Source organism: Actinomadura rugatobispora (assembly GCF_042656285.1).
GTDB classification, from domain to species: Bacteria; Actinomycetota; Actinomycetes; order Streptosporangiales; family Streptosporangiaceae; genus Spirillospora; species Spirillospora rugatobispora.
Genome location: NZ_JBHSON010000014.1, coordinates 1 through 57,091, shown reverse-complemented (window position 1 = coordinate 57,091; position 57,091 = coordinate 1). Strand labels below are relative to the sequence as shown.

Genomic DNA, 57,091 nt, shown 5'->3' with positions numbered 1-57,091 from the left:
GAGACCATGACACTGACCGAAGTGAGCCGGGAAGACAGCACCCGACCTCCCTCGCGGAAAGGGGTGTTCGTCCGCGTCGCGGGCTTCGCCCACCGCCGCCGATGGCTCGCCCTGATTTTGTGGACGGCGGTCCTGGGCGGCGTCTGGACCGTCGCGTCGGTCGCGGGCGACGACTACCGCAACGCCTTCTCCCTGCCGGGGACCGAGTCGCAGCGGGCGGCGGACCTGCTGGCCGAGCACGGCGCCGCCCGCGCCGCGGACACCGTCGAGATCGTCCTGCACGACGACGGCGGTCTGCGCGAGCCCGGTGTCCAGGGGAGGGTGCGGGCCATGCTGGACGACGTCGCCGCGCTGCCCAAGGTGGGCCAGGTCCGCGACCCGTACGGCGGCGGGGGCGCCATCTCGGCGGACGGCACGATCGGCTACGCGACCGTGGTGCTCGACGTTCCTTCCGAGGACATGCCCAAGGCCGACACCGAGCGCATCTTCGACACCGCCCAGAAGGTCGAGGGCGGCGGGCTGCGGGCCGAGCTGGGCGGGGGCGCGGCCCGGCTGCTGGCGCAGGGCGGGACCGGCGTCGCGGAGGGCGCGGGCCTGCTGGCCGCGCTGGTCGTGCTGGTCCTGATGTTCGGCACGGTCATCGCCGCGGGGCTGCCGATCGTCATCGCGCTGTTCGCCGTCGGGTCCACGGTCGGCGTCATCGTCCTGGCGTCGCACGTCTTCACGATCGCCGACTGGACGCCGCCGGTGATGATCCTGGTCGGTCTCGGCGTCGGCATCGACTACGCGCTGCTGATCTTCGCCCGCTACCGCGCCGAGCTGGTGCGCGGCGCGGACCCGGAGCAGGCCACCGTGAACGCGATGGACGCCGCGGGCCGCTCGGTGTTCTTCGCCGGGTGCACCGTCATCCTGGCGCTGCTCGGCCTCGTCGCCTTCGGCCTCGGCTCGCTGCAGGGCATGGCGCTGTCGGTCGCGCTGACCGTGCTGGTGACGATGCTCGCCGCGCTGACCCTGCTGCCCGCGCTGCTCGGCGTCTTCGGCCGCCGCTTCGCCCGGCAGTTCACCCGGCGCGCGGAGCGGCGGCAGGCCAAGGGCAGGGCCGCCGAGGGCACCGCGTGGCGACGGCTGGCGGCCGTGGTGCAGCGGCGCCCGCTGGCCGCCCTGCTGGCGGCGGGGGTGCTCCTCGGCGCCCTGGCCTTCCCGGCGTTCGGCATGCGGCTCGGCTTCGCCGACGCGGGCAACGACACGCCTGACAGCACCAGCCGGCAGGCCTACGACCTGCTCTCCGAGGGCTTCGGCCCCGGGTTCAACGGCCCGCTGCTGGTGGTGACCGAAGGCGGGCAGGGCGGCGCCGCGCAGGCCGCCGCCGCGGCGACCCGGACGCTGAGCGGCACCCCGGGCGTCCAGGCCGCCACGCCCCCCGTGCCCACGCCGGACGGCCGGGCCGCGACCGTCCTCGTCTTCCCCTCCTCCGCGCCGCAGGACGAGCGGACCTCCGAGCTCGTCGGCACCCTGCGCGAGAACGTCCTGCCGGGGCTGTCCGAGCAGAACGGCGCGCGGTACCTGGTCGGCGGGTCCCTGGCCGCGTCCGAGGACTACTCCGCCAAGGTCGCCGACCGGCTGCCGCTGTTCATGGCCATCGTCGTCGGCCTCTCGCTGCTCCTGCTGATGGCGGTGTTCCGCTCGGTGCTCATCCCGCTGAAGGCCGCGCTGCTGAACCTGCTCAGCATCGGCGCCGCGCTCGGCGCGATGACGCTGGTGTTCCAGCACGGCTGGTTCGGGGTGGAGCCGGGCCCGATCGTCGCGTACCTGCCGGTGATGGTCTTCGCGATCGTGTTCGGGCTCTCCATGGACTACGAGATCTTCCTGATCTCCCGGATCCACGAGGAGTGGACGCGCTCGGGGGACGACCCCTCCCGTGCCGTACGGGAAGGGCTGGCCCACACCGGCTCCGTGATCACGGCGGCGGGCGCGATCATGATCGTGATCTTCGGCGCGTTCATGCTGAGCCCGGACCGGATGCTCCAGCAGGCCGGCTTCGGCATGGCGGTCGCGATCTTCGTGGACGCGGTCGTCATCCGCTGCCTGATCGTCCCGGCCGCGATGGAGCTGATGGGCCGCCGCGCCTGGTGGCTTCCGGCGCCGCTGGCCCGGCTGCTGCCGAAGGTGGAGCTGGAGCGGCACTGAGCGCCAGGGCGAGGGCGGCCACCGCGTACCCGCAGAGGACGGCCAGCCCGGCCCACCAGGGTAGCGGGAAGTAGCCGCCCGAGGGCGCGTAGAGGGCCGTCACCTGCGGGTACTCGTGAACGGTCTGCTGGACGGCGAACGCCGCGGCCGGGGTGACGCGCAGCAGCCACCGGGCGACCTCGTCCGGGAAGAGCGGCAGGGTCGCGAGGAGGTAGGGAAGGACGACCGCCGAGACCGCAATGGGGATCGCCGCCCTCGCACGCCTCAGCAGCGCGCCGAGCGAGAGTGCGAGGACGGCGGCCCCGGCGAGCAACGCGGCGACGCCAAGGACCACTCTGAGTTCGGTGAGCGCGGGCACGGCGGCGACGCTGACGCCGCGGGATCTGATGATCGCCGGGGCGGCGAGCACAACGGGTCCCGCGGCGACCAGTCCGGCGACGAAGGCGGTCCCGCCGATCACAGTGGCCCTCGCCGCCAGGGCCCGGCCGCCGCTCGCCCCGAACTGGGCGGCGACCACGAGCGCGATGACCGCTCCGATGGGAACGCCGATGAGGGTGCTGCTCATGCTCGGTCCTCCGGGGCCGCCGCCCTCGGGTACCGGGCCGATGTCCCCGCTTCCGGTGAGCGTGAACGTCCCGTTCGACTCGACGAGTCCGGGGGCTCGGTGAAAGCGTTCCCAGTCGGTCTCCCCCTGTCGCCCAATCGAGCGGCTGCTCCAGCCGGCGACCGGGGCGCCGTCGAGGGCGATGCTGTCGAAGGCGGCGGTGGCCTGAGTGAAGCGCGACTCCGGCAGGCTCGCCCCCAGAGCCGTGCGCACGAGCGTCAGATCGCCTGGAGACGCGGCGAACAACCCGACCTGCACCGTGGCGGGAAGGCCGGGGAGGCGCGCGGTGCCGACCTTCGTCCAGCGGACGCCGTCGGCCGACTCGCTGCCGGTGATGGTGTCGCGGGAGCGGGTCAGGCGCAGCCAGCGCGGCTCCCCCGCGGAGACGCCTCGCGGGCTGCCCGCCACGTCGTGGACGTAGTCGTGCTGCATCCGCACGCCGTGGCTTCCGGTGACCATGAGCGCCGCGTACGAAGACCCCTGGGAGAGGCCGTCCTTGATGATGATGCCCGCCTTCGCCCACGGCACCAGGCCCTCGACGATCTCGTCATGGTCAGGCGGCGGGTAGGTGATGATGCCCTTCATCGAGGTCAGGCGCACGGTGATGGAGCCCTGCTCGCCGAGCGGCCGGTGGACGAAGGAGAACGTGTCGCTCACCCCCTGCCCGTCCGGCCCCACGGGATCGGTGGGGCAGGGCACCTCCACGGGCCCTTCGCTACAGGTGCCCGCGGAGAAGCCGAACGCGTACAGGAGGCCGACCAGGATGACGGTCAGCGGCACGGCGGCGATGGCGATCAGCCGGCCGCGGGTGCGAAACCCGGCCCACTCGCGGCGCAGGACGGCGGTGGTCTTGTCGGTCGCTTGCATGCGACCGGTTCTAGGCGTCCGGCCATAACGCGGCCCCAACGACCGCGGTTATGCCGCTGTTAGGTGCCGTCCGGCATCCTGGGGGACGGCACGCGAGGGGGAGGCATGGGTTTGAGGGCACGTCCGGTCAGGTTGCGTTTCACCGTCCTGTACGCCGCCCTCTTTCTCGCGTCCGGGCTGCTCCTGCTGGCCCTCACCAACCTGCTGGTGGGCGCGAGCTCCACCCAGGTCGCCGCGCCCGCGCAGACCGTCACCGTCCAGGAGGCCGGCGCCCGGCAGCGCATCGCCGACCTGGAGACGCGGCTCTCGGAGGCTGAGCAGTCGAGTTCGAGGCAGTTCCTGACCGGTTCCCTCGTCGCGCTGGCCGTGATGGCGGCGGTCTCGATCCCGCTCGGCAACGCCGCGTCCGGCCGGGTGCTCCGCCCGCTGCGGACGATCACCGCCGCGACGCGCCGGATCACCGCCGAGAACCTGCACGAACGGCTCGCCGTCGCGGGCCCCGCCGACGAGGTCAAGGACCTGGCCGACACCATCGACGGGCTGCTGGAACGCCTGGAGGCGTCCTTCGCCGCCCAGCGCCGGTTCGTCGCGAACGCCTCCCACGAGCTGCGCACTCCCCTGGCCACGATGCGGGCCTCGGTGGACGTCGCCTTGGCCAAACCCGAGCCTGCCCCGCCCTCGACGGTCGCGCTGGCCGACCGGCTGCGCACCGAACTCGACCGGATGGACGGCCTCCTGGAGGAACTGCTCGTCCTGGCCCAGGCGCAGCACGGCGCGCTCGCCGACAGCGAACCGGTCCCGCTCGGCGACCTGGTCTCCACGTCGCTGACCGCCCGCGCCCCCGCGATCGCCGCACGGAACCTGACCGTGCACGACGGCGGCCTGCAAGCCACGGCGTGGACCCGGGGCAGCCGGACGCTGCTGTCCCGGATGGCCGACAACCTGATCGACAACGCCGTCGTCCACAACCGCGACGGGGGCCGGATCCGGGTCGCAGCCGCCGCCGACGGCGCGACCGTCCGGTTGGTCGTGGAGACGGGCGGCCCCGTCCTCGATCCGCGGCACGTCGCCCGGCTCGGCCGCCCGTTCCAACGGCTCGCGGCCGACCGCACCGGCTCGGGAACCGGGTCGGGCCTCGGACTGTCGATCGTCGCGGCGATCGTCGACGCCCACGGCGGCCGCCTGGACCTGCACGCCCCGCCCGAGGGCGGGCTGCGCGCCACCGTCTCGCTGCCGGGCGGCACCGCGTGAGGATCCTGGTGGTCGAGGACGCGGTCGCGCTCGCCGACGTCGTGGCCGAGGGGCTGCGCGACCAGGGCATGGCCGTCGACATCGCCCACGACGGGCTGACCGCCGCCGCCAAGCTCGACCTGGCCCGCTACGACGTGGTCGTCCTCGACCGGGACCTGCCCGGCCTGCACGGCGACACCCTCTGCCAGATGATCAGCGAGCGCGGCGACCGCGCGATGGTCCTCATGCTCACGGCGGCCGGGTCGCCGGGCGACCGGGTGACGGGCCTGACGCTCGGCGCCGACGACTACCTCGCCAAGCCGTTCCACTTCCCTGAACTGGTGCTGCGCGTCCGCGCGCTGGCCCGCCGCCGCCCCTCCGCCCGCCCGCGGACGCTGCGCGCCGCCGGCGTCGAACTCGACCCCGTACGCCGCCTGGCCACCCGCGACGGACGGCAGCTCAGCCTCTCCGTCAAGGAGTTCGCCGTCCTGGAGGCGCTGCTGCGCGCCGCTCCGGCCTTTCTCAGCGCCGAGGACCTCCTCGACCAGGTCTGGGACGAGAACGCCGACCCGTTCACCAACACCGTCCCCGTCACCGTCGGACGCCTCCGCCGCAAACTCGGCCCCCCGCCCATCATCACCACCACCCCGGGCATCGGCTACCGCGTCACCGACCCGGCCGAGCGGCCCTGAGCGAGGTCAGGCGCCGCAGCGGACGTCGCGGCAGGTCAGCAGGGCCGCGCCCACATGATCCTCGAACTGGATGCCGTAGCGGAGCACCCGTGGTCGCCCGTCGCGGCCCACCTCCATGTCGAGGCGGTGGCGGGCGGCGATGTCGTGGAGGAGGACGACGGTGTCGCGGCGTGTGCAGGCGGCCTCCCGGCAGGCCAGGAGAATCAGTTTTCCGCGGTCGATGTCGTAGGTGGCGATCAGCGGCAGGCCGTCCCTCCCCAGCGCCAGAGCGTGGTTGGGCCAGATCTCGGCGGGGACGAACCGGCCCCGCCCCGGACCCGGTTCGGCGAGGGGCACGGCGTCGACCGCAGCGCAGTCCCGGGTGCGGCAGCGCAGCAGGCGGATCTGCCCGTCCTGGATCCGCCGGTGGGTGAGGACCGGGTGGTCGTCCAAAGGGACGGCGAGCCCGACGCCGTTGGTGCTCAGGTACTCGTAGTCCCCGTCTTCGGAGGGGCCGACCAGTCGCCGCGTCACCGGGCGGCGGCAGTCGGCGTCGTCGCAGCCGACGAGGGTGACGGCGCCGTTGCGGTAGTTCTCGAACGCCACGACGGGGCGCCCTCCGGCGCCGGTCGTGATCTCCAGTTGCGCGTCGTTGTCGTCGTACCAGTCCCTGGTCGTCTCCAGCCGGGTCGTCATCAGCGTGCGGGGTTCCGTGCAGGCCATGTCCGCGCAGCGCACGATCCGCAACGTGGTGCGCTCGTCGTCGCCGTCCTTCTCGGCGTCCAGCAGGACCGCGGCCAGCACGCCCTGACCGGAGGTGGTGACGGCGACCGCGGCCTCGCGCTTTTCCTCGGTGATGTCGGCGGCGTGGCCCCGCGCGATGACCGGGGTCTTCTCGAGGTCCCGCTGGCAGTCCCGATCCGTGCATCGCATGAGCCGGACCGCCATGGGGCGAGGGTCGTCGCCGTCCGGGACGCGGTTCGCGGACCCGTCCTCAGGACGGATCCACGCGACGGCCATGGAACCGTCCGGCAGCCCGGTCGCGCGAACCCGTTTCGCGGCGTCCAGACGCGGATACCGGTAGGCCGCGGCGCCGGGGCAGCCACGGTCATCGCACACCTGGATCTTGTCGTCGTACTGGTCGCGGCTCTTGCCCAGCACCGCTACCCGGTCGCCTTCGAGCAGCGTGAGCCGGTGCTCGAAGGCCGCAGGTGCCGTTCGCCGGTAGTCGACGTCGGGGAGCCCCACCGGGTTGGCCTCCACGTACAGGTGGTAGAGGACTCCAGGGCTCGCCAGCACCAACACCGCCAGTGCCGCCAGGACAGCGGCGCGGGCAGGTCTCCGCCTCCGCGCCTCGGCGGGGGCGGGGAGGCGGGCGGCCACCTCGTCCAGGTCCATCGTGTGGGACGGGCCGCGGCGACGCCATACAGGGCCCGATTCGTCCCAGTACGTGAGTGACTGGTTCAGCGTCACCACCGTCAGGGCCGTGCCCTGGACGACGACCGTCAGCACGCTGATGACGGTCAGGACCCCCACTTCCCACGGGCTGTGCTCCATGCCCGTGTTGTACGAGGCGATCCATCGCGCGCCCGCGCTGAGCAGCGCCGGGGGCACGACCGCGATGAGGAGCGGGCTCCACATCATGTGCATCCGGCGCCCCTTGGCGATCTGCCACAGCCGGATCGACGCCCGGAGCGGTCCGGCGTTCTCCAGGACGACGATCGGCACGGTCAGCAGCAGCAGGCACGCCGCCGCCGCGGCCACGACGGCGACCAGCGGCACGTACGCCCACGTTCCCGCCAGCGGCGTGAGGGCGGCGAGCAGGGTCACCACCAGCACGGCGGCGCACGCCAGGGTCAGCAGCACCAGCAGCGGGCCTGACCGCCGTACCGCGCGCCGCATCGCGCTCCCGGTGGCCACGGGCCGGTCCAGCAGGATGCCCGCCGACATGACCACGACCATCGCCAGCATGACCAGGTGCGCCGCCATCACCAGGGCGGTCAGCGCGAGGCCGGTGACCAGCAGCCCCTGGCGCGGCTCGTCCAGGAGCAGCTCGCCGTTGATGATCAGCGCCCGGCCGTCCAGGCGCAGCAGGACGGCCGCGCCCGCGGTCGCGGTCACCAGCACCGACAGCAGTGCCACCGGTGTGACCAGCGCGATCAGGTTCCCGACCAGCAATCGTCCGGTGAGCGCGAGCACCTTTCCGAAGCTCTCGGCATCGACGCTGGGAGCGGGGTCTGCCCGGCCGTCGTCTTCGGTGTCCCGGGGAGCCTCGACACCTTCCGCCATACGCGCACCTCTCCAAGGCCGGTCACGTCACGTGGGACAGTCCTTCGAGTCGCGGCATCGGCAAACCCGGCGGACGCCTTGACGGTGCGTCCACCCTTCGATCGGGGGCGAAACGATCGGCTCGTATGCTGCGCTCCGTGAACGTCTCCCCCCGACCCGTCCGGCCAGCGGCGGTACGCGCGTGACGCCGGGTGAGGCGGTCGCCGTGTTCGGGGCGGGGCTGGGCGCGGGGGCGATCAACACGGCCGTCGGGTCCGGGACGCTCATCACCTTTCCGGTGCTGCTGGCGACCGGGATGCCGCCCGTCACCGCCACCGTCTCCAACGCGCTCGGCCTGATCCCCGGCTCCATCAGCGGTGCCATCGGGTACCGGAGGGAGCTGGCCGGGCAGCGGCGGCGCGTCCTGCGGCTCGGTGCCGCGTCGCTGCTCGGCGGGGTCACCGGGGCGGCGCTGCTGCTGGTGCTGCCCGCCTCGGTCTTCGAGGCGGTCGTGCCGGTGCTGGTGGGCCTCGCGCTGGTCCTGGTCGTCCTCCAGCCCCGGATCGCCGGGAGGCTCCGCGAGCGCCGCGAACGGTCCGGTGCGGTCGCCCGCCCCGACGGGGGTCCGCTGCTGTTCACCGGGCTGGCGCTGGCCAGCGTCTACGGCGGCTACTTCGCCGCGGCCCAGGGGATCATCTACATGTCCCTGATGGGCATCCTGCTCGACGAGGACATGCAGCGCCTCAACGCGGTGAAGAACGTGTTCGTCGCCCTCGTCAACGCGGTCGCCGCCGCGTTCTTCCTGTTCGCCGCCGAGTTCGACTGGACGGCCGTGGCGCTCCTGGCGGTGAGCTCGGCCATCGGCGCCCAGGCCGGGGCCGTGGCCGGGCGCCGTTTCAGCCCTGCGGTGCTGCGGTCGCTGATCGTGGTGGTCGGCGGGACGGCCATCGTCCAGCTCCTCGTCCGCTGACCCGGTCATACTGGACGGGTGCGCCGGTCTTTCGCCCACGAGGCGGTCCTTCTGCTGGAACCCGGCGGGGACGTCCGGGCCCCGGGCGGGGCCGTCACGGTCGCGCTGTGCGGGCACTGGGAGCACGAGCCGCCCTGCCCGCTGGCGCCCCACCGCACCACCGCCGAGCGCGACGGCGACCGGGTGAGGCTGCGCGTGCTGTTCTTGGCCGACCCGGCGGACGAGGCCGAGGTGCGCGAGCGGATCGAGGCGGCGCTGTCCGAAGGGGTCCTGGAGGGCCCGGACGGCGTCACGACGCGCTGGCGCCTCGCTGAGGAGGGCCGGGGGCACGCTGGCGCGTGAGCGTCCTTATCGGTTCTTTCGGCGCGGCTTGTTTTGATCGGGCCGGACGGGGATCGAGAGGGGGCGCTCATGACGCTGGACGACCCGGACCGCGCGGCGGGCACGCGGGGGCCGTCGGTGCGGGGACGGATCATCACGGGACTCGCGGTCCTGCTGCTGGCGGCCGGGATCACCTGGGTGCTGGTCACCGGCGAGTCCGACGGGCCGGGCAGCGCCCAGCTGTCGGCCTCGGGACCGCAGGCCGGGGGCGGCCGGTGCGCGGCGACCGAGACGATGCCGGGAGGCGACAACAGCTACACCGCCGGGGCGCCGGTGGTCTCCGACCTGGGCCGCGGCTTCGTGGTCTCGGGGACGGTGCGGGAGGCGGGTTCGTGCGCGCCCGTGCGGAACGCGCGCGTCCAGATCTGGATGCACACCAGGCGCGGCCACGAGGCGCTGGCGAGCAACCGGGGAAGCGTGATGACCGACGCGCAGGGGCGGTACCGGCTGGAGAGCCTGCCGGTCGTCCCGATGTTCGGGCAGCCGCACGTGCACATCGCCTATGACGACGACGCGTACGCACCCCTGTTCCTGCGGCCGGTGCTGGACGACGAGGACCAGCCGTCCATCACCGTCGACTTCGTCCTCCAGCGCCGTGGCGCATAGGGCCGAGGGCACGCGCCCCCGCTCGCGCGGCGTCCACGCGGCACCGCCCCCGGCGGAGCGGGGCGGCGGCGCGGTCCGGTGGGCCGGGCTGGCGTTCGCCGCCGCCCTGGTCGCCGTTCCCGTGGCCGCGGTCGTGGCGAGCCCGCTCCAGGAGGGGCGCTCGTTCACCTGGACGCTCGCCTCGGTGACGGGGGTCGTGGCGCTCGCCCTGCTGATCATGCAGATCACGCTGCCCAACCGGACCCGCCTGCTCGCCCGCGTCTTCGGCGCCCGCCCGCTGCGCCTCCACCGCGCCGTCGGCCTCGCCGTGACGGGGCTGGTGGCCGCTCACATCGCGCTGCTGTACGCCAACGGCCCCGACGACATCACCGACGCGCTCGTCCTGGACGCGCCCACCTACAGCAGGCTGGGCGTCGTCTCCGCGTTCTGCCTGGCGCTGTCGGTGGTACTGGCGCTCGGCCGGCGGCGGCTCGGGCTGCACTACTCCAACTGGCGGATCCTGCACGCGGCGCTCGCCGTGGCCATCACCGGGACGGCGTTCGCGCACGTGGTGCTGCTGCGCGGCCCCCTGGACGGCGTAGCGGAGCTGTTTCTGCTGGTCACCGGACTGGCGGCGGGCGCGGCGACGGCCGTCCACCTGCTGGTGGTGAGGCCGCTGCGCCGCCACCGGCGGGACGCCCCCTGAGCACCCGGCGCCTTCCGGAAGCCCGGGCGGGGCGGGAAGGCGCCGGGCCCGGGCTCATTCGCGGTCGGGGGTGATGCCCAGGCGCTCGGCCTCCTGGGTCATCTCCGCGGCGGCGCCGCCGTCGGTGACGGCCTGGAGCTCGTGGGCGAGCTGCTCCAGTTCGGCGCCGCCCGCCATGAGGGCGGTCAGCTCCTCCTGCGTGATGTCCTCCTTGGCACGGTAGGCGACGCTGCGGCCCCGCTTGAGGACGAGGAACCGGTCCCCCACCGGGTAGGCGTGGTGGGGGTTGTGGGTGATGAAGATGACGCCGAGCCCGCGTTCACGGGCCTGCACGATGTAGCGCAGGACGACACCGGCCTGCTTGACCCCCAGCGCCGCCGTGGGCTCGTCCAGGACCAGGACCTTGGCGCCGAAGTGGACGGCGCGGGCGATCGCGACGCACTGCCGTTCGCCGCCGGACAGCGTGCCGATGGGCTGGTCGACGTCGCGCAGGTCGATGCCCATCTCCAGGAGCCGGGCCTTGGTCGTGCGGCGCATGTGCTCGGTGTCGAGGCGGCCGAGGCCCTTCCGCTTCTCCGAGCCGAGGAAGAAGTTGCGCCAGACGGGCATCAGCGGGACGACGGCCAGGTCCTGGTAGACGGTGGCGATCCCCCGGTCGAGGGCCTGGCGGGGCGAGTCGAACGCGACCGGCGTCCCCTCCACCCGGTAGGTGCCGGAGTCGTGCCGGTGCAGCCCGGCGACGATCTTGATGAGGGTGGACTTGCCCGCGCCGTTGTCGCCGAGCACGCAGGTCACCTCGCCCGCGGCGACGTCCAGGGAGACCTCGCGGAGGGCGATCACGTTGCCGTGGTTCTTGCCGACGGCGTCGAGGCTCACGAGGGCGTGCCCGGTCATCGGGAGTCCTCCACCCTGCGCCGCACGACCAGGTTGACCACGGTGGCGATCAGCAGCATCGCGCCGAGGAAGAACTTGAACCAGTCGGGGTTCCACTCGGCGTACACGATCCCCTTGTTGGTCATGCCGAAGATGAACGCGCCGATCGCGGCCCCGACGGCCGAGCCGTAGCCGCCGGTCAGCAGGCAGCCGCCGATCACCGCGCAGATGATGAAGAAGAACTCGTTCCCCACGCCCTCGCCCGACTGGACGGAGGCGAAGGCGAACAGCAGGTGCATCCCGGAGACCCAGGCGCAGAACGCCACCCCCATGAACAGGCCGATCTTGGTCCTGTCGACCGGGACGCCGACCGCCCGGGCGCTGGCCGCCGCGCCGCCCGACGCGAAGATCCAGTTCCCTGTGCGGGTGCGCAGCAGCAGCCAGGTCGCCGCGGCGACCAGCAGGATCCACCAGAACACCGTGATGTTGACGTTGACCCCGGCGAGGTCGACGTCGGAGGCGAACACCGCGCGGGCGGAGGAGAAGCCGTCCATGTCGCGGATCGAGTCGGTGGCGACGTTGCCGGTGATCGCCTTGGTGACGCCCAGGTTGGCCCCCGCGAGCATGAAGAACGTGGCGAGGGTGATGATGAAGCTCGGCAGCCCCGTCCTGACATAGAGGACGCCGTTGAGCAGCCCCAGCGCGAGGGTGAGCACCAGCGAGATCGCCACCCCGGCCCACACGTTCAGCGTGAGCTGGTAGCTGACCAGCGACGCGATCAGCGCCGAGGTCGTCACCATCACCCCGGCGGACAGGTCGAACTCCCCGCCGATCATCAGCAGGGACACGCCCACGGCCATGATCCCGAACGTGGAGCTCGCGTACAGCACCGTGGAGAACGACCCGGCCTGCAGGAACGCGTCCGCGACGACGGAGAAGAACGCGAACACCGCGACCGCGCCCAGCAGCGCCCCCAGCTCCGGGCGGCCCAGCATCCGGCGCAGCGGGGAACTCCGGGCCAGGCGCTCGTCCGCGGCGACCGGCGGCGGGGCGACGGCCTGGCTCATGCCGCCTCCCCGGCGGCGGTCCCCCGGACGGCTCCGCCGCTCATCGGGTCCCTCGGTTGGCGAACTGCTCGATCGCCGCCGCGGTGTCCTTGGTGACGATGGCGGGCCCGGTCAGCACCGGACGGCCGCCGCCGATCACGTTGCCGTTGTTCTTCAGCAGCCACAGCTCGTCGACGGCCCCGTACCCCTGCAGGTAGGGCTGCTGGTCGACGGCGAAGTGGATGGTCCCGGCCTTGAGCGAGGCCACCAGGTCCTTGTTCATGTCGAAGGTGGCGACCTTGGCCCTGCTGCTGGTCTCCTTCACCGAGTCGACGGCGGTCGCGGCGAACGGCGCCCCGAGCGTGAGGATGCCGTCGACGTCCTTGTCGGCCTGCAGCTTGGCGGTGATGGACGACTTCACCTGCGGCATGTTGGTGCCCTGGACGAACAGGTTCTCCAGTTCCCCGCCGAAGGTCTTCTTCGCCCCGGCGCAGCGGTCCTCCAGGCCCACGTTCCCCTGCTCGTGGATGACGCACAGCGCCCGCTTGGAGCCGATCTTGGCGAGCTCGCGCCCGGCGGCCTCGCCCGCGATCGACTCGTCCTGCCCGAAGTGCGCGACCGCCCCGAACCGCGCCGACACGTCGGCGCCGGAGTTGATGGACACGACCGGGATCTTCGCGGCGGCGGCGCGGGCGACCACGTCCTTCATCGCGTCGGGCTTGGCGAAGGTGACGACGATGCCGTCCACCTTCTTGTCGATGGCGGTCTGGACGAGCTGGGCCTGCTTGCCGCCGTCCGGGTCGGCCGAGTACAGGAACTCGACGTTGCTCTTGGCCGCGGCCGCCTGCGCTCCCTTCTGGACGATGTCCCAGAACGTGTCGCCGGGCCCGGAGTGGGTCACCATGGCGACGGTCATCCGTTCGGTCTTGGCGCCTCCGGTGCCTGCGGACTCCTCGGCCTTCTTACCGCCCGAACCGCTGCACGCGCTCAGGCCCAGGGCCAGCACCCCGGCGGCCGCCAGGGCCGGCAGGGCCCGCGGGCGTCTGGGCGCGGTGCGCTTCGTGCTCTCGGCTTGCCTCCGGGTGCGGCTCATCGCTGGGCTCCGTTCTCCCCGAATGGTCTGGGATGAACTGAGTATGTATCAGAAGTGACTTACGTTTCGGTGGTGACTTTCATGCCGCCACTTCCGACAGGTACTCCAGACTGGCGCGGACGTCCTCGTACGGCCCGGAGGCGGGTTCGGGCTCCTCGGTGATGACGGCGTCCTGCTCCATCACGTACCAGCCGTCGTAGCCGGAGCACTCCAGGGCGCGGATGATCCCGGAGATGTCGATGTCCCCCTGCCCCAGGGGCCGGTAGAGGCCCTCGCGCACGGCCCGGGTGTAGGAGGTCCGCCCCTCCCGCACCCGGTCGGCCAGGGACACGTCCACGTCCTTGAGGTGGACGTGGGAGACGCGCGGCGCGGCGAACCGCGCCAGCAGCAGGGGGTCGGTGCCGCCGGCGAGCAGATGGCCGGTGTCCAGGCACAGCGGCACGCTGCACCCGCCCAGCACGCGCTCGACCTCCGCGCGGCGCTCCACGACCGTGCCGATGTGCGGGTGCAGCGCGACCGAGCGGCCGCGGTCGCCGGCGCGCACGGTGATGGCGTCGAGGTTGCACAGCAGCGTCCGCCACGCCCCGGTGTCGAGGGCGGGCCGCCGGTCGTACCCGGCGAGGCCGGTGGCGGCGGCCAGGATCAGCGTCGCGCCGCTGCCCAGCGCGTCCATCGCCCGCTCGACCTCCGGCAGCGGGTCGTGCGCCGGATCGTGCAGGACGGCCGGGACGAACGCGCCGACCGGCTCGAGCTCGTACTCGGCCAGGAGCCGGTCTCGCTCGCCGGGGACGGCGGGCAGGAACCCGGCCGGGCCGAGTTCGGTGGCGGTCAGGCCGAGGTCGCGCATCTCGGCCAGGACCCGCCGCGGGGAGAGCTGGTGCCCCCAGCCGGGGACCTCGCAAACCCCCCAGGAGATGGGTGCGCCTGCCAGCTTCATCAAAAAACCTCCGAGGAAACCCCGGCCCCTTCAGGCCGGGAGGAATCGGATCCCTGCGGAGCAGGGCAGGGAAAGGAAACTCGCCCCTCCGGAGCGAATGTCGGTTGACCAGGCACTATCCAGCACGTCTTCGCCACTTTGTTCGAGCGTGCACGCTAGGATCGCCGCGTGCCGCGTTACCGCCTGGCCCCCACGCTCGAGCAGGAGCAAACTCTGCTCGGGCATTGCGCGCACGCCCGGTACGTGTGGAACCTGGCCGTGGAGCAGCACGGCTTCTGGTCCCGGCACCGGCGGGGCGGGGCACCCGGCTACAGCGAACAGTCCCGGCAGCTCACCGCGGCCCGCGCCGAGTTCGCGTGGTTGCGGGCCGGATCCCAGACCGTGCAGCAGCAGGCACTGCGTGACTTCGCCCAGGCGATGGGCAACTTCTTCGCCGGTACCCACCGCCGTCCCACGTGGCGCAAGCAGGGTGTGCATGAGGGGTTCCGGCAGGTCGGCGTCAAACCCCACCAGGTCGAGCGGCTGTCGCGCAAGTGGGGCGCGGTGCTGGTGCCCAAGTGCGGATGGGTCAGGTTCCGCCTGTCGCGGCCCGTACCCGCAGGCGTGAAGTCCTACCGGGTCACCCGTGATCGGGCCGGGCGCTGGCATGTGGCCTTCGCCCACGTCCCGCCCTCGCTCCCCGGCCCCGGCGACGGGACCGTGATCGGGGTGGACCGGGGCGTCACCGTCAGCGCCGCCCTGTCCACCGGGGACCTGCTCAAAATCCCCGGCCTCACGCCCGGGGAGACGCGACGCCTGCGACTGCTGGCCCGCAGGCTGGGGCGGGCCCGGCGCGGCTCTAGCCGCCGGGCCAGGCTCAAGGCCGCACTCGCCCGGCTGAGGGCCCGTGAGAGCGACCGCCGCAAGAACTGGGTGGAGCAGACCTCCACGATGCTGGCCCACGGGTTCGAGGTGATCGGTGTCGAGGACCTCAACATTCGCGGCATGACCCGCTCGGCGAAGGGCACCCTCGAGCGGCCGGGACGCAACATCGCCGCCAAGGCGGGGCTGAACCGGGGCATCCTCGCGGGGGGATGGGCCGTGCTGGTGGAGCGGCTGGAGGACAAGGCCCCCGGCCGCGTGTACAAGATCAACCCCGCGTACACCTCGCAGCGCTGCTCGGCATGCAGGATCATCGACCCGAAGGCGCGCGAGAGCCAAGCGCGCTTCCGGTGCCGGTCCTGCGGCTTCGCCTGCAACGCCGACGTGAACGCCGCACGCAACATCGCCCACGAGACCGCACTCCTCTGCACGCTCGTGGACACGGCGGCCGGACCGGCCGTCGCTGCGCGGGGACGCCCCGGGTCGCCGGGGCGGACGAACCGCGAACCTCAACCCCTCCTCATCTCCTGAGGCCACGGGTTGGAATCCCCCTCGTTTTTACGAGGGGGAGGAGGTCAAAGCCGTACCTCCTCAGGGTGGACGACCCGGCCCTCGCGCCGGGAGATCTCGCACGCCTCCGCGAGGTAGAACGCCTCGAGCGCCTCCTCGGGCGGGCAGGGGTTGGTGCGCCGTCCCGCGACCACGTCGACGAAGGCGCGCAGCTCGGCGTCGTAGGCGGCGGCGAAGCGGTCCAGGAAGCCGGCGTAGGCGGGCGGGCGCGCGGGCCCCGGCGCCGGTTCCGGGACGGGGGTGACGGGCGTGCGGTCGTCGAGCCCGGCGACGATGCTGTCCTCGGAGCCGAACAGCTCCAGGCGGACGTCGTACCCGGCGGCGTTGTAGCGGCCCGCCCCGATCGTGCAGAGGGTCCCGTCGTCGAGGCCGAGCAGCGCGGCGCCGGTGTCGACGTCGCCGCACGCGCGGAAGACCTCCCCGCCCCTGTCGGAGCCGGCGGCCATCACCCAGGCCACGTTCCGCCCGGTGACGTGCCGGATGGCGTCCAGGTCGTGGATCGCGCAGTCGCGGAAGAGGCCGCCGGAGGCGGGGACGTACCCGGGCGGCGGCGGGGTCGCGTCGAAGCTGCACGACCGCACGGTGTGCAGCCGGCCGAGCCGGCCCGCGGAGACCGCCTCGCGGGCGGCGATGTGGCCGGCGTCGAAGCGGCGCTGGAAGCCGACCTGCACCGGGACGCCGGCGGCGCGGGCCGAGCGAACGATGTGGAACGTTCCATCAAGGTCCGCGGCGAGCGGCTTCTCGCAGAACACCGGTATTCGCGCGCGCACGCCCCGCTCCACCAGCGCCGCGTGCGCGTCCGTCGCCGCCGTCACGACCAGGGCGTCCAGGCCGTCCAGCGCGTCCAGGCCGTCGAGGGCCGATCCGGGCGGGCCCTCCCCGAACAGGTCGGCCACCGAGCCCGCCGCGCGCACGTCCACGGCCGCGGCGTCGTCCGGGCGCCGGCCCGCCGCCCTTCCGCACGCCGGACCGGCCCGCAGCCGGGCCGCCAGATCCCTCGCCCGGGACGGGTCGGCGTCGGCCACGACCAGCGCCTCCACCTCGGGTAGCTCGCACAGTGCCGCGGCGTGGCGCGCCCCGATGCGCCCCGCGCCGGCCAGCCCGATCCTCATCGATCCTCCCGGTCGGCTCGCTGGGGGAGCCGCCGGGTCGCCCCGGCGCCCCGGCGGCAGAACCCGAGTGTGCTGGAGCGTTCCACCTCCGGTCAACGCCCTACGCTGGCCCGAAGCCGTTACGACCTGTCCGCAAATGGGCCCCTTGCGGCGGGCCGCTCCGGCGCGCCGGTTCCGCGAAGCGTGACCAAGCGCTAGTTTGTGACCATGCGGGTCTTCCTCACCGGGGCGTCCGGCTTCGTCGGCTCCCACACCGTGCGCTCCCTGCTCGACGCCGGGCACCGGCCGCGCGCCCTGGTCCGCGACCCCGGCAAGGCCGCCCGGGTGCTGGCCCGGCTCGGCGTGCCCGCCGGCGACGTCGAACTGGTCACCGGCGACATGCTCGACGCCGCGACGGTGAACAAAGCGCTCGACGGCTGCGACGCCGCCGTCCACGCCGCCGCCGCCATCGGCGTGACCGGAAGCGGCACACCGGGAGGCGGCGGCGACCCCGAGAACGGCCTGGTCCGCGTCAACGTCGCCGGCACCCGCAACGTCGTCGGCGGCGCCGTCGCCCGCGGCCTGGAACGCGTCGTCCACGTGTCGACCATCGCGGTGTTCGTCCCGCCGCCCGGCCCGCGCATCACCACCGACGGCCCGCTGGCCGCGCCGCGCACCGGCTACGGCCGCTCCAAGCTCGCCGCCGAACGCTACGTGCGCGACCTCCAGGCCGAGGGCGCGCCCGTCACCATCGTCTACCCCGGCGGCGTCTGCGGCCCCGACCAGCCCGTCCTGGACGCCCTCATGGAAGGGCTCTCGGCGGCGCTCGACCTGGCCTGGCCGCTGCCCCCGGGCGGCGTCTCCGTCATCGACGTCCGCGACCTCGGCGAGGCCCTCGCCCGCGCCGCCACCCGGCCCACCCCCGACCGGCTCCTCCTCGGCGGCCACTACCTGACCTGGCCGCAGTACGCCGACCTGTGCGACCGGCTCACCGGCGTCCGCTGCCGCCGCCTCCGCGTCCCGGCCGGGGTCATGCTCGGCGCCGGGTCGCTGCTGGACGCGGCCAAGCGCGTCCGCGACTTCGACTACCCGCTGACCCGCGACGCCGCCGAATTCATGGTCAGGCTCGTCCCGACCGACGACGCCCCCGCCCTCGACGCCCTCTCCCTCACCCTGCGCCCGCTCGAGGAGACCGTCGAGGACGGGCTGCGCTGGCTGGCCGAGTCCGGCCACCTCCGCCGGGCCGGAAAGCTGGCACCCCGGCCGCCCCGCACGTCCGCCGGCAAGCCCGCCGCCACGAAGGAGCGCCCCATGCCGACCCTCGCCAAGCGCTACCTGGGCCCGGTCTTCGAGCGCGTCTCGGGGGCGGCCTGGTTCTCCAAGGTCGGGCCGAAGATCGTCCCGCCGCTCGACCGGGCCCTCCACAAGGCCAGCGGCGGCCGCTTCCTGCTCGGCCAGTCGCTCGTGCCCAGCCTGGTGCTCACCACCACCGGCGCCGTCAGCGGGCAGCCGCGGCGGGCGCCGCTGGCCTGCATGCCCGAGCCCGACGGCTCCTGGATCGTGGTCGGCTCCAACTTCGGCCGCGAACGGCACCCCGCCTGGACCGGCAACCTCCTCAAGAACCCCGCCGCCGAGGTCAGCTTCCGCGGCCGCACCGTGAAGGTGACCGCCGCGCTGCTGGAGGGGCCCGAGCGGGACGAGGTGTGGCCCCGGCTCGTGCGCGTCTGGCCCGTCTACGACCGCTACGTGGAGCGCGTCGACCGGCGGCTGCGCGTCTTCCGCCTCACGCCGGCCCCATGATCTTGCGGGCGAGCGCCCGTCCCAGCAGCGCGTAGGCCAGCACCACGCCGAGCGCGTTGAGGATCACGTCGTCGACGTCGAACGCGCGGCCCAGCACCGCCAGGCCCTGCACGGTCTCGATCGCCAGCGACAGCAGCACGGCCAGCACCCCCAGCCGCACCGGACCGCGGAAGCGCGCCGACAGCAGCGGCAGCAGCACCCCGAGCGGCGCGAGCAGCAGCAGGTTGCCGCCGACCTGCGGCAGCGCGTCCCGCACCGGCTGGTCGAAGTAGAACCGCAGGGACCGCCCCGGATCGGTGTTGCCGCCCGCCTGCCCGTTGTCCGCCACCGGGCTCAGGGTGAGCCGGAAGCAGAAGTAGAAGAACGCCGCCAGCGCCGCGAGCGCGACCGCCACGGCGAGCACCCTGAGCAGCAGGACGTACCAGGGCGGTCTGCGATCGCCGGGCTGGACCTTCGTCTTCGCGGTACTCACGCTCTTGTTGCCGGTCTTTCCCGTCTTGGGCTTGGATGCCGGCTGCTGAGTCTCGGTCTTCTGAGTCTCGGTCTTCTTCAACGACGCGCTCGCCACGCCCCGCACCTCCACCGCGTCCCGAACCGCTTCGATGCCGGTGCATGTCCCCGATCCGGGCGCGACTATGCAAAGGGCTGGTCAAGCGCGCGGGCTCAGAGCGACGCGGCGAAATCGGCCAGCAGGCGCTGGTCCTCCTCGGGCGGACGGGCGGTCGCCGGATCGCCGGTGTAGGTGTCCAGGAGGAGGTGGGTGGCGCCCAGTTCGGCGAACGCGTCGGCCTCGCGGCGGGCACGGTCCGGGTCGGCGGCGTCCAGGCGGATGCGCGGCGCCAGCGCGGGCACGGGACGGCCCAGTTCCTCGGCGGCGGCGCGGAGCGCGGGCAGGCCGTCGTCGCGGACCCGCTCCGGGGTCTGGTTGATCGGATGCCAGGCGTCCCCGTAGCGGACCGCCCGGCGGAACGCGGCGGCGCTCTGCCCGCCGATCCAGACCGGCGGATGCGGCGAGGCGGCGGGATGGGGCCGCGGGTCGACGGTCTCGCCGCCGTAGGTCACGGAGTCCTCGGTCCAGGCGCGCACGATCACGTCCAGGTACTCGTCCGTGAGGGCGCCGCGGCGCTCGAACGGCACGCCCAGCGCCGCGTACTCCCGCCGGGCCCAGCCCACGCCCACCCCGAAGATGAGCCGGCCCCCGCTGAACCGGTCGAGGTTCGCGGTAACGCGGGCGGTCTGCAGCGGATGCCGGTACGGCAGCACGGTCACGGTCGTGCCGAGCCCGATGCGCCCGGTCTGCCCGGCGAGCCAGGCCAGGGTGGTGAACGGGTCGTAGAACGGCGCCGGATACTGCCCGGCCACGTCCGGCGTCACCGCGACATGATCGGAGATCATCGCGAAGCCGAAGCCCCCGTCCTCGGCGAAACGCGCCCAGTCCGCGAGCGCGTCCGGGGTCGCCGAGGGACCGAAGTTGAGGATGTTGATGCCGAGCTCCATGTGCGGGGGAACGGGCGGCGCGTCCTCCGTGTTCCTGGCGCGTGTTCCTCACGGGCCCGCGAGGAGGGGGTCGGAGCGGTAGAGCTCGGCCGCCTCGGTGTCGCCGATCTCCTCGCACAGCCGGGCCAGCGCCCGCATCGTGTGCGCCACCCGCACCCGCACCCCGAGCCGCCGCCACACCGCCAGCGCCCTGAGGTGGGCGTCGATGGCCGCGTGGGTGTCGCCCGCCGAACGGGCGAGCACCGCCAGGATGTCCAGCGCGGCCGCCTCGTCCCACGGGTGCGGCGACCGCTCCAGCGTCTCCCGGGCCAGCTCCTCGGCCTCCCCGTGCCTCCCCTGGCCGGCCAGCAGCGCGCCGATCTCGCCGATGACCGACCCGGTCTCGAAGTCGTCCCCGAGACTGACCAGGATCGTCAGGCCGCGCGCCAGGCACGCCGCCCCGTCCGCCATCCGGCCCTGCTTCAGGTACGCCAGCCAGCAGTTCTTCAGCATCCACAGCTCGGACATCGGCGCCCCGCACGCCTCGAACGCCTGCCGGGCCTCCTCGAACAGCGGCAGGTACCCGCCGTGCTCGCCCCGCTCGCGGCGGCGCAGGCACAGGGAGAAGAGGGCGCGGCCCGTCCCGAGGGGGTCGAACAGCGGCCGGGACGGGACCGGCACGCGCTCGGCGGGCGGATGCGGGAGCGACTGGTAGGTGGTCATGGCGCGGTCCGCGTGCTGGAGGCCGGCGCCGAGATCGAGCCTGCTGCCCTCGGCGTCGACGAGGAGCCCGAGCATGCACGCCGCCCCGCGCCGGTCGTCCTGCCGGTCGGCGACCCGCAGCCCCTCGTGCAGCACGTCCACCCACTCGTCGTACCGGCCGCGGATGTCGAAATAGGTCGTGAGGCTCTGCGCCAGCGGCCAGGCGTGGCAGTCCGCGTCCCCGGCGCGGCGGACCTGGGCGTGCAGGTGGGGACGCTCCTCGTCGAACCAGGTCAGGGGGTCCGCGCGGGCCGCGGCGCGCGCCTCCTCGGGGACCGTCCAGAGCGGATCGGGGACGGGGTCCAGGCCGTACCAGTGCGGCAGCCCCGCGTCGGCCGCCACCGTGATGTCCTGCCACGCCCCCAGCAGCCTGCGCACCGCCCCGCGGCGGGAGGGGGCGTCGTCCCGCCCGACCAGCTCGCGCGCCAGGAGATGGATCAGATCGTGGACCCGGTAGCGCGGACCCGTGACGCCGCGCCCGGCGGGCTCCACCAGATGGGCGTCGACCAGGTCGTTCAGCAGCCGTTCCGCGGTCTCCGCGCGCCCGCCCAGCAGCGCCCCGGGCACCCACGCCGGGAACTCGGCGTCCTCCAGCAGGCCCAGATGGCGGAACAGGCGCCGCTGGTCACCGGTGAGCGCGTCGTAGGCGTCCTGGAAGCTGGCCCGCACACCCAGATCCCCGTGCTGGAGCCAGTCGAGCCGGTCGCGGTGCGAGGCCAGCCGCCGCACCAGGTCCGCCACCGTCCAGCCGGGCCGCGACGCCAACCGCGCCGCGGCGATCCGGATCGCCAGCGGCAGCCCGCCGCACAGCCGCACGATCTCGGCGATCTCGCCCGGCGCCTCGTCGTCCTTCACGCCCGCGATCGAGCGGAACAGCACCGCGCCCGCCTCCCCCGGCAGCGCCTCCAGCGTCACCACCCGCGGCCCGCCCGCCGCCCCCGCCCCCGGCAGCCTGCGGCGGCTGGTCAGCAGCACGGCGCAGCGCGGCTCGGCGGGCAGCAGCGGCTCCACGTCCGCCAGGTCCGCCACGTCGTCGAGCACGATCAGCACCCGCCGGGACGCCAGCAGCTCCCGGAAGAGCGCGGCCCGCTCGTCCAGCCCGGACGGCACCCCCGCGGGCGGGACGCCCAGCGCGTGCAGGAAACCGGCCAGCACCTCCGCCGGACCGCCCGTGCGGCCGCGCAGCCGCGCGTACAGCTGCCCGTCGCCGTAGGCCGCGCGGTGCGCGTGCGCCAGCCGCAGCACGAACGCCGTCTTGCCGATGCCGCCGGGCCCCGTCACGGCCACGCACGCGGGCGCGGTCCGCGCCGGATCGGCGAGCACGGCCGACAGCTCCGACAGCAAGCCCTCCCGGCCGACATGGCCCGGAACGTCGGCCGGGAGCCGGCGCGGCACCACGGAGGGGCGGCCGCGCACCGCCTCCGGCTCGTCCGGCCCCTGCACGCCCGTCAGGATCGCGCGGTGCAGCTGCTGGAGGCCGGTGGACGGCTCGATGCCCAGCTCGTCCACCATCCGGTCCCGCACGTCGCGGAACACGCGCAGCGCGTCGGCGGGACGCCCGGCCCGCGCCAGCACGGTCATCAGCTGCCCCCGGCAGCGCTCCCGCAGCGGATGGTCGCGGACCATCGCGCGCAGCTCCACCACCAGGCCGTCGTGACGGCCCAGCGCGATGTCGGCGTCCACGCGGTCCTCCACCGCGGCCAGCCGCAGCTCCTCCCAGTCGGCCGCGCGCCGCACGTACGGGGAGGGCAGGTCGGCGCAGACCGGGCCGCGCCAGCGCGCCAGGGCGGTGCGCAGCAGCGCGGCCGCCGGGCCGGGCTCCCCCGCCGCCAGCCGCTCCCTCGCCCGCCGGACCTCGTCGCGGAAGTCCTCCAGGTCGAGCTGCCCCGCGGAGATCCGCAACCGGTAGCCGGGCGGGCGCGTCTCGATCGGCGCGGACGCGCGGTCGCCGCCCGCGCCCAGCACCCGGCGCAACCGGGACACCATGCCCTGCAACTGCACGCGCCAGGAGTTCGGCGGATCGCCCTCCCAGAGGGCATCGACGAGCCGCTCCACCGACACCACCCGGTCGCGCTCCAGAAGGAGCAGCGCCAGCACGGTACGGACCTGCGGGCCGCCGAGATCCAGCGGGCGGCCCGAACGCTCGGCCGAGACAGGGCCGAGCACACGAAAATAGAGCCCACCGCCCATACGCCCGCAACTCTAACGAGCGTCCCCGCGCGGCCGAAGGGATCCCACGGTCGCGCGGAGGCCACATGCGGTCGGCCCTCGCGCCGTTCCCACGCGTCCGGGTGAACGGGGAAGGGGACGTCCCCGTCCACCCAGGACGCTGTGGCGCGAGACTCCTCCCGTGCCTCGCGCCACAGGGCGGCCTGTCGCACCCGGAGCATCTGCGGACCAGCACCTTCCCCCGCAGGACCCACACCATGCCCGCCCCCGTAGGGGCCTCTACAGGCCACCCTGTACGAGCCGAGCATGACGCACGCCGCTAAGAATCCGCTAAGCGCGGACGCCCGCACCGGATAACCGGCACGGGCGCCCGTTCCTCGATTCTCGGTCAGGCCGCGACCGTCGCGTCGCTGGTCGCGGGCTCCAGGGCCAGGTCCAGCACCTCCCGGACGTCGCTGACCGCGAACACCGTCATGTTCTCCAGCACCTCGGCCGGCACGTCCTCCAGGTCCGGCTCGTTGCGCTTGGGCACGATCGCGGTCGTGATGCCCAGCCGGCTGGCCGCCAGCAGCTTCTGCTTCAGCCCGCCGATCGGCAGCACCCGCCCGGTCAGCGACACCTCACCGGTCATCGCCACATCGGACCGGACCGGCCGCCCCGACAGCAGCGAGGCCAGCGCCGTGGTCATCGTGATCCCCGCGCTCGGACCGTCCTTCGGGATCGCCCCGGCGGGCACGTGGACGTGCACGCCGCGCTCCTTCAGGTCGCCGACCGGAAGCTCCAGCTCCGCCCCGCGCGAGCGCAGGTAGCTGAGCGCGATCCGGGCCGACTCCTTCATGACGTCGCCGAGCTGGCCGGTCAGCGTCACACCGGTGTCACCGGTCTCCTTGTCGGCCAGCGACGCCTCGATGTAGAGGACGTCGCCGCCCGCGCCGGTGACCGCCAGCCCCGTCGCCACGCCCGGCACCCCGGTCCGCCGCTCGGACTTGCTCAGCTCCACCTCCGGCGTGAACCGGGGCCGGCCCAGGTAGTCCTTGAGGCCGTCGGCGCCGACCGTGACCGGCAACTCGGTCTTCTCGAGCGCCACGTTCGCGGCGATCTTGCGCAGCACCCGCGCGATCGAGCGATCCAGCGACCGCACGCCCGCCTCCCGCGTGTACTCCGCGGCCAGCAGCCGCAGCGCGCCGTCCTCGAACGACACCTCCGACGCCTCCAGCCCCGCCTTGTCGAGCTGGCGCGGCAGCAGGTGGTCGCGGGCGATGGTGACCTTCTCGTGCTCGGTGTAGCCGTCCAGCTGCACCAGCTCCATCCGGTCCAGCAGCGGGCCGGGGATCGCCTCCACCACGTTCGCGGTGGCCAGGAACAGCACGTCGCTCAGGTCGAGCTCGACCTCCAGGTAGTGGTCCCGGAAGGTGTGGTTCTGCTCGGGGTCCAGGACCTCCAGCAGCGCCGCGGTCGGGTCGCCCCGGTAGTCGGCGCCGACCTTGTCGACCTCGTCCAGCAGCACGACCGGGTTCATCGAACCGGCCTCACGGATGGCCCGGACGATGCGTCCCGGCAGCGCCCCGACGTAGGTGCGCCGGTGGCCGCGGATCTCCGCCTCGTCCCGGACGCCGCCCAGCGCCACCCGGACGAACGTGCGGCCCATCGCCCGCGCGACCGACTCGCCCAGCGAGGTCTTGCCGACCCCGGGAGGACCGGTCAGCGCCAGCACCGCGCCGCTGCGGCGACCGCCCACGACGCCCATGCCCCGGTCGGAACGCCGCTTGCGCACCGCGAGGTACTCGATGATGCGCTCCTTGACGTCGTCCAGACCGGCGTGGTCGGCGTCCAGGATCTCCCGGGCGCCGGCGATGTCGTAGGCGTCCTCGGTGCGCTCGTTCCACGGGATGTCCAGGACGGTGTCCAGCCAGGTGCGGATCCAGCCGCCCTCCGGGGAGGCGTCGGACGCCCGCTCCAGCTTGTCGACCTCCTTGAGCGCCGCCTCGCGGACCTTCTCGGGCAGGTTCGCCGCCTCGATCCGGGCGCGGTAGTCGTCCTCCTCGTCGGCCGGGTCGCCGTTCAGCTCGGCCAGCTCCTTGCGGATGGCCTCCTGCTGCTGCCGCAACAGGAACTCGCGCTGGGTCTTCTCCATGCCCTCCTGGACGTCCTTGCGGATCGTCTCCGCCACGTCCAGCTCGGCCAGGTGGTCGCGCGCCCACCCGATCACGAGGGTGAGCCGCTCGACGGTGTCGGCCGTCTCCAGCAGCTCGATCTTCTGCTCGTCGGACAGGTACGGGGCGTAGCCGGCGTTGTCGGCGAGCGCGGAGGGCTCGTCGATGGCCTGGACCACGTCCACGACCTGCCAGGCGCCGCGCTTCTGCAGGATCGCGCTGACCAGGCCCTTGTACTCCTTGGCCAGTTCCTGGGCGCGCCCGGTGGCCGCGGGGACCTCGATCCGGGTGCCCTCCACCCACAGCGCCGCGCCCGGCCCGGTGGTCCCGGTGCCGATCCGCACCCGCTCCACGCCGCGCACGACCGCGCCGGGCTCGCCGCCCGGCAGCCGGCCCTCCTGCTCGACCACGCCCAGCGTGCCGACGGCGGCGTACTGGCCGTTGAGCCTGGGCACCAGCAGCACCCGCGGCTTGACGGCCGACCTGATCCCCGGGCCCTTGGTCTGGGCCACCGCCCGGGCCGCCTCGATCGCCGCGCGCACCTCGTTCTCGGACAGGTCGAGGGGCACGACCATGCCGGGCAGAACGGCCCCGTCGTCCAGGGGCAGGACCGGCAGCGTCAGGGTCTCGCTCATGCTCTCAGCTCCAAGTCTGTAGCGATCATGACCCACTCGGGTTGAGTCATACTCACTCAAGAAAACGGAGCACGATTTTGTTTCCGCAGCAACGTTCGCTGTCAGCGATCACGCCGGGCGTCCCGCCCCCGCGGCCCCCGCACCTTCCGGATCTTGGTTGGGGCCGGCCTCGCCACGTGCGAATTGGTTGGCACCTCGGCGAGCCGGGGTGGCACAGTATGCGGTGCGTGACCGGGGTGTCGGCCGAGCCTGCACGACCAGTCGACGGCTTCGAGCGCCTCGCCGCCGAAGAAGGATCAAGATGAACGTGACCCACTGGCCGTTGTTCCGACTGCGGGTGCGCACGCCGCGGCTGGAGCTGCGCCTCCCCACGCTCCAAGAACTCGACGCGCTCGCCCAACTGTCGACCGAGGGCGTCCACCCTCCGGACCGGATGCCGTTCGCCGTCCCGTGGACAGACCTGCCGCCGGCTGAACGAGCCCGGGGTCTCATGCAGTTCCACTGGCGGCAGCTGGCCGTCTGGACCCCCGAGGACTGGGATCTACAACTCGGGGTCTTCCTGGACGGCCGCATCGTCGGAGTGCAGGGCATCGGCGCCAGGGACTTCACGATCCTGCGCGAGGTCGGTACCGGCTCCTGGCTGGGGCAGCGCCACCAGGGGCAGGGCATCGGCACCGAGATGCGCGCCGCCGTACTGGAACTGGCCTTCACCGGGCTGGGCGCCGAGTCGGCGGTCAGCGCGGCGCTGACCGACAACGCCGCCTCCTACGCGGTCTCCCGAAAGCTCGGATACCGGCCCAATGGGACCGCCCGCATCCGAGTACGCGACGCGCTCGGCTACGAGCGGCGGCTCGAACTCGACCGCACCCGCTGGGAGCAACACCGGACGGTGTCCGTTCAGATCGGCGGCCTCGAACCATGCCTCCCGCTCTTCGGCCTCTGACGGGCCACATCTCTCCCCACACCGCCGGGCACGGCTGATCCGGATCCGGGATCGCGGGGCCGCCGATCACGGCGGCCCCGCGCTCGTCTCCAGAGAATTCCCCGCGGAGGGAACGGACGCGATTATGGCACCGCCACCGGCGGCCCTACCAGCGGAGATGGATTAATCACCTTCGCCCTTGACCGGGCACCCCATCCCGACAAAAACGGAAATATCGGGAGAGTCCGGGTCACGCGCCTCGGCCGCCGGGCGGCCGATCATCTTTACCTCCGGCATTTCTTCGTTGACCTTGGTTTACGCCGCCGTGAAGGGTGGGTACTTAACGCAACGAGATCGTGACACAGGGTGAAGGGCAAACTCCCGGGGCGGCAAAAGGCCCCGGATCCCGAACCCGCGGATCATGGGAGGGTCACATGCGTTGGACGGCGCACCGGTTCGGGACCGCCGTCCTCGACATCCCTCCCACTGGTCGGTCCGGACGGCCGAGGACGTTCCGGGCCCGTCGCGTCGCCGCCGGTGCCTCCCCCCTTTCGCCCTGGTGCCGGCGGCGACGGCGGCGCGCTCGGACACACCTCGGGTCCTCGGCCGTCTCGGCCCGGCGACCGCCGCGCCGCGATCGGACAACGTGCCCTGGAGCCCGGTGCCGCACGCCCCCGCGGCACCGGTGCCCTCCGCGCCGGGCCGGCGGCATCGTCGAGCCATGCCGCCGGTCCGGCCCTTCCCGGCCCCTGACCGTCACCGTCCGAGGAGAGCGAGGTGAACGCCGAGCGCAGACAGCCTGTGAGCCGTGACGCAATCCGGTGGCCCGGACTCAGACCCGACCCCCGTCCAGGGCCGCCGCGCAGCACGACCGCTGCGACTGCCCGGCCCGTGGTGGTGCCCCGCCCCCACGGGCCGCGGCGCATCCAGCCCACCCGACATGGCCGAGGGCCGCGAGTGTGGGGTGGGGTGGGTCAGGCCTTGTGGGTGGCGGCGGCGGGGGCGGGGTCGGTCTTGCGCGACTCCAGTTCGGCGCGGGCGTCGGCGACGATCCGGCGCTCGATGAAGAAGGCGAGGAACGGGATCAGGCCCGCCGACACCATCAGCACCATCTGCTTCAGCGGCCAGGCGGCCTTGCGGTACAGGTCGAAGGCGACGCCCAGGTACACGATGTAGAGCGCGCCGTGAATCGGGGAGATGATCGCCGACGGGGTGCCGTTGCCGCCGATGTAGCGGATCGGCATGCCCACGAAGACCACCAGCAGCAGCATCACGCCGACGACGATGGCCATGACGCGGTACCGGTTGATGGCCGCTTCCACAGATCACTCCTCTGGGCGGTACGGGTGGGGAAAGGGAGCCGTGCCGGTCAGTCGCGCCGGTGGCTCTCGGAGTTGAGCCGCGCGAGATACCGGTTGTAGGCGGCCAGCTGGGGGTCCTCTTCCTCCTGCCGGCTGATGATGGTCCGCTTGACCGCGGCCTCCGCGGGCTCCTCGATGACCTTGGGGGCCTTGCCCGCGGGGTCGTCGCTGAGCTCGTCGCGCATCATCTTGACCCACATCACGACCACGAAGATCGCGAAGATCGGCCACTCGAAGGTGTAGGCCCAGCTGCGGTCGTTGCCGGCCTGCGCGCGGTCGTACTGCCACCACCCGAAGCCCAGGAAGGCGACGCACAGGGTGATGGCGAGCGCATGCAGCCCGAGCCAGCCGGGGGTGAGGAACCTTCGCACGTCATCGAGCCTACCCCCGGTGCCCCCGAGCCCGCGCCCGACCCCGTACCGGCCGGGTTTGCCCGCTTTCGCGAAAACTGTCGGCCGCTGCCTCTAGGTTCGCGGCATGGCGACCAGCACGGCGGGCCCCGCCCAGGCCTACACCTATTCGCGTCCCTCGGGACTGGCCGGGGGGCTCCTCGGCCTGTCGACCTCCGGCGGCACCACCTCCGCCGGGCCACGGCAGCACCCGCACTTCTTCAGCGGCCTGCTGACCAGGCCCGCGCCGGCCGCGGCGGCGCTGCTGGCCCTGGCGGACGTGGCGCAGACCCGCTACCACCGGCCGCGGCCGACCTCGTTCCGCGACCCGGTGGTGACGTGCAACGGCGACCGGCTGCGGCTGGAGTCGTTCTCGGCCTGCTGCGGCGTGTACGCGCGGCTGGACGTGCTCCAGCCCGCGCTCGACGGCGAGGTGCACGAGCGCGGCACCACCAACGTCGACGTCAACGGCCCGCTGCGGGAGTCGCTGGCCCGGGTGGGCGGGGACGATCCGCTGCACCTGGCGGTCGGCGCCGACGAGCTGGCGGTCACCACGCTGGACGGCGCGGTGGTGGAGAAGAAGGTGCCGCTGCCCGACCGCTGGCTGCGCGGCTTCGCCGAGGTCCAGGTGATCACCTCCGGTTTCGATCCGCGGGCCGCGCTGCCCGGGCCGGAGGCGGTGCGGTTCCTGCGCGGGCTCCCCAAGGGCAGGAACGGCGTGCTGTGGGCGGTGCCCGCCGGGAGGGGCCTGCGGATCACCTCGCGTCCCGCCCCCGGCGCGGTGTGCCTGCCCGGCCCCGACCGGCTGCGGACGATGCTGCCGCTGCTGCGCTTCGCCCGCGGCCTGCGCGCCTACGGTCCGGCGGTGACCGCGAGCGGCGGCCCGGCGGCGAGCGTGTGGGAGCTGGAGCTGCCCGGCATGCGGTACGTGCTGGCGCTGTCCCCCGAGTCGCACCGCGGTTTCTCCGGCGAGGGCGCCGTCCTGGACGCGCTCGCCACCGAGGAGGCCGCCGACGACGCCGAGCTGGTGGGGGCGCTGCTGTCGTTCGAGCCTCGGGTGGAACCCGACCTGCTGGCCGAGCGGGCGGGCATCGGCCTGCCGCGGGCGCGGGCCGCCCTGACCCAGCTCGGGACGGCCGGGCGGGTCGGGTACGACACCGCCGAGGCCGGGTTCTTCCACCGCGAGCTGCCGTACGACCCCGAGCGCGTGACCGCGATGAACCCGCGCCTGCGCGACGCCCGCGCGCTCGCCGAGCGGGGCATGGTCACCCTGGACGGGCCCGACGCGGCGGAGGTGAAGGTCGAGGACCGCTTGCACCGGGTGCGGTTCGGCGGGGACGGCGCGTCCTGCACATGCCAGTGGTGGACGGAGTACCGGGGCGGGCGGGGCCCGTGCAAGCACGTGATCGCCGCCCGGATCGTGCGCGGGGAGGCCGGCCGATGAGCACGACCAAGCTGGACGCCCTGTACAAGGCGATCAGGGGCGGCAACGCCCGGTACGCGGCGGCCCTGGTGCCCCGCCTGGCCGACGAGGAGCGGCAGCGGGTCGCCAAGGAGCTGCCCGCCCTGCTGGCCGAGCTCCGGGAGGCGGACTCCACGTGGGCCTGGAGCGCCACGCCGGTCAAGTCGGCCCTGCGGGTCACGGGCGCCGGCTGCCTGTCCGGCCCGGCGGCGGCCGCGCGGTGGCTGTCGCGCGCGGACCTGCGGCTCGTCACCCGCTTCGGTTTCAACGGCGACCGCGGCCCGGCCGAGCTCGTGGTCAAGGCGACCGAGGGCCGTCCCGCCGAGTGGCGGGCCGAGGTCGGGCGGCGGCTCGCGGGCCTGCTGCGCACCACCGCCGAGTCGGACTGGAACGGTGAAGAGACCGCCTGGTGGACGTGCGCGCTCCTGCTCCGTTCCGCCGGCGCCCCCGTCCCGGTGGAGGACGCCTTCGCCGTGGGCTGGGTGCGGTGGACGGACGGGCGCGGCGTCGCGTCCGGCGATCCGCTGGCCGAGGCGATGATGCCGCGGATCTTCGAGGTGGAGGCGATCGGGCGGCTGATCACCTCGCGGGGGGAGACGGAGGCCTGGATCGAGGCCGTGCTCACCCTGGCGGAGGAGAAGCGGCTGGAACGCGCGACCGTGCTGGACGGCTGCCTGCGCCGGTTCCTGCGCGGCGGCACCGTCGCCGACCTGCGCTGGTACGCCGAGTTGCACGACAGGCTCGCCCCCGACCTCGGGGAGGCGACCGCCCGGCTCCGCGACTACCTGCGGCTGCTGCCCGCGGCGCCGTCCCGGGTCGCCGAGCTCGCGCTGCGCGAGGTGCGCCGGGTGGACGCGGCCGGGGGCCTGGGGCCGGCCGCGTACTCGGAGGCCGCCGAGGCGCTGCTGTTCCGTCCCGAGCAGAAGCTGGTGCGGGCGGCGCTGGCATGGCTGGCCCAAAGCGCGGACCGGGCCGACCAGAAGGACGCAACGCTCTGCGCGCTGGCGGTGGCGTTCGCGCACGAGGCGCACGCCGTCCAGGAGCGCGCCACGGACCTGGCCGTCAAGTTCGGGCCGGGGGCGGGCCGGGAGGCCGTCCTGCGGGTCCGGGAGGCGGCCACGGCGCTGCCCCACGATCTGCGCGAACGGATCGCGGCGGCGTTCGGCGAGGTCGAGGCCCCGGCCGCCGCCCCGGCCGGGGCACTGCCCGCGCCGCCTCCCCCGTCCGCGTTCCCCGGCCCGTTCGGCTCCGCGGCCGAGCTGGCCGAGGAGTTCGCCGTCGTGCTGCGCCAGGAGCCGTCCTGGACCGACTCCGAACGGATCTCCGCCGGGATCACCGAGCTCGCCCACCGCGACGTGAAGTCCCTCCGGGCGGCGCTGAAGGGGTTCTTCGAGGGCGACCGGGGCGCCTGGTACCGGGCGTCCGACTACGACCGGTTCATGTATTCACCGCGGGCCTGGCCGGTCCTGGCGGCGCGTTCGGTGCTGCGTGCGCGCTGGCGCCCGAAGGCCGGCGGGGAGCTGCGGCTCGAGCGGCGCGGAGCCGAGCCGCACGACGCGCCGATGAGCGACTTCCTGATCGGGCGGATGCGGGAGGTCGCCGAGCGGGTCGAGCGGGTCCCGCTGCTGCTGGCGACGCCGACGCGGGCCAACGGCCATCTCGACCCGGAGGTGCTGGTGGCGCGGGTGGAACGGCTGGAGGCGGCGGGCGTCGAGCCCGGTCCGCACGACCTCGTGCAGGCCCTGCTGCGCCTGCCCCGCGACGCCGCCGCGGGCTCGGGCGTGACCGCCCGCGCGGAACGGCTGGAGTCCCCGGCGGGCCAGGCGGTGGCGGCGTGGCTGCGGGAGGGCGGGGTCGCCGACCCGTTCGTCGAACGCGTCGAGGTCCGGCTCCCCGAGGTGCCGTTCCGGCCGGCGGTCGCGCTCATGGGGGTCCTGCGCCCGGTCGGGGACGTCCCGAAGGCGCTGGCCCCGCTCTGGGACTACCCCCTCGACGGGGCGAAATGGAGGGAGTCCCCGGAGACCTTCGCCCTCGCCGGCTACTCCAGCCCGCCGGCCTGGTGGCCCGCGATCGCGCCGTCCCACGCCGAGGTCGCCGCGGCGCACCTGCTGCCGCAACTGCTGTCGACGCTGGACTTCCCGCACGACCAGGGCGCGGCGCTGCTCGGGCTGGCCGAGTGCGACGGCCCGACCGGCGTGGCGACCGGGGCGGCGCTGGCCTACGGCCTCACGGTCGAGCCCCTCCAGGAGCGGACCTGTGCCGTGGACGCCTTCCTGCTCATGGCCGCCCGCGGCCGGCTGCCCGCCGCCGAGGTCGGCGCGGCCGCCGGCGCCCTGGCCGCGCACCGGGAGGCCAAGCTCGGCCGGGTGGTCGGCGGGCTCGGCGACGCGGCCGCGGCAGGGGCGCACGCCGAGGTCTGGAGGGCGGTCGAGGCGGCGCTTCCGGCCGTGCTGACCGCCCACGCGAGCAAGCCGGTGCCGGGCATGGCCGACCTGCTGGCGCTGGGCGTCCGCACCGCCGAGACCAGCGGGGCGCGGGGGCCGGCGCCGGAGGGGCTGGCCGCGGCGGCCGGGCGCGGCGGATCCAGCCGGACGGTCAAGGAGGCGGTCCGGCTGCGCGACCTGCTCGCCCGGAACTGAACCGGTCCAGAAGCGGCCCCCCAGGACATACCCCTGAACCGTATAGTGATCGGGCACTTCACGAACAAACCGGCCAATCGCGGCTTACTCGACGGCAAGGGGGGCCGATGACGGCACCGGACACGACCGCGGAACGGGCCCCCGCCGATCCGCATCCCGCGCAGCGCCGGATCCTGGCCGTGCTCACCGCGTCCCAGGTGCTGGGCGGCATCGGCGTCGGCACCGGCGTCGCGATCAGCACCCTGGCCGCCGCCACGATGTCGGGCTCGGAGGCGATCGGCGGGCTGGCGCAGACCAGCGCGGTCGCGGGCGCCGGGGTCCTGGCCGTCCCGATGGCGCGGGCCGCCGCCCGGCACGGACGGCGCCCCGCGCTCGCCGTCGGCTACGGCGCGGCCGTGGCGGGCGCCGTGATCGCCACCGCCGCCACCGCGCTGGGCCAGTGGCCGCTGCTGATGCTCGGGCTCTTCCTCGCGGGCGGCGGCAGCGCCGGCGGGCTGGCCGCCCGCTACGCCGCCACCGACCTGTCGAGCCCCGGCCGCACCGCCCGCGACCTGTCCACCGTCGTCTGGGCCACCACCATCGGCTCCATCGCGGGCCCCAACCTCGCCGAGCCCGCCGACCGGATCGGCCGGAACCTCGGCCTGGCGCCCTGGGCCGGCCCGTACGCGCTGGCCGCGATCGCCTTCGCGCTGACACTGGCCGCGATCGTCGCCCTGCTGCGCCCCGACCCGCTCCACGCGGCGGCCCCTCCCGCCGACCCGGGGAAGCCCGCCGCGTCCGGCGGCGCGTGGGAGGTGCTGCGGACCGTCCCGCGGGCCCGCCTCGCGGTCGCCGCGATCGTGGTCAGCCACATGGTGATGGTCTCCGTCATGGTCATGACCCCGGTCCACCTGGGCCACGGGCACGCGAGCCTCACCGTCGTCGGGATCGTGATCAGCCTGCACATCGCGGGCATGTACGCCCTCTCCCCGCTCCCGGGCTGGCTGGCCGACCGGTTCGGGCGGATCCCCGTCCTGCTCGTCGGCATGGCGCTGCTGGCCGCCGCGACCGCCCTGGCCGCGGTCTCCGCGCCGCACCACGTCACCCGGCTGTCGGTCGCGCTGGTCCTGCTCGGGCTCGGCTGGTCGTTCGGGCTGGTCGGCGGGTCGGCGCTGCTCACCGAGTCGGTCCCGGCCGGCCGGCGGCCCGCCGTCCAGGGCCTGTCCGACCTGCTCATGAACGGCGGCGCGGCGGTCGGCGGGCTGGCCGCGGGCGCGATCGTCACCGCCCTGTCGTACGGTGCACTCGCAACCGTCGCGATGGCCCTGGTGTTCCCCATGACAGTGGCGCTGCTCCTGACCATGCGAGAGAGAGTGAGTTGACCTCCTCCCCTTCGTAAACGAGGGGGATTCCACCCCGTGGCCTCAGTAGAGGAGGACAGGTTGGGGTTCGCGGTTCGTCCGCTCCGGTACCCCGGGGCGTCCCCGCGCAGCGACGGCCGGTCCGGCCGCCGTGTCCACGAGTGTGCAGAGGAGTCTGATCTCGTGGGCGATGTTGCGTGCCGCGTTCACGTCGGCGTTGCAGGCGAAGCCGCAGGACCGGCACCGGAAGCGCGCTTGGCTCTCGCGCGCCTGCGGGTCGATGGTCCTGCACGCCGAGCAGCGCTGCGAGGTGTACGCGGGGTTGATCTTGTGGACGCGGCCAGGGGCCTTGTGCTCCAGCCGCTCGACCAGCATGGCCCATCCGCTTGCGAGGATGCCCCGGTTCAGTCCCGCCTTGGCGGCGACGTTGCATCCCGGCCTCTCGATAGTGCCTTTGGCGGAGCGGGTCATGCCCCGGGTGTTGAGGTCCTCGACACCGATCGCGTCGTACTCGCGGGCCAGCCTGGTGGAGGTCTGCTCGACCCAGTTCTTGCGGCGGTCGCTCTGGCGGGCCTTGAGTCGGGCGAGCGCGGCTTTGAGTCCGGCGCGGCGGTGGGAGCCGCGCCGGGCGCGCCCGAGTTTGCGGGCCAGCAGTCGCAGGCGCCGCCTCTCTCCGGGGGTGAGGCCGGGGACCTTCAGCAGGTCGCCGGTCGAGAGGGCGGCGCTGACGGTGACGCCGCGATCCACCCCGACCACGCTCCCGTCACCGGGGCCGGAGACCGGGGGCGGGACGTGCGCGAACGCCACATGCCAGCGCCCGGCCCGATCACGGGTCACCCGGTAGGACCTCACACCCTCCGGCACCGGCCGCGACAGACGGAGCCTCACCCACCCGCACTTGGGCACCAGCACCGCACCCCACTTACGCGACAGCCGCTTGACCTGATGGGGTTTGACGCCGACCTGCCGGAACCCCTCATGCACACCCTGCCTTCGCCAGGTGGGGCGCTTGTGCGTCCCGGCGAAGAAGTTGGCCATCGCCTGCGCGAAATCGCGGAGCGCCTGCTGCTGCACGGTCTGCGACCCGGCCCGCAACCACTCGAACTCGGCTCGGGCCTGGGTGAGCTGCCGGGATTGTTCGTTGTAGCCGGGCGCCCCGCCCCGCCGGTGCCGGGACCAGAAGCCGTGCTGCTCCACGGCAAGGTTCCACACGTACCGCGCATGCGCACAATGCCCGAGCAGGGCTTGCTCCTGCTCAGGCGTGGGGGCCAGGCGGTAACGCGGCACGAGGCGACCCTACCCTGCACGCTCGAACACAGGAGCGAAAACGTACTGGATCGCGCCTGGTCAACCGGCATTCGCCCCCAGGGGGCGAATCTCCTTTGTCTACCCTGCTCCGGAGACGTCCGATTCCTCCCCGGCCTCAAGCCGGAGTTTCCACGGAGGTCCTTTGATGAACGAGACCCACACCGCCGCGGCGACGCTCGCGTTCGGCGCGGCCGACACGGCGCTCGGCCGGCTCCTGGTCGGCGCGACCGAGACCGGCATCGCCTGGCTGGGCTGGCGCGACACCCCCGGCACCCGCGCCCGCGCGACCACGCGGGCGGGCCTGCCGGTCGTCGACGACCCCGCCCGGCTCGCCGCCGCCCTCGACGGGCTGGCGGCCTACTTCTCCGGCGAACCGCACGCCTTCGCCCTCCCGATCGACTGGCGCCTCACCTCCCCGCTCCAGCGGCAGGTGCTGACGACGCTGTACGAGTCGGTGCCCTACGGCAAGGTCGTCACCTACGGCGAGCTGGGCGAACGCAGCGGCGCCGGCGTCCCGGCCCAGGCCATCGGCCAGGTCATGGGCGGCAACCCGATCCCCGTGATCGTCCCCTGCCACCGGGTCGTGGCGTCCAACGGCCTCGGCGGCTACAGCGGCGGCTCGGGCGTCGAGGTGAAACGGTGGCTGCTCACCCTCGAAGGCGCCCTCCCCGCGACCCTCGACTGGGACCTCGCCACCGGCCCCTGACGGAAACGTAGAATGAGCCGGTGCCCAGGATCAGCGAACCCACGGTCGCCGAGCACCGGGCGCGCCAGCTGCGCATCCTGCTCGACGCGGCCCGCTCGCTCGTCGCCGAAGAGGGCCTCGAAGCGCTGTCCCTGGCCGCCCTCGCCCGCCGCGTCGGGCTGTCCCGTCCCGGCCTGTACGAGTACTTCCGCTCCCGCGACGACCTGGTCGCCGCGATCGTCGAAGAGGAACTCCCCCGCTGGGCGGCCCTGGTCGAGGGCTCCCTCGACGCCTCCGCCGACCTCTCCGGCAAGGTCGAGTCGTACGTGCGGACCCAGCTCGAGGTCATGACCGACGGGCGGCACGCCGCGGCCGTCGCACTCGTCGAGCACGCGCTGGCCGAACCCGCCCGCGAACGCATCAGGGACGGCCACGCGCAACTGCTGCGCCCCCTGACCGCGGCGCTCGCCGAGAACGGCATCCCCGAACCGGAGCTGCGCGCCGAACTCGTCCAGGGCATCGTCGACGCCGCCGCCAAGCTCGCCCAGCGCCGCCCCGGCGAGACCGCCGCGGCGACGATCGTGGACGCCGCGGTCGCGCAGGCCGTCCGCGGCCTGACCTGAGCCCCGCTCAGCCGTCCGCGCGGATCTCGTACCGGACGCCGGTCAGCGACTCCGACACCTCCCACAGCCGCGCGCCCAGCTCCGGACGCTTGGCCCGGGGATGCGTCACCACCTCGGTCGGAGCGCCCCGATACTGCAGCAGCTTCGGCCCGTAGCAGGCGCCCTCCGCCACATCGGCCGCAGTCGCCGCGTACAGCGTCGGCAGCGCCCCGGCGGCGGCCGACTGCGCGACGACCGTGTTGACGACCCCGGCACCCCGCTCCATGAACCGGCTGCCCTCCATCCGCGGCCCGGTCTGCTGCAGGTTCGTCGCGGCGAAACCCGGATGCGCCGACACGCTCAGCACCTCCGGCACGCGCCGCGCCAGCTCCCGCGTGAACAGCAGGTTCGCCAGCTTGGACTGCGCGTACGCACCCCACTTCTGGTAGCGGCGCTCACCCTGCAGATCGTCGAACCGGATCCTGCCGACCCACGCGAACCCGCTCGTCACCGTCACCACGCGGGGCCCCTCGGCGGCCCGCAGCGCCGGCAGCAGCAACCCCGTGAGCGCGAAATGCCCCAGGTGGTTGGTGCCGAACTGCATCTCGAACCCGTCCGCCGTGGTCCGCCTGGGCAACGCCATGACCCCGGCGTTGTTGACCAGCAGATCCAGCGGCCGCTCGCCCTCGCGGCCCGCGAACTCCCGCACCGACGCCAGGTCCGCCAGGTCCAGCGAGGCCAGCCGCGCCTCGGCGTCCGGCGCCGCCGCCTTCAGCCGGTCGAGGGCCGCCTGCCCGCGCTCGGCACTGCGGCAGGCCAGCACCACCTCGGCGCCGTGCCGCGCCAGCTCCAGAGCAGTGTGGAACCCGATCCCGCTGTTGGCGCCGGTGACGACGGCCCGCCGCCCAGCGAGATCGGGAATGTCAGCAACCGTCCACTTACGCATGGGTCTCATCATTGTGGAGGGGCTACCCTTCACGCCAGTCATTGTGGAGGGGCGACCCTCCACGCCGGTCATTGCCCGGGGGGCGCCCCCCATCCCCGGTGGAGGCTGGGGGTGGCCCCGGGCAATCCGGCGGCTACGCGGGCAGTTTGTTCTCGATGGCCTCGGTGATCTCGGTGGACTCCGGTTCGGTCTGGGGGGAGAAGCGGGCGGCCACGGTGCCGTCGGGGGCGATGAGGAACTTCTCGAAGTTCCAGCGGATGTCGCCGGTGTGGCCTTCGGCGTCCGGGGTGCCGACGAGGGCGGTGTAGAGGGGGTGCCGGCCCTCGCCGTTGACCTCGATCTTCTCGGTGAGGGGGAAGGTGACGCCGTAGGTGGTGGAGCAGAACTCGGCGATCTCCTCGGGGGTGCCCGGCTCCTGGCCCATGAACTGGTTGCACGGGACGCCGAGGACGGTGAAGCCCCGGTCGGCGTAGCGTTCCTGCAGCCGCTCGAGACCGGTGTACTGCGGCGTCAGGCCGCACTTGGAGGCGACGTTGACGATCAGCACGGTGGTGCCCTGGTACTGCGCGAGGTCGGCGGACCCGCCGCGCAGACCCGCGATCTCCACATCGTAGACAGACATGGGCCCGATCCTAGGAGAGGGACCGGGCCTGTCCGCGATCGCCGTCCCCGGGAGGCGGGGACGGCGCGGCTACCGGCTCACGTGCCGATCCCGTTCACGAACGCCGCGAGCTGGTTGCCCGCGTTGCCGAGCTGCGAAAAGGCGTTGTTCACCATGTTGGCCGCATCCCGGGGTGAGCTGAGCACATAGAAGATCAAGAAGACGATGCCGACCCGCTGGAGGTTCTTCTTGTTCATACCGAACGCCGTCCCTTAGTAAGCGCAGCGACACACTGACCCGATTCAATTGTGCCCAGCTGCTCCTGCCCGCAAAGCGATATTTTACTGTCACGATGCGGCCCGCGCTTGATCCCCCCGGGCGGTCGGCGCGCCTCGGAGGGTCCTCAGGGCCTCGAACTGCGGGCTTGCGGCGCGGGTGTTCGCGACGCGCGAAGAAACCCGTGCCCGCGCGGCGTGTCAGGGGATCGCGCTCACGAACTGCGACATGGACTCGGCGGCGCCGCCGAGCCCGCCCAGGGTGCTGTTCACCAGGTTGGCGGCGCCCTCGGGCCGGGTGATCACGTACCAGACCGCGAAGGCGATCGCGATGATCTTCAGGTGCTTCTTGTTCACGTCCCCCACTTTCCGCGTCCACTCGCCTACGGAGAGTAGTTCCCCGGGTGCCGGGGGACGGAGATCAAGCGAGGGTAAAACCCGGCCCGGCGGCGGCTCAGGACACCGAGGGCGGGCCGTGCTCCACGAGATAGCCGATGTAGAGGGGGCGGAGCGCGTCGGCCAGCTCGCCCTCGCCCGCGTGCGTGAACTCCTCCAGCAGCGACAGGCCGTGGAGGAGGTCGAACTTGGCGCGGTCGAGGTTGCCCAGCGAGGCGGCCGCGGCCGGGATGGCCCGCAGCAGCTCCCACAGGAAGCCGACGTCGCGGCGTTCGCGGGCGCGGGCCAGCGCCCGGTCGTGCAGTTCCTTGGACGACAGGTTCTCCAGCCGCGCGGCGGCCTCGGGCGTCACATCGGACATGTCCCGACTGTAACCGCGCGGCCGGTCTTTAACCGTCGGCTACTTGGAGATGACGTCCGCGGGGATCTTCTCGTCGTTCTTCAGGGCGTCGAACAGCCGGCCCGCCTTGCGCTTGTCCCAGGTGATGTACGCGCCCGCGGCCGCCGAGCTGCCGGCCCCGCCGATCGGGACGGCGGTGGTGACGCCGTCGCCGCCGCTGACGCCCTTCATCGCCCACATCATCCGGACCAGGTCGTGCAGGTGGTCGTCCTCGTCCACGAGGAAGTTGCTGGTGGCGTTCAAGGCCAGCGGGACGCCGCGCGCCGGGTTGAAGAGCACGCCGGGGCTGGTGGCCTTCTTCATCAGCGCGCCGAAGAACTGCCGCTGGCGGTCGACCCGGTCGAGGTCGGCGCGGGCAGAGGCGCGGGTGCGGACGTAGCCGAGGGCCTGGGCGCCGTCGAGGGTCTGGCAGCCCGGGGCGAGGTTCAGCCCGGCCTTGGGGTCGCGCATCCGCTCCTTGAGGCACATGTCGACGCCGCCGACGGCGTCCACCACGCCCACGAACCCGCCGAAGCCGATCTCGGCGTAGTGGTCGATCCGGACGCCGGTGGCCTGCTCGACCGTCTTCACCAGCAGCTTGGGGCCGCCGAAGGCGAACGCGGCGTTCAGCTTGTTCATGCCGCGGCCCGGGATGGAGACGTAGGAGTCGCGCGGCAGGCTGATCAGCGAGGTGCCGCCGGATCCGTAGTGCAGCAGCATCATGGAGTCGGTGCGGCGGCCCTGGGCCTTGCCGGTGGCCATCCGCTTGCGGTCGGCGGCCGACAGGCCCTCGCGGCTGTCGGAGCCGACGACCAGCCAGTTGGTGCCCGGGGTGTCGGCCAGCCGCCCCGCCTGGTCCAGCACCGGTTCGCGCTTGAGCCGGGAGTCGAGGTAGAAGTACCCGGCCACGGTGAGGCCGAGCACGATCACCAGCAGCACCGCGAGAACGCGCGGCCAGCGGCGGCGCCTGCGGCGGCGCGGCATGTCGTCGTAGGGGTCCCGACCGCGGAACTGGTCGCCCGCGTAGGGGTCCGCGTACTGGTCGCCCGAGTGGGCACCCCCGTACGGGTCGCGCTCTCCGGCGTACTCCGCCGGCCTTGGCGCGGGCCTGTTGCGTGCCATCCCGCCGTCCTCCCGTCCTGGCCAGGCGTCCGTCATGCCGTAGACCTTAGGGCAAGGCCGCCGCCGGGCGCGTCCCCCCGTCGCATGATTGTCCACAGCTCTAAATCAGCGCGGCATGTGACAAATGCAGCGGAGCCCATCGCCCTGGCGGTGCACACTTCCCGGTGGGTGGTACGTGCGTGCGAGGGGCGGCGGATGGGTTCTCGGCGTGTTTTCTCCATGTTCGAACGGTTGCGCGGGCTCGTCCGCCCGCGCCGGCGGCGCGGGGAGGCGGACCCGGACGCCGCCGCGCTGCCGGAGCTGACGGCGGCGCTCTGGTCGTCCCGGACCCGGGAGCTGCACGAGACCAGCATGCGGACGGTCGCCCGGCGGCTGCCGTCGGTGATCTGGCGGTCGGCCCGGCTGGCCTGGCGGGCCAACCGCGCCGACACCGCCGTCACCATCGGGTGCAACCTGGTCGCGGGGGTGTTCACCGCGTTCGGGCTGCTGGCCACCACCGGGGTGCTGACCGCGCTGTTCAGCGCCGGGCCGACTCCCGACCGGGTGCGGGACGCGCTGCCGTCGCTGGCACTGGTGGCCGGGGCGACCGCGCTGCGGGCGGCGCTGCAGGCGGCGGCCGGGTGGGCGCAGGCCCGGCTCGACCCGCAGGTGGAGCGGCTGGTCGAGCTGCGGCTGTACGAGGCCACCACGGCCGTCGACCTGGCGGCGCTGGAGGACTCGGAGTTCCTGGACGACCTCAAGCGCGCGGAGGGGCGCGGGATGAGGTCGGCTCCGATGGTCGTCCAGCACGCGGTGGACGTCCTCACCGGAGTGGTCGGCCTGCTCGCGGCGGCCGGGACGCTCGGCGTGCTGCACCCGCTGCTGCTGCCCCTGCTGCTGCTCACCGCGGTGCCCGAGGGGTGGGCGTCGGTGCGGGCCGCCCGGATGCGCTACGTCACCGAGCTGACCCTGATCGGCGCGCTGCGGCGCAAGTGGATCCTGTCGAACCTGATGGTCGAGCGGCGGCACGCGGCGGAGATCCGCTCGTTCACCATGCGGGGGTTCCTGCTGGGCGAGTACGACAAGGTCGCCGCGTACCAGCGCGGCGTGGAGCTGGACCTGGCCAGGCGGCAGGCGATCACGCGGGTGTTCGGCGACATGATGCAGGGCGCGGCCACCGGGGGCGTCTACGTCACGCTCGGCCTGATGCTGTGGGCGGGCACGGTGCCGCTGGCGGTGGCGGGGACCGCGGTGCTGGCCATCCGGTCCGGTCAGACCTCGCTGGTCAATCTGGTGTTCGCGGTCAACCGCTGCTACGAGGAGGGCCTGTACTTCGGCGACTATCTCGACTTCTGCGCCGAGGCGGAGGGCCGGGTGCCCGAGCGCGGCGTCCGCGGCGAGGGGACCGAGACGGTGGTGGCCCGGCTGCCCGCGGACTTCGAGCGCATCACCGCCGAGGACCTCACCTTCACCTATCCGGGCGCCGAGACGCCCTCGCTGAACGGGATCTCGCTGGAGGTCCGGCGCGGCGAGGTGGTGGCGCTGGTCGGCGAGAACGGCTCCGGCAAGAGCACCCTGGCCAAGATCCTCGCCGGGCTGTACGACCCGGACGGCGGCGAGATCCGCTGGGACGAGGTCCCGCTGCGGTCCGTCCCGGCCGAGGGGGTGTGGGAGCGCATCGCGGTGATCGCCCAGGAGTACACCCACTGGCCGATGACCGCCCGGCAGAACATCACCATGGGCCGCGCCGCCGGCGAGGAGGAGCTGCTGGCCGCGGCCCGGGCGTCGGGCGCCGCCGAGGTGGTGGACGAGCTCGCGCACGGCTACGACACCCTGCTGGACCGGCGGTTCCAGGGCGGCGCCGAGCTGTCGGGCGGCCAGTGGCAGCGGCTGGCGGTGGCCCGCGGCTTCTTCCGGGACGCCCCGCTGCTGATCTGCGACGAGCCGACCGCCGCGCTCGACGCGCGCGCCGAGCACCACCTGTTCGACCGGATCCGCACGCACGCCGACGGCCGCACCGTGCTGCTGATCACGCACCGGCTGGCCAGCGTCCGCCACGCCGACCGGATCTACGTGCTGGAGCAGGGCAGGGTGATCGAGGAGGGCGACCACGCGGCGCTGATGGCGCGGGGCGGACTGTACGCCGAGCTGTACGAGTTGCAGGCGTCCGCCTACCGGGCCGCCGAGGCCGCGGAGCAGGTTCCGGAGGTCGCGCAGGTTCCGGAGGCGCCGGGGGCGCGGGCCGATCAGATGTAGGGGCCGGTGGGCAGGTCCGGCTCGCGCCTGGCGGGCTCGGACGGGACGTCCTCGGGCCGCAGCAGCCGCACCTCGGCATGGTCCACGTCGTCCTCGTCCACCCCGCCGGTGCCCGGGCCGGCACCGGCGGTGATCCGCTGCGCCTGCCGCGCGATGGCCTCCTCCAGCACGTTGCGCACCAGCCGGGCGTTGCCGAACGAGGCGCCCCGCGCCTCGGCGGCCAGCCTGCGGCGCAGCGCGGCGAGGGCCCCCTCGGCCAGCGCGAACCCCGCCTCCGCGGCCATCGACTCGAAGATCGTGGCGAGCTCGTCGTCGGAGTAGTCGGGGAACCGCAGCGTCTTGGGGAAGCGGGACTCCAGCCCGGGGTTGAACTTCAGGAACCGCTCCATCTCGGCGTCGTACCCGGCCACGATCACCACCAGGTCCGAGCGGTGCTCCTCCATCAGCTTCAGCAGCTCGGCGACCGCCTCGTGGCCGAAGTCGCGGCGGTCGGCGCCGCCCGCGGTGAGCGCGTACGCCTCGTCCACGAACAGCACGCCGCCCAGCGCCCGGTCGATCGCGGCGCGCACGCGGTGCGCGGTCTGCCCGATGAACTCCGCCACCAGGTCGGCCCGGGTGACCTCCACCAGATGACCCGACGACAGCAGGCCGAGCTGGGCGTACACGGCGGCGATCAGCCGGGCGACGGTGGTCTTGGCGGTGCCGGGGTTGCCCATGAACACCATGTGCCGGGTGGGGAAGGCCAGCGGCACGCCCGCCTCCCGCCGCCGCTCCTCCATCCGCGCCTCGGCGACCAGCGCGCTGATCTCGCGCTTGATGTCGTCCAGGCCGATCAGCCGCTCGACCTCCTCCAGGGGGTCGCCGGGCACCGCGTCGCGGCCGGGGGCGAGGGTGTCGGGCACGTCGTCGAGGAGGATGACGTCCAGGGACTCGCTCTCGTCCACGACGCCGTCGGCAAGGACGCGCCGCCCCTGGTTGGCCACCGCCCGGTCCAGGAGGCCGTTCATGGTGCGGGCGTTGCCGAAGCCGCGGTCGCGCGGCGCGGCCCGCACCAGCGCGGCGACCCGGTCGAGCACGCCGTCGGCCAGGGCGAACCCGGCCGCGGCGGCCTTCGCCCGGAACACCTCGACCAGTTCCTCGTCGGTGAGGTCGGGGAAGCGGACGGTGCGGGGGAAGTAGGCGGCCAGCTCCTCGTGCGACTTCAGCAGCCCGTTCAGCTCGGCCTCGGGGCCGGTGAGCACGACCACCAGATCAGCGGGATGGGCCTGGACGGCGCCCAGCAGGACGTCCACGATCTCCCGGCCGCGGACCGCCTCCGCCGAGGCGAACGCGTGCGCGTCCCGTACCAGCAGCACGCCGCCCACGGCGCGCTCCACCGCGCGCCGCACCTTCACCGCGCTCTCGCTGCTGTACTCGCCCAGCAGGTCGGCCCGGTCCACCTCGAACAGGTGCCCGGTGGACAGCACCCCGAGGTCGGCGTACACGGTGCCGAGGATCTGCGCGACCTTGCTCTTGCCCGTGCCCGGGTTGCCGGCGAAGACCAGGTGGCGGGGACGGGCGGCGACCGCCATGCCCGCCTCCTCGCGCAGCCGCGCCGCCTTGGCCTCGGCGACCAGCGCCGCGACCTCCCGCTTGACCGGCTCGATCCCGGCCATCGCGGCCAGCTCGGCCAGCGGGTCGTGCGCGGTGCGCACCCCGGCGATCAGGCGCTGCGACAGGTCGGCCGAGGTGACCTCCAGGTCGGCTCCGGAGCCGGCGGGCGCGGCGGCGCGGGTCCGGGCCGCGGTCACCGCCTGCGCGGCCAGATGCTCGGCGAGCCGGGCGCCGCGCAGGTTGTGCAGCGGCGGGGTACGGGAGAGCAGCACGCCGGCGGCCGCGGCCACCGACCGCGCCACCGGCACCCCGCGCGCGGTCACGGCGCGGTGGAACAGCTCGGCGTACTCCTCCTCGCCGAACTCGCGGGTGCGGGTCACCTCGAAGGCCCGCACCAGCGCCGGGTTGGCGTCGAACAGCCGCCGGTCGCCGCCTGGACGGCACAGCGCCACCACGTCCAGGCCGGGCGAGCGCGCCATCAGCCGGCGCAGCTCCTCCAGCGCCGCGGCCCCGCAGCGCTCGTAGCCGGTCAGCCGCTCCAGGTCGTCGATCACCAGCAGCAGCCGTCCCTCGACGCACTCGCGGACCCGGGCCTGCAGCCACAGCACGGCGTCGCTGACGCCGAGCGAGGCGAACACCTGGTCGGAGATCCACAGCGCCTCCCGGATCACCCCGCGGCGGGCCAGCAGGCGCTCCAGGATCTCGGCGGCGGTGCCCTTGCCGGTGCCCTCGGAGCCGGAGACCAGCAGGCGCGCGGGCCTCTCCCCCGCCAGGCGGGCGACGAGGACCTCGCGCAGCGCCCGGGTGAGCTCGGGCTGCCCGACCAGCAGCCCGGACAGCACGTCGTCCTCTTCGCGCGTCGCGGTCTCGGCGCCGGTCTCACTGTCGGTGCCGGTGCCGGTCTCGGCTTCCGCGCCGGGGCGCGCCTCCAGGGCCTTTGGAGCCTGCGGGGACGACCTGCTCAGCCACTCCCCCAGCGGGTTGGCGACCGGGCGGTGGTCGAACAGCCGCCGCAGGTCGTGCTGGAACGCGCGGACCGGCACCCGGCAGCGCGGGCTGGTCGGCGACTCGGGCAGGCCCTGCGCCGCGCCGGTCACCCGCACCGCCATGTCCAGCCAGGCGCGGCACGCGTCCGCCTCCCCGGCCACCAGGCCGCGCGCCAGCCACGCCCGCGTCTCCTGCTGCCACGCCTCGGCCGCGAAGCCCTGCCCCAGCGCCCGCACGCGGTCGACCAGGTTCTCGTAGCGGGCGGTGCCCAGCGTGACCGCCATCTCGGCGGGCACGGACGTCACCTCCGCGGCCAGCAGCAGCCGCGCCAGGGCCGTCTCCAGCGGGACGTCGTCACCGACCGCCCCGGCGAGCCGCTCGTGCGCGGCGCCCAGGCCCTCGCACACCCAGCCCAGGTAGCCCAGCGGACCGGCCAGCTCGGGCAGCACCGCCAGCGTCTCGTCCGGCAGGCCGGCGTTCCACCACGCCTCCAGCCGGTCCTGCGGGACCGTCATCGCCTCCTCGCGGCGCGCGGGATCGCCCAGCCGCGCGTCGAAGAGGTCCATCAGCGCGGCCCGGCGCCGCTCCAGCGGCTCCAGGCCCTCGAAGACGTCCAGGCCGTCCCGGGCCAGCTCGTGCATCACCGCGCGGCGCTCGCGGTCGTCGCCCGCCGGCTCGGGCAGCCACAGCCCCGGCGGGCGCCACCGCCCGCCCTGGGTGAACCACGCCAGCGGGTCGCGCACCGCGGGCTCGGGCGTCGCCAGGAACTCCCCCAGCAGCTCGTAGTCCACGTCGCCGCGGGACCCGCCGCGCAGCGCGGACGCGCCGAGCAGGAACGTCAGCAGCGACCACTGCTCGGCGCCCGCCGCCGAGGTGCCCGGACCGTAGAACTCGCTGAGCTGCCGGGTGAGGACGACGGCGCGGGGATCACGGTTGAACTCCAGCGCCCGCTCGCGCATCTCCTCGTACGCCCCGTCGGGTACCCGCCACGGTCCGTGCGCGTAGACGTCCAGGACCGGTTCGTCGGTGAGGAGCAGTTCGAGGTGTTCCGGCAACCGTGGGGCGCTCAACTGGCTGGGCCCTTTCCTGCGCGTTCCTGAAGGGTTCCTGTGCGGTTCCTGCGGGGTCTTCGGCGTGGACGGACATCACGTCTGGCATGCACCCTACGGCGCTCCGCGACCGCGCACACCTCCCGCCGCGCACGGCGGGTCAGGGCCGCCCGGCGGCCGCGCCACGGGGACCCGGCGGTGCGGCGGGTTGGCAGACCGGCACTCCTCATGGATAGTTGTCACATGGAAAGCATCCGTGCACCCCGCCCCGGATGTCCCCAGCGGAGAGGAAGCCGCCGTGCTCCCCTTGGACGTGACCGCCCTCCGGCAGGACGGCCGCGCCGTCGTACGGCTGCGTGGTGAGCTCGACATCGCCAACGGCGACGACCTGCGCGACCGGCTGCGCGCCGCGCGCCGCTCCTACGGCGACCACCTGATCCTGGACCTGACCGATCTGCGGTTCATGGACTCGCACGGACTGTCGATCATCATCGACTGCTACAAGGCGGTCTCGGCCTCCGGCGGCGGCCTGGTGCTGGCCGCGCCGCGGCCGATCGTCCGCCGCACGCTGGAGATCACCGGCCTGCACCGGCGGATCACCGTCACCCCCACGGTCGAGGAGGCGATCGCCGCGCGCCCCGACCCCGACCCGCGCCCTGCCCCGCAGCCCGACCCGCACCCTGATCCGCACCCCGACCCGGCCCCCCGCCCGACCTGACGCGCCCGGCGTCTCCCCGAGATCCCCGGGGACGCGCCCGGCCCGCGCGCCGCGGGAACCCCCGCGACGCGCGGCCCACGGCTCGTCTCAGAGCGGCGAGGGCGTGGGGCGCTTGGGCCCGCGGCCGTCACCCGAGGAACGCCCCGTCGCGCGCCGTCCGATCCACGGCAGCAGGTACGTCCTGGCCCAGTGGACGTCCTCGCGGCGCGACACCAGCCAGCCGGCCGCCTCGCCGGGCGGCCACGGCTCGCGCCAGTCGCCCGCCGCCGGCACCCCCAGCACCTGCGCCACCAGCAGCGCCATCCGCCGGTGCCCCTCCGGGGACAGATGCAGCCGGTCCTCGTACCAGGCCCGCGCGTCGTTGAACACGCGGCTCGACCACAGGTCCACCACGTCGCAGCCGCGCCGGTCGGCGATCGCGCGCAGGTGCATGTTGTACGTGGCGGCCCGGCCGCGGATGCGGTGCCCGGCGCGCAGCCCCCGGGTGTCGAAACCGGTGAAGATCACCACCCGGGCGCCGGTGGCCCGCAGCCGCTTCACCGCGTCGTCGAACAGCACCGCGAGCGCGTCCGGATCCGCGCCCGGGCGGATCATGTCGTTGCCGCCCGCGCAGAAGGTCACCAGGTCCGGCTCCAGCTCGACGGCGCACGGCACCTGGTCGGCCACGATCTGGCGCAGCAGCTTGCCGCGCACCGCCAGGTTGGCGTACCGCAGCCCGGGATCGCGCTCGGCCAGATGCTCGGCCAGCCGGTCCGCCCAGCCGCGGAAGCGGTCGCGCTCCCCGGGGTAGGGGTCGTTCAGGCCCTCGGTGAAGCTGTCCCCGATGGCGACGTACGTACCGACCTGTTCCAGGGCGTCCATCGCATCACCTCGAACGGTTTCGTCCATACTTGCGAGGAATAATGATGCAGCGTACACACATCCCGCGCGAGCGCGGGAGCCCACCCCGGGCGCTCCGCCCCGGCGGGCTCAGGTCCAGGTGGGCGAGGTGGTGCCCAGCGGACCGCCGGGCGGGCCGGGACGGCCGGGCCGGCCGGGCGGACCGGGCGGACCCGCCTGCGGGACCGGGGCCCCCGCCCCCGCCGCGGCCGAGTGCATCCCGATCGCGTGCTTCACCAGCGTGATCAGCACCTGCTTGGTGGACTCCCGGGTGCGCGCGTCGCACTGCAGGATCGGCACGTGCGCACTGATCGACAGCGCCTCCCGGATGTCCTCGGCGCCGTAGGGGAACTCGCCGTTGAAGCCGTTCACCCCGACCACGAAGGGCAGGCCCAGCTCCTCGAAGTAGTCGACCGCGGCGAAGCAGTCCTCCAGCCGCCGGGTGTCGACCAGCACCACCGCGCCGATCGCGCCCTTGACCAGGTCGTCCCACATGAACCAGAAGCGGTGCTGGCCCGGCGTGCCGAACAGGTAGAGGATCAGCTCCGAGTCCAGCGACACCCGGCCGAAGTCCATCGCGACCGTGGTCGTCGTCTTGTCCGGCACCGCCGACAGGTCGTCCACGTCGGCGCTGGCCGCCGTCATCACCGCCTCGGTGGTCAGCGGCATGATCTCCGACACCGACCCGACGAAGGTCGTCTTGCCCACCCCGAAACCGCCGCCCACGACGATCTTCACCGAGGTCAGTTCGGGCTCCCCGCCCGGCCCGGCCGGCGGCGGGGCCTGATCAGAGGTTCCGAAGGCCACTGAGCACCCTTTCTAGAAGGCGGAGGTCCGGCTGCGCGCCGGTGGGACGCGACTGGTGCAACCGCAGCAGTCCTTCGAGGCACATGTCGGCGATCAGCACCCGGGCCACGCCGAGCGGCAGCCGCAGCAGCGCCGAGACCTCGGCCACGGAGCGGGCCGACCGGCACAGGTCCATGATCGCCCGGTACTCGGGGGTCAGCGCCGCCACGTCCCGCGGCGGGTAGGGCGTGGCGGTGACCAGCGCCTCCATCGCCAGGTCGTACCTCGGCTTGGTGCGCCCGCCGGTGACGGCGTACGGGCGCACCAGGGAGCTGGTCTCGGGCTCCTGCGGCCGTCCCGGGGGGCGCCCTCCTGGAGGGCCGGGCTCACCTCCCCAGCGCGGCGGGCCACCGGGACCGGCTCCCCAAGGACTGCCTCGATCCATCTCGCCGACCTCCGTCAGACTCCGTCAAGATCAGTATCGGGCCGGCCCGGTGCCCATCTCCGGTACGGCCGGTCCCCCGTAGGGCGGCTGCTGGCCGTGCTCCCCGGGAGCCCGCAGCGCCGGGGTCAGCACCCTCCCGACGCGCTCCACCAGCAGCGTCATCTCGTAGGCGACCAGCCCGAGATCGCAGTCCGAGGCCGCCAGCACCGCGAACACCGACCCGTTGGCGATGGACATCACGAACAGCAGCCCGCGGTCCATCTCCACGACGGTCTGGCTCACACCGCCCGCGTCGAAGATCTTGGCCGCGCCCTGGGTCAGGCTCATCAGCCCGGAGGCGATGGCCGACAGCTGGTCGGCGCGCTCGGGCGGGAACCCGGCCGAGTAGGCCATCGGCAACCCGTCGGAGGACACCACGACCGCGTGCGCGACCTTCGGCACCCGGTCCGCGAAATTGGTCACCAGCCAGTTGAGATCCTGCCCGCTCACCGGGCGCCTCCGTTCTCACCCTCGCTCGGCGAGGGAGTCTCACCTGTGTTGGCCGAGCCGGATCCCTCGCCCGGCCCGCCGGGGCCGCGCGTCTCGGTACGTCCCTTGCGCACGCCACGCTGGAGGCTGGCGAACCGGTTCCGCACGGTGTCGGCCGACTGGGCCGGGACCGGCGCCGGGGGGCGCCCGCCCGTACCAGCCGGCGGTGCCTGCGGGGCGGCCCGCCCGGCGGGCCGCTGGGACCCCACCGCGCCGGGCACCCGGTTGCGTCCGGGCACCCGCTTGGGCAGGCCCGCGGAAGTGCGCTCACCGGCCACCGGTTCCCGTGCCGCCTCGGCGGCCTGGAACCCGGCGTCGGCGGGGGATTCCCAACCTCTCACGGGATCCTCACTCGGTGTCTGGTCGGTCCGGCGCTGGAACCACTCCGACTGCATCGCGTCGAAGATCGGCGAACGTTCCGGCACACCGGGGGGAGCGGCCTTTCCGGGCTCGGGCCCGGCGTCGTGCACGGCGTCATGCCCAGGATCATGCCCGGTGCCGTGCGGCGGGGCGTGCTCGGGGGCCTGATCGGGGCGGGGGGCATGCCCGGGCGCGCCGCGTCCGGGCAGGTTCTGGACGGGCCGGCCCTGGACGGGCGGGCCCTGATTGGGCGGGGCCTGGTCGTGCGGGCCCTGGCCCGCCGCGTTCTCCGGCACCACCGGCAGCGGCCCGGTCTCCCAGGGCACGCGCGGCAGCGGCCCGGTTCCCGGGACGGCCGGCTGCGCCTCGGGCACCACCGGCAGCGGCCCGGTCCGCCCCGGGTCGGCGGGCTGCGACGGGGACGCGTCGGCAGGCCCGCCGCGCGCCGGGTGCTGGGCGCCCGGCCGCCGGACGGGCAGCCTCGGCCCGCGCCGTCCCGGCCCTTCCTCCGGCGGCCCCTGCTCGTGGGGTGCCTGCTCGTGCGGGCGCGGCTCGTGGGGACGGGGCTCGTGCGGGCCCTGGTCCGCGGACGGCACGAGCGGCACGGGGCCGGTTCCGGACACGGGCGGGTAGGGGCCCGTCCCGGCCGCACCGGCCGGCGGAATCGGCCCGGTCGTGGTGGGAGAGCCGTCGAACGGCGCGTTCGGGTACGGCGTGCCGTTCGGGTAGGGCCCGCCGTTCGGGTACGGCCCGGGAGCGCCGGGCGCCCCGGGAGCGCGGTCGTCGAACGGCCGCCGGTCGAAACCGCGCGGGTCGAGGTCGCGCGCGTCGGGCGGCACCGCCGGCCCGTCGAACGGGCGGTCATCGAACGGGCGGTCATCGAAGGAACGGCCGTCGAAGGGCGGACGGTCGTCGAACGGGCGGCCGTCGAAGCCGCCGCCGTCGAACGGGCGGCCGTCGTACACCGGCTGCGGGCCGGTGCCGGGGGGCTGACCGGGCGCGCCGCCGTGACGCGGGTGCGGCACCCCGTACTCGCCGGTGTCGCCGCTCGGGCGGAACTGCCCGCCCGGACCGGACGGGACCGCCCCGGTACCGCCGGACGGGGCCGCCATCGCGGCGAACTCGCCGCCGCGGCCCGCGCCCTCGTCCATCGCGCCGAAGCCGCGGGAGCCCACGCCCCCGGACTCGGCCGGCCTGATCACCATCTCCGGCAGCACCACGAACGCGGTGAGCCCGCCGCCCTGCGCGGCGCGCAGCTCGACGCGGATGCCGTGCCGCACCGCCAGCCGGCCGACCACGAACAGGCCCATGCGGCGGGCCGCGGAGAAGTCGATGACCGGCGGGTTGGCCAGCCGCCAGTTGGCCTGCTCCAGCTCCTCCTGGGACATCCCCACACCGTTGTCGGTGATCTGCAGCATCGCCCCGCCGCCGCTGAGCAACTGGCCGGAGACGGTCACCCGGGTGTGCTCGGCGGAGAACACCGTGGCGTTCTCCACCAGCTCGGCCAGCAGGTGGACCAGGTCGTTGACCACCGGGCCGCCGACGGTCATGTCGCCGTGCACGCGCAGCGCCACCCGCTCGTACTGCTCCACCTCCGACAGCGAGGCGCGCACCACGTCGATCAGCGGGACCGGGCGGTTCCACCGGCGCACCTGGTCCTGGCCGCCGAGGACCAGCAGGTTCTCGCAGTTGCGGCGCATGCGGGTGGCCAGGTGGTCCAGCCGGAACAGGTTGGCCAGCTGCTCCTCGTCGCGCTCGCTCTGCTCCAGCTCCTCGATCAGCCGAAGCTGGCGCTCGATGAGGGACTGGCTGCGCCGCGACAGGTTGACGAACATCGCGTTGATGTTGCCGCGCAGCACCGCCTCGTCGGCGGCCAGCCGGACCGCCTCCCGGTGCACCTCGTCGAACGCCCGCGCGACCTGGCCGATCTCGTCGGAGGAGTCGACGTCGATCGGCTCCACCTCGATGCCGTCGGCGGCGGCCTCGGGATCGCGCAGCCGGTCCACCAGCCCGGGCAGCCGGGTGCCGGCGACCTCCAGCGCGCCCGCCTGCAGCCGGCGCAGCGGCCGCACCAGCGAGCGGGCCACCGCGCCGGTGGCCAGCGCGGCCAGCAGCAGCCCGACCAGCAGCAGCGCGGCGTCGATGGCGACGCCGACGTAGGCGCCGTCCTTCAGCTCCCGGCTGTCGCGCGTGATGGAGCCGGCCAGGTTCTGCTCGACCCTGCGGAGCTGCTCGATCCGGGAGGTCGAGGCGTTCCGCCAGGTGGCCGCGTCGCTCGGGCCCAGCGGGCGGACCGACATCGTGCTGGAGGCGCCGGAGCGGACCAGCACCTGCTGGTAGAGGCCCTCGACCCGGCCGATGTCGGGGCCGGTGACGGTGTCCTCCAGCAGCTGCCGCTGGCCGGTGTCGGCGGTCGTCCGGAAGATGGCCATCTGGCCGTCCTGCTGCGAGCGCAGACCCAGCAGCCGCTCCCGGTCGGACGGGTTGGCGAACCTCCGGGTGAGCAGCACCGAGGTGGTCAGCGCCCGTTCCTGGGAGGCGAAGTCCTTGGCGCGCGCGAGCGCGGCGAACGCGCGCGTGCTCTCGGAGACGTCGGCGTTCGGGCTGCCCTGCGCGACCAGGTCGTTCAGGTCCAGCAGCGAGGCGATGAGCTGGCCGTAGATGTCCAGGGTCGAGAACGCCGAGGCGCTGTTCTGCCCGGCCACCGAGCGCAGGCCCGCCAGCGAGTCGAGCCGGTAGCGGACGTCCCGGACCTTCGCGCGGACCTGGGAGGAGTAGGCGCCGTCGATGCCGCCGAGCCGCTCGCGGACACCGCGGGCGGCTCGATCGGTCACGCTCTGTTGCTCTCGTACGGTCTGGTCCTGGCCGTCCCGGGGGACGGTCAGGTATTGCACCGTAAGGTCTCGTTCGTCTTGTAGCTCCTGAACGAGTCCGGCGACGCGTTCACTCAGCGTGGCCAGCCGTTCGATTCTCGTGTAGAGCCCGGCCTCGTTCACGCCGTCGCGCACGCGCAGGCCCGCCAGGATCCCGGCGACCACCGCCGGAATGAGGATCAGCACCACCAGACGGGTCGTCACACGGGTGTTGGCCAGCCTGAAACGGCGCCCGCCGGGCCGGCGACCGGCCTTTGCGTCGCCGTCAGGCGGGAGGGAGTGAGCATCCGGCCCTACGGCGCGGTCCTGCTCCGTCGCTGGTCGCACGTCCCTCCATCACCTCTCGCGGTCCACGTTCCACACCCCCGCCGCGGGTTCCGGACGTGTTCCCGCGGCGTGCCCAGTGGGCCTTTTGGTACCTCTGGGGCGAGGGTCATTGCAGCACAGAGTAATCCGAGAGACAAACCTCAAGATGACTCATTTCACACTTGAGCACGCTTAGCACATCCGTGCTCTAAGATGTCCCGTTTGCCCGATTTGCGTCTCACTCACGTAAACATCGGGACAACGTTCCGGGGTTACCTAGGGTTACTGCGCTAGAGTCCGCACGATCATGCCGATCCATGGCATACCCCCCATATCCCTCCCTCTTGAAGGAGCGCTCATGAGGTTCGCCAAAGCACGGCGCGCCTGGCTCGCCGGTGCGCTCGCCGGCACGCTCGCGCTGTCCCTGGCCGCCTGCGGAGGCGGCGACGAGGCGTCCGCCAACGGGCTGGAAGAGTCCGAGATCACCGTCGGGGTCATGCCGATCACCGAGGCCGCCGGGATCCAGATCGCCATCTCCCGGGGCTTCTTCAAGGCCGAGGGCCTCGAGGTGAAGATGCGGACCGTGACCGGCGCCGCCGAAGCGCTCCCCCTCCTCAAGGGCGGCAGCATCGACATCGCGCACGGCGGCCACGTCGGCCTCATCCAGGCCCAGGCCGACGGCGCCTACAAGCTGCGGGTCGTGGCCGAGGCCTCGTCCATGACCAAGAACCTCAACGGCGTGCTCGTCGCCAAGGACTCCGCCATCAAGACCCCCCGCGACCTGGCCGGCAAGAAGATCGGCACCAACGCGCGCGGGAACCAGAACAGCCTGCTCCTGCGCGCCACCCTGCAGCCCTACGGCGTCCAGGTCGACGAGAGCAAGGACGTCGTCGTCGCCCCGTTCCCCAACCAGGAGCAGCTGCTGAAGAGCGGCAAGGTGGAAGCCATCATCGTCCCCGAGCCCTTCGTCACCCAGATCCAGCAGACCCTCGGCGCGCGCATCCTCACCGACTTCTCCGGCGGCCCGACCAAGGACTTCCCGATCACCGGCTTCGCCTCCACCGAGGACTTCGCCGCCAAGAACCCCAAGACCGTCGCCGCGTTCCAGCGCGCGCTGGTCAAGGCGCAGGCGCTGGCCGGCGACCGCGCCGTCCTGCAGGACGCGATGCCCAAGTTCACCAAGCTCGACCCCAAGCTGGTCAGCGTCATCAACCTGAACGGCTTCCCGACCTCCACGAGCGCGACCCGCATCCAGCGGGTGGCCGACGTCATGCAGCAGTTCGGCTACTTGAAGCAGCCCTTCGACGTCAAGACGTTCGTGCTGCAGAACGGATGAGGTGGGGCAGAGCGGCACGCGGCGCGGCAGGCGTGGCGGGGCTGTTCGCGATCGCCGAGCTGGTCACCCGGACCGGCCTGGTCGACCCGGACGCCGTCCCGCCCGCCTCCACCGTGCTGGTGCGCGCCGGTGAACTCGCCGTCGACGGCGAGTACCTGACCGGCGTGTTCGACACGGTGCGCGCCTGGATCGGCGGGCTGCTCCTGGCCACCGTCACCGCCGTGGCGCTGGGCGTCCTGCTCAGCGCCACGCCGTGGCTCAACAACGCCGCCCGCGTGGTGGTGGAGCTGCTGCGCCCGATCCCCTCCCTGGCGCTGATCCCGCTGGCGATCGTCACCTTCAGCTCCGTCACCCAGTCGAAGATGTCGCTGGTCTTCTACGCCGCGACCTGGCCGATCCTCATCAACACGCTGTACGCGCTGCGGGACGTCGACCCGGTCGCCAAGGAGACGCTGCGCAGCTTCGGCTTCGGCGACCTGGCGGTGCTGCTGCGGGTGAGCCTGCCCAGCGCCGCGCCGTTCGTGGCCACCGGCGTGCGGATCGCGACCTCGGTCGGGCTGGTCGTCGTGGTCAGCACCGAACTGATCGCCGGCGCCGGCGAGGGCGTCGGCGGCTACCTGATGGAGAGCCAGTCGGGCGGCGGTCATCCCGACCTCATGCTCGCGGGCGCGGTCTGGGCGGGCACGCTCGGCCTGCTCGCCAACATGCTGCTGGTCGGGGTGGAGCGCCGCGCGTTCCGCTGGAACACCGCCGGAACGGGGGCCGCGACATGAGCACCGACCAGATCACCGGCAGGACCAGCGGGCGCGGCGGCGCCGGGCGGGCCCTCCGGACGGCGCTGTCGGGCGTGGGACGGCTGTGGCTGTTCGCGCTGCTCGTCGCGGTCTGGGAGGTCGCCGCGCGGGCCGCCGCCGACCAGTTCTTCCCGCCGCCGTCCCAGATCGTCAGGACGCTGTACGAGATCTGGTTCTCCGGGCCGGTGGACCGCCTCTTCCTCACCGAGAAGGCCGTCGACGACTTCAAGCCCAGCTTCACCAACCTGTTCACGGGCTGGGCGATCGCCGCGGTGGCCGGGGTCGCGCTGGGCGTCGTGATCGGCCGGTTCCGGACGCTGGGCGACGTGCTGGACCCGGTGCTGCAGTTCGGCCGGTCCGTCCCGCCGCCCACGCTGATCCCGTTCCTGCTGGCGGTGCTGGACCTGGGCGCCCCGATGCAGATCACCACGATCGTGTTCGGGGTGATCTGGCCGGTGCTGCTCAACACCATCGACGGCGTCCGCACGGTGGACCGCCTCCAGCTCGACACCGCCCGGGTGTTCGGGATCGGCGGGACGCTGCGGCTGCGCCGGGTGATCCTGCCCGCCGCGGCACCGAAGATCTTCGCGGGGCTGCGGGTCAGCCTGGGCTTCGCGCTGATCCTCATGGTCATCTCGGAGCTGGTCGGCAACTCCTTCGGCATCGGCGCGCATCTCACCACCGCGCAGCAGACGCTGCAGATGACCGAGATGTGGGCGGGCATCGTGCTGCTCGGCGTGCTGGGCTGCCTGTTCAACCTGGTGTTCCAGCTGCTGGAACGGCGCATGCTCGCCTGGCACGGCGGCGCCCGGCAGCTGGCCTCCTGACCGTGCCGTGAACCGCCCCCGGCCACCCCACCAACCCTCAGCCATTCAGCCATTCAGCCAGGTGAAGGACATGCTGGAGATCAACGAACTGACGCACCGCTACGGCGACCAGACCGTGCTGGCGGGACTGAACCTGAAGGTCGCCCAGGGCGAGCTGGTCAGCCTGGTCGGGCCGTCCGGCTGCGGCAAGTCGACGCTGCTGCGCTGCGTGGCCGGGCTGATCCGGCCGACCGGCGGCCAGATCGTGCTGAACGGGAACCCGATCGACGGCGTCCCCGACGACCTGGCCGTGGTCTTCCAGGACTACAGCCGGTCGCTGTTCCCCTGGCTGAGCGTGCGCGACAACGTGGCGCTGCCGCTGCGCCGCAAGGGCAAGGGCCGGTCGGCACGGCGCGCGGCGGCGCAGGAGGCGCTGGAGTCGGTGGGCCTGGGCGACGCGGGACGCAAGTTCCCCTGGCAGCTGTCGGGCGGCATGCAGCAGCGCGTCTCCATCGCCAGGGCGCTGGCCTACCGGCCGTCGCTGCTGCTGATGGACGAGCCGTTCGGTTCGGTGGACGCGCAGACCCGCGAGGACCTGGAGGACCTCGTGCTGCGCGTGCACCGGGACGGCGGGATGACGATCCTGCTGGTCACCCATGACATCGACGAGAGCGTCTACGTCGGCGACCGGGTGGTCGTGCTGGCCCGCAACCCGGGCCGGGTGCGCGCGGAGCTGCCGGTCGGGCTGCCGTCGGCGCGCGACCAGATCGAGACGCGCGGGCTGCCGGAGTTCGTCCGGCTGCGCGCCGAGGTCGGGCGGCTGGTGCGCGGCAGCGCCACCGGTGACGGCGCCGCGGCCGGCTCGCCGGCGGGCGGGACGACCGGGAGCCTCCGCAAGGACGACTGGCACGACTAGACGGTTGATTCCAAGGGATCGCCTGCGGAAATGGGGCGAGGGTGTCCATGGTCGGTTGTGACCCCAGACCTGAACACCCTCGCCACCGCACTGTATGTGAGGATCGACGACTGGTTGC

The 57,091-nt window shown here is 73.6% G+C and carries 47 protein-coding genes; 21 read left to right on the top strand and 26 right to left on the bottom strand.

Annotated elements, in window-relative coordinates:
- The first annotated feature begins 6 nt into the window (after positions 1 to 6).
- Positions 7 to 2,187: an MMPL family transporter gene (locus tag ACFPZN_RS12545; protein ID WP_378282065.1), complete on the top strand. Its 2,181-nt coding sequence runs from the start codon at positions 7 to 9 to the stop codon at positions 2,185 to 2,187.
- Here ACFPZN_RS12545 and ACFPZN_RS12540 read toward each other — a convergent pair.
- Positions 2,075 to 3,658: a DUF1349 domain-containing protein gene (locus ACFPZN_RS12540; protein ID WP_378282064.1), complete on the bottom strand. Its 1,584-nt coding sequence runs from the start codon at positions 3,656 to 3,658 to the stop codon at positions 2,075 to 2,077. The two genes, ACFPZN_RS12545 and ACFPZN_RS12540, sit on opposite strands and share 113 nt — an antisense overlap.
- A 105-nt stretch (positions 3,659 to 3,763) precedes the next feature.
- On the opposite strand from ACFPZN_RS12540, the gene ACFPZN_RS12535 reads away from it, so the two are divergent.
- Positions 3,764 to 4,909: a sensor histidine kinase gene (locus tag ACFPZN_RS12535; RefSeq protein WP_378282063.1), complete on the top strand. Its 1,146-nt coding sequence runs from the start codon at positions 3,764 to 3,766 to the stop codon at positions 4,907 to 4,909.
- Positions 4,906 to 5,580, top strand: a complete 675-nt coding sequence (locus tag ACFPZN_RS12530) for a response regulator transcription factor (protein ID WP_378282062.1) — start codon at positions 4,906 to 4,908, stop codon at positions 5,578 to 5,580. Before ACFPZN_RS12535 ends, ACFPZN_RS12530 begins: the two co-directional genes overlap by 4 nt.
- Positions 5,581 to 5,586: 6 nt before the next feature.
- Here ACFPZN_RS12530 and ACFPZN_RS12525 read toward each other — a convergent pair whose 3' ends face one another.
- Positions 5,587 to 7,848, bottom strand: coding sequence for a hypothetical protein (locus ACFPZN_RS12525; protein WP_378282061.1), 2,262 nt, complete (start codon positions 7,846 to 7,848; stop codon positions 5,587 to 5,589).
- Positions 7,849 to 8,029: 181 nt separating this feature from the next.
- Here ACFPZN_RS12525 and ACFPZN_RS12520 point away from each other — a divergent pair, with 181 nt between their 5' ends.
- The 4 genes from ACFPZN_RS12520 (at position 8,030) to ACFPZN_RS12505 (ending at position 10,469) form a co-directional block, all read left to right on the top strand.
- Positions 8,030 to 8,797: a sulfite exporter TauE/SafE family protein gene (locus ACFPZN_RS12520; RefSeq protein WP_378282060.1), complete on the top strand. Its 768-nt coding sequence runs from the start codon at positions 8,030 to 8,032 to the stop codon at positions 8,795 to 8,797.
- A gap of 18 nt (positions 8,798 to 8,815) precedes the next feature.
- Positions 8,816 to 9,139 (top strand): hypothetical protein, encoded by a 324-nt coding sequence (locus ACFPZN_RS12515; protein ID WP_378282059.1) that lies wholly within the window; start codon positions 8,816 to 8,818, stop codon positions 9,137 to 9,139.
- Positions 9,140 to 9,208: 69 nt separating this feature from the next.
- On the top strand, positions 9,209 to 9,784 hold the full coding sequence (locus tag ACFPZN_RS12510) for a hypothetical protein (protein ID WP_378282058.1): 576 nt from the start codon (positions 9,209 to 9,211) through the stop codon (positions 9,782 to 9,784).
- Positions 9,774 to 10,469, top strand: coding sequence for a ferric reductase-like transmembrane domain-containing protein (locus ACFPZN_RS12505; protein WP_378282057.1), 696 nt, complete (start codon positions 9,774 to 9,776; stop codon positions 10,467 to 10,469). Before ACFPZN_RS12510 ends, ACFPZN_RS12505 begins: the two co-directional genes overlap by 11 nt.
- Before the next feature lie 54 nt (positions 10,470 to 10,523).
- Here ACFPZN_RS12505 and ACFPZN_RS12500 read toward each other — a convergent pair whose 3' ends face one another.
- From ACFPZN_RS12500 to ACFPZN_RS12485, 4 genes are all read right to left on the bottom strand, one after another.
- Positions 10,524 to 11,363: an ATP-binding cassette domain-containing protein gene (locus ACFPZN_RS12500; RefSeq protein ID WP_378282056.1), complete on the bottom strand. Its 840-nt coding sequence runs from the start codon at positions 11,361 to 11,363 to the stop codon at positions 10,524 to 10,526.
- A complete protein-coding gene (locus tag ACFPZN_RS12495; RefSeq protein ID WP_378282055.1) occupies positions 11,360 to 12,409 on the bottom strand; it encodes an ABC transporter permease in 1,050 nt (349 codons plus the stop codon). Before ACFPZN_RS12495 ends, ACFPZN_RS12500 begins: the two co-directional genes overlap by 4 nt.
- 40 nt (positions 12,410 to 12,449) lie before the next feature.
- Positions 12,450 to 13,481 (bottom strand): sugar ABC transporter substrate-binding protein, encoded by a 1,032-nt coding sequence (locus ACFPZN_RS12490; protein WP_378282054.1) that lies wholly within the window; start codon positions 13,479 to 13,481, stop codon positions 12,450 to 12,452.
- A 79-nt stretch (positions 13,482 to 13,560) separates the two neighbouring features.
- Positions 13,561 to 14,418 (bottom strand): TIM barrel protein, encoded by an 858-nt coding sequence (locus ACFPZN_RS12485; protein ID WP_378282053.1) that lies wholly within the window; start codon positions 14,416 to 14,418, stop codon positions 13,561 to 13,563.
- A gap of 168 nt (positions 14,419 to 14,586) precedes the next feature.
- Between ACFPZN_RS12485 and ACFPZN_RS12480 the strand changes: the two genes are divergently transcribed.
- Positions 14,587 to 15,810 carry an RNA-guided endonuclease InsQ/TnpB family protein gene (locus tag ACFPZN_RS12480; protein ID WP_378282052.1) on the top strand — a complete coding sequence of 408 codons (1,224 nt, stop codon included), beginning with the start codon at positions 14,587 to 14,589 and terminating at the stop codon, positions 15,808 to 15,810.
- Positions 15,811 to 15,854: 44 nt separating this feature from the next.
- Here the strand turns inward: ACFPZN_RS12480 and ACFPZN_RS12475 are convergent, their stop codons facing one another.
- Positions 15,855 to 16,961 (bottom strand): Gfo/Idh/MocA family protein, encoded by a 1,107-nt coding sequence (locus ACFPZN_RS12475; protein ID WP_378282051.1) that lies wholly within the window; start codon positions 16,959 to 16,961, stop codon positions 15,855 to 15,857.
- A gap of 207 nt (positions 16,962 to 17,168) precedes the next feature.
- Between ACFPZN_RS12475 and ACFPZN_RS12470 the strand changes: the two genes are divergently transcribed.
- A complete protein-coding gene (locus tag ACFPZN_RS12470) occupies positions 17,169 to 18,740 on the top strand; it encodes a nitroreductase family deazaflavin-dependent oxidoreductase (protein WP_378282050.1) in 1,572 nt (523 codons plus the stop codon).
- Here ACFPZN_RS12470 and ACFPZN_RS12465 read toward each other — a convergent pair.
- From ACFPZN_RS12465 to lon, 4 genes are all read right to left on the bottom strand, one after another.
- A complete protein-coding gene (locus ACFPZN_RS12465; RefSeq protein WP_378282049.1) occupies positions 18,724 to 19,308 on the bottom strand; it encodes a VanZ family protein in 585 nt (194 codons plus the stop codon). The two genes, ACFPZN_RS12470 and ACFPZN_RS12465, sit on opposite strands and share 17 nt — an antisense overlap.
- A gap of 95 nt (positions 19,309 to 19,403) precedes the next feature.
- A complete protein-coding gene (locus ACFPZN_RS12460) occupies positions 19,404 to 20,237 on the bottom strand; it encodes a TIGR03619 family F420-dependent LLM class oxidoreductase (protein WP_378282048.1) in 834 nt (277 codons plus the stop codon).
- 48 nt (positions 20,238 to 20,285) lie between these two features.
- The gene (locus tag ACFPZN_RS12455; RefSeq protein WP_378282047.1) at positions 20,286 to 23,144 is read right to left on the bottom strand and encodes an AfsR/SARP family transcriptional regulator; all 2,859 of its coding nucleotides are present in this window, start codon (positions 23,142 to 23,144) and stop codon (positions 20,286 to 20,288) included.
- Positions 23,145 to 23,535: 391 nt separating this feature from the next.
- Positions 23,536 to 25,935 carry an endopeptidase La gene (gene lon / locus ACFPZN_RS12450; protein WP_378282046.1) on the bottom strand — a complete coding sequence of 800 codons (2,400 nt, stop codon included), beginning with the start codon at positions 25,933 to 25,935 and terminating at the stop codon, positions 23,536 to 23,538.
- Positions 25,936 to 26,236: 301 nt separating this feature from the next.
- Here lon and ACFPZN_RS12445 point away from each other — a divergent pair, with 301 nt between their 5' ends.
- Positions 26,237 to 26,878, top strand: coding sequence for a GNAT family N-acetyltransferase (locus ACFPZN_RS12445; protein ID WP_378282045.1), 642 nt, complete (start codon positions 26,237 to 26,239; stop codon positions 26,876 to 26,878).
- 953 nt (positions 26,879 to 27,831) lie between these two features.
- Here ACFPZN_RS12445 and ACFPZN_RS12440 read toward each other — a convergent pair.
- Both ACFPZN_RS12440 and ACFPZN_RS12435 read right to left on the bottom strand, forming a co-directional pair.
- The gene (locus tag ACFPZN_RS12440) at positions 27,832 to 28,179 is read right to left on the bottom strand and encodes a DUF3817 domain-containing protein (RefSeq protein ID WP_378282044.1); all 348 of its coding nucleotides are present in this window, start codon (positions 28,177 to 28,179) and stop codon (positions 27,832 to 27,834) included.
- A gap of 47 nt (positions 28,180 to 28,226) precedes the next feature.
- Positions 28,227 to 28,589, bottom strand: a complete 363-nt coding sequence (locus tag ACFPZN_RS12435) for a hypothetical protein (protein WP_378282043.1) — start codon at positions 28,587 to 28,589, stop codon at positions 28,227 to 28,229.
- 106 nt (positions 28,590 to 28,695) lie between these two features.
- Between ACFPZN_RS12435 and ACFPZN_RS12430 the strand changes: the two genes are divergently transcribed.
- From ACFPZN_RS12430 to ACFPZN_RS12420, 3 genes are all read left to right on the top strand, one after another.
- Positions 28,696 to 30,051: an SWIM zinc finger family protein gene (locus tag ACFPZN_RS12430; RefSeq protein WP_378282042.1), complete on the top strand. Its 1,356-nt coding sequence runs from the start codon at positions 28,696 to 28,698 to the stop codon at positions 30,049 to 30,051.
- The gene (locus tag ACFPZN_RS12425) at positions 30,048 to 32,708 is read left to right on the top strand and encodes a DUF6493 family protein (protein WP_378282041.1); all 2,661 of its coding nucleotides are present in this window, start codon (positions 30,048 to 30,050) and stop codon (positions 32,706 to 32,708) included. Before ACFPZN_RS12430 ends, ACFPZN_RS12425 begins: the two co-directional genes overlap by 4 nt.
- A 107-nt stretch (positions 32,709 to 32,815) precedes the next feature.
- Positions 32,816 to 34,069, top strand: a complete 1,254-nt coding sequence (locus ACFPZN_RS12420; protein ID WP_378282040.1) for an MFS transporter — start codon at positions 32,816 to 32,818, stop codon at positions 34,067 to 34,069.
- Positions 34,070 to 34,111: 42 nt separating this feature from the next.
- On the opposite strand, the gene ACFPZN_RS12415 is transcribed toward ACFPZN_RS12420, so the two are convergent.
- Positions 34,112 to 35,335: an RNA-guided endonuclease InsQ/TnpB family protein gene (locus tag ACFPZN_RS12415; protein WP_378282039.1), complete on the bottom strand. Its 1,224-nt coding sequence runs from the start codon at positions 35,333 to 35,335 to the stop codon at positions 34,112 to 34,114.
- Between the two features lie 166 nt (positions 35,336 to 35,501).
- Between ACFPZN_RS12415 and ACFPZN_RS12410 the strand changes: the two genes are divergently transcribed.
- Together ACFPZN_RS12410 and ACFPZN_RS12405 are read left to right on the top strand one after the other, a co-directional pair.
- Positions 35,502 to 36,062, top strand: coding sequence for a methylated-DNA--[protein]-cysteine S-methyltransferase (locus tag ACFPZN_RS12410; RefSeq protein ID WP_378282038.1), 561 nt, complete (start codon positions 35,502 to 35,504; stop codon positions 36,060 to 36,062).
- Positions 36,063 to 36,082: 20 nt separating this feature from the next.
- Complete coding sequence (locus ACFPZN_RS12405) at positions 36,083 to 36,664, top strand: TetR/AcrR family transcriptional regulator (RefSeq protein ID WP_378282037.1); 582 nt, start codon at positions 36,083 to 36,085, stop codon at positions 36,662 to 36,664.
- A 7-nt stretch (positions 36,665 to 36,671) separates the two neighbouring features.
- Here the strand turns inward: ACFPZN_RS12405 and ACFPZN_RS12400 are convergent, their stop codons facing one another.
- From ACFPZN_RS12400 to ACFPZN_RS12375, 6 genes are all read right to left on the bottom strand, one after another.
- Positions 36,672 to 37,589, bottom strand: coding sequence for an oxidoreductase (locus tag ACFPZN_RS12400; protein ID WP_378282036.1), 918 nt, complete (start codon positions 37,587 to 37,589; stop codon positions 36,672 to 36,674).
- 133 nt (positions 37,590 to 37,722) lie between these two features.
- Positions 37,723 to 38,211: a glutathione peroxidase gene (locus tag ACFPZN_RS12395; protein ID WP_378282035.1), complete on the bottom strand. Its 489-nt coding sequence runs from the start codon at positions 38,209 to 38,211 to the stop codon at positions 37,723 to 37,725.
- Positions 38,212 to 38,288: 77 nt separating this feature from the next.
- A complete protein-coding gene (locus ACFPZN_RS12390) occupies positions 38,289 to 38,447 on the bottom strand; it encodes a hypothetical protein (RefSeq protein ID WP_378282034.1) in 159 nt (52 codons plus the stop codon).
- 219 nt (positions 38,448 to 38,666) lie between these two features.
- Positions 38,667 to 38,822, bottom strand: coding sequence for a hypothetical protein (locus tag ACFPZN_RS12385; protein ID WP_378282033.1), 156 nt, complete (start codon positions 38,820 to 38,822; stop codon positions 38,667 to 38,669).
- A gap of 97 nt (positions 38,823 to 38,919) precedes the next feature.
- Entirely contained in the window at positions 38,920 to 39,222 is a 303-nt protein-coding gene (locus ACFPZN_RS12380; protein ID WP_378282032.1) for a hypothetical protein, read from the bottom strand.
- 39 nt (positions 39,223 to 39,261) lie between these two features.
- Positions 39,262 to 40,398, bottom strand: a complete 1,137-nt coding sequence (locus ACFPZN_RS12375; RefSeq protein ID WP_378282031.1) for an LCP family protein — start codon at positions 40,396 to 40,398, stop codon at positions 39,262 to 39,264.
- Between the two features lie 183 nt (positions 40,399 to 40,581).
- On the opposite strand from ACFPZN_RS12375, the gene ACFPZN_RS12370 reads away from it, so the two are divergent.
- Positions 40,582 to 42,597 carry an ABC transporter ATP-binding protein gene (locus ACFPZN_RS12370; RefSeq protein ID WP_378282030.1) on the top strand — a complete coding sequence of 672 codons (2,016 nt, stop codon included), beginning with the start codon at positions 40,582 to 40,584 and terminating at the stop codon, positions 42,595 to 42,597.
- Here ACFPZN_RS12370 and ACFPZN_RS12365 read toward each other — a convergent pair.
- Complete coding sequence (locus tag ACFPZN_RS12365; RefSeq protein ID WP_378282029.1) at positions 42,588 to 46,247, bottom strand: AAA family ATPase; 3,660 nt, start codon at positions 46,245 to 46,247, stop codon at positions 42,588 to 42,590. The two genes, ACFPZN_RS12370 and ACFPZN_RS12365, sit on opposite strands and share 10 nt — an antisense overlap.
- A gap of 277 nt (positions 46,248 to 46,524) precedes the next feature.
- Here ACFPZN_RS12365 and ACFPZN_RS12360 point away from each other — a divergent pair, with 277 nt between their 5' ends.
- Entirely contained in the window at positions 46,525 to 46,944 is a 420-nt protein-coding gene (locus tag ACFPZN_RS12360; protein WP_378282028.1) for an anti-sigma factor antagonist, read from the top strand.
- Positions 46,945 to 47,031: 87 nt separating this feature from the next.
- On the opposite strand, the gene ACFPZN_RS12355 is transcribed toward ACFPZN_RS12360, so the two are convergent.
- From ACFPZN_RS12355 to ACFPZN_RS12335, 5 genes are all read right to left on the bottom strand, one after another.
- The gene (locus ACFPZN_RS12355; RefSeq protein WP_378282027.1) at positions 47,032 to 47,805 is read right to left on the bottom strand and encodes an SGNH/GDSL hydrolase family protein; all 774 of its coding nucleotides are present in this window, start codon (positions 47,803 to 47,805) and stop codon (positions 47,032 to 47,034) included.
- 108 nt (positions 47,806 to 47,913) lie between these two features.
- A complete protein-coding gene (locus tag ACFPZN_RS12350) occupies positions 47,914 to 48,570 on the bottom strand; it encodes a GTP-binding protein (RefSeq protein WP_378282149.1) in 657 nt (218 codons plus the stop codon).
- Between the two features lie 40 nt (positions 48,571 to 48,610).
- Positions 48,611 to 49,054, bottom strand: a complete 444-nt coding sequence (locus tag ACFPZN_RS12345; protein WP_378282026.1) for a DUF742 domain-containing protein — start codon at positions 49,052 to 49,054, stop codon at positions 48,611 to 48,613.
- A 30-nt stretch (positions 49,055 to 49,084) separates the two neighbouring features.
- Positions 49,085 to 49,543, bottom strand: a complete 459-nt coding sequence (locus ACFPZN_RS12340; protein ID WP_378282025.1) for a roadblock/LC7 domain-containing protein — start codon at positions 49,541 to 49,543, stop codon at positions 49,085 to 49,087.
- Positions 49,540 to 53,019: a nitrate- and nitrite sensing domain-containing protein gene (locus ACFPZN_RS12335; RefSeq protein ID WP_378282024.1), complete on the bottom strand. Its 3,480-nt coding sequence runs from the start codon at positions 53,017 to 53,019 to the stop codon at positions 49,540 to 49,542. The genes ACFPZN_RS12340 and ACFPZN_RS12335 overlap by 4 nt, the downstream gene beginning before the upstream one ends.
- Positions 53,020 to 53,479: 460 nt before the next feature.
- Between ACFPZN_RS12335 and ACFPZN_RS12330 the strand changes: the two genes are divergently transcribed.
- The 4 genes from ACFPZN_RS12330 (at position 53,480) to ACFPZN_RS12315 (ending at position 56,973) form a co-directional block, all read left to right on the top strand.
- Entirely contained in the window at positions 53,480 to 54,457 is a 978-nt protein-coding gene (locus tag ACFPZN_RS12330; protein ID WP_378282023.1) for an ABC transporter substrate-binding protein, read from the top strand.
- Complete coding sequence (locus tag ACFPZN_RS12325; RefSeq protein WP_378282022.1) at positions 54,454 to 55,230, top strand: ABC transporter permease; 777 nt, start codon at positions 54,454 to 54,456, stop codon at positions 55,228 to 55,230. Before ACFPZN_RS12330 ends, ACFPZN_RS12325 begins: the two co-directional genes overlap by 4 nt.
- Positions 55,227 to 56,078: an ABC transporter permease gene (locus ACFPZN_RS12320; protein WP_378282021.1), complete on the top strand. Its 852-nt coding sequence runs from the start codon at positions 55,227 to 55,229 to the stop codon at positions 56,076 to 56,078. The genes ACFPZN_RS12325 and ACFPZN_RS12320 overlap by 4 nt, the downstream gene beginning before the upstream one ends.
- Before the next feature lie 70 nt (positions 56,079 to 56,148).
- The gene (locus ACFPZN_RS12315) at positions 56,149 to 56,973 is read left to right on the top strand and encodes an ABC transporter ATP-binding protein (protein ID WP_378282020.1); all 825 of its coding nucleotides are present in this window, start codon (positions 56,149 to 56,151) and stop codon (positions 56,971 to 56,973) included.
- Positions 56,974 to 57,091: the final 118 nt, after the last annotated feature.

Excerpts from the sequence above, each read along its gene's own strand:
- ACFPZN_RS12540 (WP_378282064.1), bottom strand. The coding sequence starts at position 3,658 with ATGCAAGCGACCGACAAGACCACCGCCGTCCTGCGCCGCGAGTGGGCC.
- ACFPZN_RS12410 (WP_378282038.1), top strand. The coding sequence starts at position 35,502 with ATGAACGAGACCCACACCGCCGCGGCGACGCTCGCGTTCGGCGCGGCC.
- ACFPZN_RS12315 (WP_378282020.1), top strand. The coding sequence starts at position 56,149 with ATGCTGGAGATCAACGAACTGACGCACCGCTACGGCGACCAGACCGTG.
- ACFPZN_RS12545 (WP_378282065.1), top strand. The coding sequence starts at position 7 with ATGACACTGACCGAAGTGAGCCGGGAAGACAGCACCCGACCTCCCTCG.
- ACFPZN_RS12525 (WP_378282061.1), bottom strand. The coding sequence starts at position 7,848 with ATGGCGGAAGGTGTCGAGGCTCCCCGGGACACCGAAGACGACGGCCGG.
- ACFPZN_RS12395 (WP_378282035.1), bottom strand. The coding sequence starts at position 38,211 with ATGTCTGTCTACGATGTGGAGATCGCGGGTCTGCGCGGCGGGTCCGCC.
- ACFPZN_RS12475 (WP_378282051.1), bottom strand. The coding sequence starts at position 16,961 with ATGAGGATCGGGCTGGCCGGCGCGGGGCGCATCGGGGCGCGCCACGCC.
- ACFPZN_RS12500 (WP_378282056.1), bottom strand. The coding sequence starts at position 11,363 with ATGACCGGGCACGCCCTCGTGAGCCTCGACGCCGTCGGCAAGAACCAC.
- ACFPZN_RS12375 (WP_378282031.1), bottom strand. The coding sequence starts at position 40,398 with ATGACGGACGCCTGGCCAGGACGGGAGGACGGCGGGATGGCACGCAAC.
- ACFPZN_RS12445 (WP_378282045.1), top strand. The coding sequence starts at position 26,237 with ATGAACGTGACCCACTGGCCGTTGTTCCGACTGCGGGTGCGCACGCCG.
- ACFPZN_RS12380 (WP_378282032.1), bottom strand. The coding sequence starts at position 39,222 with ATGTCCGATGTGACGCCCGAGGCCGCCGCGCGGCTGGAGAACCTGTCG.
- ACFPZN_RS12490 (WP_378282054.1), bottom strand. The coding sequence starts at position 13,481 with ATGAGCCGCACCCGGAGGCAAGCCGAGAGCACGAAGCGCACCGCGCCC.
- ACFPZN_RS12485 (WP_378282053.1), bottom strand. The coding sequence starts at position 14,418 with ATGAAGCTGGCAGGCGCACCCATCTCCTGGGGGGTTTGCGAGGTCCCC.
- ACFPZN_RS12460 (WP_378282048.1), bottom strand. The coding sequence starts at position 20,237 with ATGGAGCTCGGCATCAACATCCTCAACTTCGGTCCCTCGGCGACCCCG.
- ACFPZN_RS12390 (WP_378282034.1), bottom strand. The coding sequence starts at position 38,447 with ATGAACAAGAAGAACCTCCAGCGGGTCGGCATCGTCTTCTTGATCTTC.
- ACFPZN_RS12425 (WP_378282041.1), top strand. The coding sequence starts at position 30,048 with ATGAGCACGACCAAGCTGGACGCCCTGTACAAGGCGATCAGGGGCGGC.
- ACFPZN_RS12510 (WP_378282058.1), top strand. The coding sequence starts at position 9,209 with ATGACGCTGGACGACCCGGACCGCGCGGCGGGCACGCGGGGGCCGTCG.
- ACFPZN_RS12535 (WP_378282063.1), top strand. The coding sequence starts at position 3,764 with ATGGGTTTGAGGGCACGTCCGGTCAGGTTGCGTTTCACCGTCCTGTAC.
- ACFPZN_RS12370 (WP_378282030.1), top strand. The coding sequence starts at position 40,582 with ATGTTCGAACGGTTGCGCGGGCTCGTCCGCCCGCGCCGGCGGCGCGGG.
- lon (WP_378282046.1), bottom strand. The coding sequence starts at position 25,935 with ATGAGCGAGACCCTGACGCTGCCGGTCCTGCCCCTGGACGACGGGGCC.
- ACFPZN_RS12400 (WP_378282036.1), bottom strand. The coding sequence starts at position 37,589 with ATGCGTAAGTGGACGGTTGCTGACATTCCCGATCTCGCTGGGCGGCGG.
- ACFPZN_RS12345 (WP_378282026.1), bottom strand. The coding sequence starts at position 49,054 with ATGGATCGAGGCAGTCCTTGGGGAGCCGGTCCCGGTGGCCCGCCGCGC.
- ACFPZN_RS12355 (WP_378282027.1), bottom strand. The coding sequence starts at position 47,805 with ATGGACGCCCTGGAACAGGTCGGTACGTACGTCGCCATCGGGGACAGC.
- ACFPZN_RS12430 (WP_378282042.1), top strand. The coding sequence starts at position 28,696 with ATGGCGACCAGCACGGCGGGCCCCGCCCAGGCCTACACCTATTCGCGT.
- ACFPZN_RS12470 (WP_378282050.1), top strand. The coding sequence starts at position 17,169 with ATGCGGGTCTTCCTCACCGGGGCGTCCGGCTTCGTCGGCTCCCACACC.
- ACFPZN_RS12320 (WP_378282021.1), top strand. The coding sequence starts at position 55,227 with ATGAGCACCGACCAGATCACCGGCAGGACCAGCGGGCGCGGCGGCGCC.
- ACFPZN_RS12330 (WP_378282023.1), top strand. The coding sequence starts at position 53,480 with ATGAGGTTCGCCAAAGCACGGCGCGCCTGGCTCGCCGGTGCGCTCGCC.
- ACFPZN_RS12420 (WP_378282040.1), top strand. The coding sequence starts at position 32,816 with ATGACGGCACCGGACACGACCGCGGAACGGGCCCCCGCCGATCCGCAT.
- ACFPZN_RS12495 (WP_378282055.1), bottom strand. The coding sequence starts at position 12,409 with ATGAGCCAGGCCGTCGCCCCGCCGCCGGTCGCCGCGGACGAGCGCCTG.
- ACFPZN_RS12325 (WP_378282022.1), top strand. The coding sequence starts at position 54,454 with ATGAGGTGGGGCAGAGCGGCACGCGGCGCGGCAGGCGTGGCGGGGCTG.